Source organism: Mesorhizobium sp. M0028, from assembly GCF_040323855.1.
Classification (GTDB): Bacteria; Pseudomonadota; Alphaproteobacteria; order Rhizobiales; family Rhizobiaceae; genus Mesorhizobium.
This window is the reverse complement of sequence record NZ_JAMYVG010000017.1, coordinates 1-53997: the sequence shown is the minus strand read 5'-3', so window position 1 is coordinate 53997 and position 53997 is coordinate 1. Positions and strand designations below refer to the sequence as shown.

57 protein-coding genes, 1 tRNA gene and 1 pseudogene (1 of these 59 only partly in view) are annotated in these 53997 nt (G+C 62.4%); 35 read left to right on the top strand and 24 right to left on the bottom strand.

Annotated elements, in window-relative coordinates; genetic code table 11:
* On the top strand, positions 1–958 hold the 3' portion of the coding sequence (locus tag NKJ93_RS24880; protein ID WP_023719239.1) for a DUF2333 family protein. Its footprint begins 167 nt before the window's first position; only the last 958 of its 1125 coding nucleotides appear in the window; its start codon lies beyond the left edge, outside the window; its stop codon occupies positions 956–958.
* Between the two features lie 303 nt (positions 959–1261).
* Complete coding sequence (locus NKJ93_RS24875) at positions 1262–2941, top strand: formate--tetrahydrofolate ligase (RefSeq protein WP_352494783.1); 1680 nt, start codon at positions 1262–1264, stop codon at positions 2939–2941.
* 71 nt (positions 2942–3012) lie between these two features.
* Here NKJ93_RS24875 and NKJ93_RS24870 read toward each other — a convergent pair whose 3' ends face one another.
* On the bottom strand, positions 3013–3660 hold the full coding sequence (locus NKJ93_RS24870) for a cysteine hydrolase family protein (RefSeq protein ID WP_352482061.1): 648 nt from the start codon (positions 3658–3660) through the stop codon (positions 3013–3015).
* Positions 3661–3788: 128 nt separating this feature from the next.
* Between NKJ93_RS24870 and NKJ93_RS24865 the strand changes: the two genes are divergently transcribed.
* Positions 3789–4775: a helix-turn-helix domain-containing protein gene (locus NKJ93_RS24865; protein ID WP_352591704.1), complete on the top strand. Its 987-nt coding sequence runs from the start codon at positions 3789–3791 to the stop codon at positions 4773–4775.
* A 6-nt stretch (positions 4776–4781) separates the two neighbouring features.
* On the opposite strand, the gene NKJ93_RS24860 is transcribed toward NKJ93_RS24865, so the two are convergent.
* On the bottom strand, positions 4782–5339 hold the full coding sequence (locus tag NKJ93_RS24860) for a sugar O-acetyltransferase (protein WP_352591702.1): 558 nt from the start codon (positions 5337–5339) through the stop codon (positions 4782–4784).
* Between the two features lie 146 nt (positions 5340–5485).
* Here NKJ93_RS24860 and NKJ93_RS24855 point away from each other — a divergent pair, with 146 nt between their 5' ends.
* From NKJ93_RS24855 to NKJ93_RS24845, 3 genes are all read left to right on the top strand, one after another.
* A complete protein-coding gene (locus NKJ93_RS24855) occupies positions 5486–5947 on the top strand; it encodes a DUF4126 domain-containing protein (protein WP_352482058.1) in 462 nt (153 codons plus the stop codon).
* Positions 5944–7320: an FAD-containing oxidoreductase gene (locus NKJ93_RS24850; protein ID WP_352591699.1), complete on the top strand. Its 1377-nt coding sequence runs from the start codon at positions 5944–5946 to the stop codon at positions 7318–7320. The genes NKJ93_RS24855 and NKJ93_RS24850 overlap by 4 nt, the downstream gene beginning before the upstream one ends.
* 140 nt (positions 7321–7460) lie before the next feature.
* The gene (locus NKJ93_RS24845) at positions 7461–8510 is read left to right on the top strand and encodes a M14 family metallopeptidase (protein ID WP_352591697.1); all 1050 of its coding nucleotides are present in this window, start codon (positions 7461–7463) and stop codon (positions 8508–8510) included.
* A gap of 14 nt (positions 8511–8524) precedes the next feature.
* On the opposite strand, the gene NKJ93_RS24840 is transcribed toward NKJ93_RS24845, so the two are convergent.
* Positions 8525–9295, bottom strand: coding sequence for an isocitrate lyase/PEP mutase family protein (locus tag NKJ93_RS24840; protein ID WP_352482053.1), 771 nt, complete (start codon positions 9293–9295; stop codon positions 8525–8527).
* A 320-nt stretch (positions 9296–9615) separates the two neighbouring features.
* On the opposite strand from NKJ93_RS24840, the gene NKJ93_RS24835 reads away from it, so the two are divergent.
* Complete coding sequence (locus tag NKJ93_RS24835) at positions 9616–11805, top strand: anthranilate synthase (RefSeq protein WP_352494779.1); 2190 nt, start codon at positions 9616–9618, stop codon at positions 11803–11805.
* A gap of 32 nt (positions 11806–11837) precedes the next feature.
* Positions 11838–12767, top strand: coding sequence for a cation diffusion facilitator family transporter (locus NKJ93_RS24830; RefSeq protein WP_023719249.1), 930 nt, complete (start codon positions 11838–11840; stop codon positions 12765–12767).
* Between the two features lie 217 nt (positions 12768–12984).
* On the opposite strand, the gene NKJ93_RS24825 is transcribed toward NKJ93_RS24830, so the two are convergent.
* The gene (locus NKJ93_RS24825; protein ID WP_023719250.1) at positions 12985–13233 is read right to left on the bottom strand and encodes an antitoxin; all 249 of its coding nucleotides are present in this window, start codon (positions 13231–13233) and stop codon (positions 12985–12987) included.
* A gap of 24 nt (positions 13234–13257) precedes the next feature.
* On the bottom strand, positions 13258–14358 hold the full coding sequence (locus tag NKJ93_RS24820; protein ID WP_352591694.1) for a hypothetical protein: 1101 nt from the start codon (positions 14356–14358) through the stop codon (positions 13258–13260).
* A gap of 102 nt (positions 14359–14460) precedes the next feature.
* On the opposite strand from NKJ93_RS24820, the gene NKJ93_RS24815 reads away from it, so the two are divergent.
* The 4 genes from NKJ93_RS24815 (at position 14461) to NKJ93_RS24800 (ending at position 17499) form a co-directional block, all read left to right on the top strand.
* Positions 14461–14913: a DsrE family protein gene (locus NKJ93_RS24815; protein WP_023719252.1), complete on the top strand. Its 453-nt coding sequence runs from the start codon at positions 14461–14463 to the stop codon at positions 14911–14913.
* 72 nt (positions 14914–14985) lie between these two features.
* Positions 14986–15783 carry an SDR family NAD(P)-dependent oxidoreductase gene (locus tag NKJ93_RS24810; RefSeq protein ID WP_023719253.1) on the top strand — a complete coding sequence of 266 codons (798 nt, stop codon included), beginning with the start codon at positions 14986–14988 and terminating at the stop codon, positions 15781–15783.
* A gap of 49 nt (positions 15784–15832) precedes the next feature.
* Positions 15833–16141 carry a putative quinol monooxygenase gene (locus tag NKJ93_RS24805; protein WP_023719254.1) on the top strand — a complete coding sequence of 103 codons (309 nt, stop codon included), beginning with the start codon at positions 15833–15835 and terminating at the stop codon, positions 16139–16141.
* 269 nt (positions 16142–16410) lie between these two features.
* Positions 16411–17499, top strand: a complete 1089-nt coding sequence (locus NKJ93_RS24800; RefSeq protein ID WP_023719255.1) for an AbrB family transcriptional regulator — start codon at positions 16411–16413, stop codon at positions 17497–17499.
* Between the two features lie 19 nt (positions 17500–17518).
* Here the strand turns inward: NKJ93_RS24800 and NKJ93_RS24795 are convergent, their stop codons facing one another.
* Positions 17519–17833 carry a nuclear transport factor 2 family protein gene (locus tag NKJ93_RS24795; protein ID WP_023719256.1) on the bottom strand — a complete coding sequence of 105 codons (315 nt, stop codon included), beginning with the start codon at positions 17831–17833 and terminating at the stop codon, positions 17519–17521.
* A gap of 528 nt (positions 17834–18361) precedes the next feature.
* Here NKJ93_RS24795 and leuA point away from each other — a divergent pair.
* From leuA to NKJ93_RS24775, 4 genes are all read left to right on the top strand, one after another.
* Positions 18362–20101: a 2-isopropylmalate synthase gene (gene leuA, locus NKJ93_RS24790; RefSeq protein WP_352591692.1), complete on the top strand. Its 1740-nt coding sequence runs from the start codon at positions 18362–18364 to the stop codon at positions 20099–20101.
* Positions 20102–20244: 143 nt separating this feature from the next.
* Positions 20245–22035 carry a tetratricopeptide repeat protein gene (locus NKJ93_RS24785; protein ID WP_352591689.1) on the top strand — a complete coding sequence of 597 codons (1791 nt, stop codon included), beginning with the start codon at positions 20245–20247 and terminating at the stop codon, positions 22033–22035.
* Between the two features lie 185 nt (positions 22036–22220).
* Positions 22221–23024, top strand: coding sequence for an alpha/beta fold hydrolase (locus NKJ93_RS24780; RefSeq protein ID WP_352482044.1), 804 nt, complete (start codon positions 22221–22223; stop codon positions 23022–23024).
* A gap of 133 nt (positions 23025–23157) precedes the next feature.
* Positions 23158–23775 carry a hypothetical protein gene (locus NKJ93_RS24775; protein WP_352482042.1) on the top strand — a complete coding sequence of 206 codons (618 nt, stop codon included), beginning with the start codon at positions 23158–23160 and terminating at the stop codon, positions 23773–23775.
* 76 nt (positions 23776–23851) lie between these two features.
* Here the strand turns inward: NKJ93_RS24775 and NKJ93_RS24770 are convergent, their stop codons facing one another.
* Complete coding sequence (locus NKJ93_RS24770) at positions 23852–24796, bottom strand: metallophosphoesterase family protein (RefSeq protein WP_023719261.1); 945 nt, start codon at positions 24794–24796, stop codon at positions 23852–23854.
* A 53-nt stretch (positions 24797–24849) separates the two neighbouring features.
* Between NKJ93_RS24770 and NKJ93_RS24765 the strand changes: the two genes are divergently transcribed.
* Both NKJ93_RS24765 and NKJ93_RS24760 read left to right on the top strand, forming a co-directional pair.
* Complete coding sequence (locus NKJ93_RS24765; RefSeq protein ID WP_023719262.1) at positions 24850–25347, top strand: NUDIX domain-containing protein; 498 nt, start codon at positions 24850–24852, stop codon at positions 25345–25347.
* A gap of 93 nt (positions 25348–25440) precedes the next feature.
* A complete protein-coding gene (locus NKJ93_RS24760; RefSeq protein WP_352591686.1) occupies positions 25441–25914 on the top strand; it encodes an ABZJ_00895 family protein in 474 nt (157 codons plus the stop codon).
* Between the two features lie 10 nt (positions 25915–25924).
* Here NKJ93_RS24760 and NKJ93_RS24755 read toward each other — a convergent pair whose 3' ends face one another.
* Positions 25925–26914, bottom strand: coding sequence for a glutathione S-transferase family protein (locus NKJ93_RS24755; RefSeq protein WP_352494771.1), 990 nt, complete (start codon positions 26912–26914; stop codon positions 25925–25927).
* A gap of 272 nt (positions 26915–27186) precedes the next feature.
* Between NKJ93_RS24755 and NKJ93_RS24750 the strand changes: the two genes are divergently transcribed.
* The 4 genes from NKJ93_RS24750 (at position 27187) to NKJ93_RS24735 (ending at position 29838) form a co-directional block, all read left to right on the top strand.
* Entirely contained in the window at positions 27187–27723 is a 537-nt protein-coding gene (locus NKJ93_RS24750; RefSeq protein ID WP_352591683.1) for a GNAT family N-acetyltransferase, read from the top strand.
* 63 nt (positions 27724–27786) lie between these two features.
* A complete protein-coding gene (locus NKJ93_RS24745) occupies positions 27787–28548 on the top strand; it encodes a 3-hydroxyacyl-CoA dehydrogenase (RefSeq protein WP_352591680.1) in 762 nt (253 codons plus the stop codon).
* Entirely contained in the window at positions 28520–29326 is an 807-nt protein-coding gene (locus NKJ93_RS24740; protein ID WP_352591677.1) for a HugZ family pyridoxamine 5'-phosphate oxidase, read from the top strand. Before NKJ93_RS24745 ends, NKJ93_RS24740 begins: the two co-directional genes overlap by 29 nt.
* 173 nt (positions 29327–29499) lie before the next feature.
* Positions 29500–29838 (top strand): ArsR/SmtB family transcription factor, encoded by a 339-nt coding sequence (locus tag NKJ93_RS24735; protein ID WP_023719268.1) that lies wholly within the window; start codon positions 29500–29502, stop codon positions 29836–29838.
* 122 nt (positions 29839–29960) lie between these two features.
* Here the strand turns inward: NKJ93_RS24735 and NKJ93_RS24730 are convergent, their stop codons facing one another.
* A complete protein-coding gene (locus NKJ93_RS24730; protein ID WP_023719269.1) occupies positions 29961–30965 on the bottom strand; it encodes a L,D-transpeptidase family protein in 1005 nt (334 codons plus the stop codon).
* 300 nt (positions 30966–31265) lie between these two features.
* Here NKJ93_RS24730 and NKJ93_RS24725 point away from each other — a divergent pair, with 300 nt between their 5' ends.
* Positions 31266–32063 (top strand): TrmH family RNA methyltransferase, encoded by a 798-nt coding sequence (locus NKJ93_RS24725; protein WP_023719270.1) that lies wholly within the window; start codon positions 31266–31268, stop codon positions 32061–32063.
* Positions 32064–32200: 137 nt separating this feature from the next.
* On the opposite strand, the gene NKJ93_RS24720 is transcribed toward NKJ93_RS24725, so the two are convergent.
* Both NKJ93_RS24720 and NKJ93_RS24715 read right to left on the bottom strand, forming a co-directional pair.
* Complete coding sequence (locus tag NKJ93_RS24720; protein ID WP_352591674.1) at positions 32201–33364, bottom strand: coiled-coil domain-containing protein; 1164 nt, start codon at positions 33362–33364, stop codon at positions 32201–32203.
* 168 nt (positions 33365–33532) lie between these two features.
* On the bottom strand, positions 33533–34069 hold the full coding sequence (locus NKJ93_RS24715) for a DUF1134 domain-containing protein (protein WP_245278600.1): 537 nt from the start codon (positions 34067–34069) through the stop codon (positions 33533–33535).
* 385 nt (positions 34070–34454) lie between these two features.
* Between NKJ93_RS24715 and chpT the strand changes: the two genes are divergently transcribed.
* Positions 34455–35084, top strand: coding sequence for a histidine phosphotransferase ChpT (gene chpT / locus NKJ93_RS24710; RefSeq protein ID WP_023719273.1), 630 nt, complete (start codon positions 34455–34457; stop codon positions 35082–35084).
* A gap of 236 nt (positions 35085–35320) precedes the next feature.
* The gene (locus NKJ93_RS24705; RefSeq protein WP_352591671.1) at positions 35321–35689 is read left to right on the top strand and encodes a response regulator; all 369 of its coding nucleotides are present in this window, start codon (positions 35321–35323) and stop codon (positions 35687–35689) included.
* 94 nt (positions 35690–35783) lie between these two features.
* Here the strand turns inward: NKJ93_RS24705 and ctrA are convergent, their stop codons facing one another.
* Entirely contained in the window at positions 35784–36479 is a 696-nt protein-coding gene (ctrA, locus tag NKJ93_RS24700) for a response regulator transcription factor CtrA (protein ID WP_006203583.1), read from the bottom strand.
* A gap of 450 nt (positions 36480–36929) precedes the next feature.
* Here ctrA and NKJ93_RS24695 point away from each other — a divergent pair, with 450 nt between their 5' ends.
* On the top strand, positions 36930–37307 hold the full coding sequence (locus tag NKJ93_RS24695) for a flagellar export protein FliJ (protein WP_023719275.1): 378 nt from the start codon (positions 36930–36932) through the stop codon (positions 37305–37307).
* A gap of 62 nt (positions 37308–37369) precedes the next feature.
* Here the strand turns inward: NKJ93_RS24695 and NKJ93_RS24690 are convergent, their stop codons facing one another.
* A complete protein-coding gene (locus NKJ93_RS24690) occupies positions 37370–37765 on the bottom strand; it encodes a winged helix-turn-helix transcriptional regulator (RefSeq protein WP_023719276.1) in 396 nt (131 codons plus the stop codon).
* A 94-nt stretch (positions 37766–37859) separates the two neighbouring features.
* Between NKJ93_RS24690 and NKJ93_RS24685 the strand changes: the two genes are divergently transcribed.
* Entirely contained in the window at positions 37860–38777 is a 918-nt protein-coding gene (locus NKJ93_RS24685) for an NADP-dependent oxidoreductase (RefSeq protein ID WP_352591669.1), read from the top strand.
* Positions 38778–38842: 65 nt separating this feature from the next.
* Here NKJ93_RS24685 and sciP read toward each other — a convergent pair whose 3' ends face one another.
* Positions 38843–39118 (bottom strand): CtrA inhibitor SciP, encoded by a 276-nt coding sequence (gene sciP / locus NKJ93_RS24680; protein ID WP_023679563.1) that lies wholly within the window; start codon positions 39116–39118, stop codon positions 38843–38845.
* 260 nt (positions 39119–39378) lie between these two features.
* Between sciP and mnmA the strand changes: the two genes are divergently transcribed.
* The gene (mnmA, locus tag NKJ93_RS24675; RefSeq protein ID WP_023719279.1) at positions 39379–40569 is read left to right on the top strand and encodes a tRNA 2-thiouridine(34) synthase MnmA; all 1191 of its coding nucleotides are present in this window, start codon (positions 39379–39381) and stop codon (positions 40567–40569) included.
* Positions 40570–40583: 14 nt separating this feature from the next.
* On the opposite strand, the gene NKJ93_RS24670 is transcribed toward mnmA, so the two are convergent.
* Positions 40584–41543, bottom strand: a complete 960-nt coding sequence (locus tag NKJ93_RS24670; protein ID WP_352482033.1) for a Gfo/Idh/MocA family protein — start codon at positions 41541–41543, stop codon at positions 40584–40586.
* A gap of 236 nt (positions 41544–41779) precedes the next feature.
* On the opposite strand from NKJ93_RS24670, the gene NKJ93_RS24665 reads away from it, so the two are divergent.
* Positions 41780–41856, top strand: a tRNA-Met gene (locus tag NKJ93_RS24665).
* 102 nt (positions 41857–41958) lie between these two features.
* On the opposite strand, the gene NKJ93_RS24660 is transcribed toward NKJ93_RS24665, so the two are convergent.
* Entirely contained in the window at positions 41959–42555 is a 597-nt protein-coding gene (locus NKJ93_RS24660) for a Swt1 family HEPN domain-containing protein (RefSeq protein ID WP_352591667.1), read from the bottom strand.
* Positions 42552–43259 (bottom strand): DUF5343 domain-containing protein, encoded by a 708-nt coding sequence (locus NKJ93_RS24655; protein ID WP_352591664.1) that lies wholly within the window; start codon positions 43257–43259, stop codon positions 42552–42554. Before NKJ93_RS24655 ends, NKJ93_RS24660 begins: the two co-directional genes overlap by 4 nt.
* 210 nt (positions 43260–43469) lie before the next feature.
* On the opposite strand from NKJ93_RS24655, the gene NKJ93_RS24650 reads away from it, so the two are divergent.
* Entirely contained in the window at positions 43470–44285 is an 816-nt protein-coding gene (locus NKJ93_RS24650; protein ID WP_352591661.1) for a methyltransferase domain-containing protein, read from the top strand.
* 181 nt (positions 44286–44466) lie between these two features.
* Here the strand turns inward: NKJ93_RS24650 and NKJ93_RS24645 are convergent, their stop codons facing one another.
* On the bottom strand, positions 44467–45432 hold the full coding sequence (locus NKJ93_RS24645) for a LuxR family transcriptional regulator (RefSeq protein WP_502904410.1): 966 nt from the start codon (positions 45430–45432) through the stop codon (positions 44467–44469).
* Positions 45433–45493: 61 nt separating this feature from the next.
* Entirely contained in the window at positions 45494–45676 is a 183-nt protein-coding gene (locus NKJ93_RS24640; RefSeq protein ID WP_352591655.1) for a hypothetical protein, read from the bottom strand.
* A gap of 486 nt (positions 45677–46162) precedes the next feature.
* Here NKJ93_RS24640 and NKJ93_RS24635 point away from each other — a divergent pair, with 486 nt between their 5' ends.
* The 4 genes from NKJ93_RS24635 (at position 46163) to NKJ93_RS24620 (ending at position 51254) form a co-directional block, all read left to right on the top strand.
* The gene (locus NKJ93_RS24635; RefSeq protein WP_352591775.1) at positions 46163–46297 is read left to right on the top strand and encodes a DUF1194 domain-containing protein; all 135 of its coding nucleotides are present in this window, start codon (positions 46163–46165) and stop codon (positions 46295–46297) included.
* 324 nt (positions 46298–46621) lie between these two features.
* Positions 46622–47752, top strand: coding sequence for an efflux RND transporter periplasmic adaptor subunit (locus NKJ93_RS24630; RefSeq protein WP_352482102.1), 1131 nt, complete (start codon positions 46622–46624; stop codon positions 47750–47752).
* Positions 47749–50952, top strand: a complete 3204-nt coding sequence (locus NKJ93_RS24625; protein ID WP_352591652.1) for an efflux RND transporter permease subunit — start codon at positions 47749–47751, stop codon at positions 50950–50952. The genes NKJ93_RS24630 and NKJ93_RS24625 overlap by 4 nt, the downstream gene beginning before the upstream one ends.
* Before the next feature lie 143 nt (positions 50953–51095).
* Positions 51096–51254: a hypothetical protein gene (locus NKJ93_RS24620; RefSeq protein WP_352482029.1), complete on the top strand. Its 159-nt coding sequence runs from the start codon at positions 51096–51098 to the stop codon at positions 51252–51254.
* 45 nt (positions 51255–51299) lie between these two features.
* Here NKJ93_RS24620 and NKJ93_RS24615 read toward each other — a convergent pair whose 3' ends face one another.
* Positions 51300–51761, bottom strand: a complete 462-nt coding sequence (locus NKJ93_RS24615) for a hypothetical protein (protein WP_023719289.1) — start codon at positions 51759–51761, stop codon at positions 51300–51302.
* A gap of 61 nt (positions 51762–51822) precedes the next feature.
* Positions 51823–51996 (bottom strand): annotated as a pseudogene (locus NKJ93_RS24610) (recombinase zinc ribbon domain-containing protein); the annotation flags it as partial.
* Positions 51997–52075: 79 nt separating this feature from the next.
* Here NKJ93_RS24610 and NKJ93_RS24605 point away from each other — a divergent pair.
* Complete coding sequence (locus NKJ93_RS24605) at positions 52076–52543, top strand: DUF995 domain-containing protein (protein WP_156948081.1); 468 nt, start codon at positions 52076–52078, stop codon at positions 52541–52543.
* Between the two features lie 77 nt (positions 52544–52620).
* On the opposite strand, the gene NKJ93_RS24600 is transcribed toward NKJ93_RS24605, so the two are convergent.
* From NKJ93_RS24600 to NKJ93_RS24590, 3 genes are read right to left on the bottom strand one after another with little or no spacing between them, the layout of a single operon-like run.
* Positions 52621–52914, bottom strand: a complete 294-nt coding sequence (locus NKJ93_RS24600) for a hypothetical protein (RefSeq protein WP_352482028.1) — start codon at positions 52912–52914, stop codon at positions 52621–52623.
* Entirely contained in the window at positions 52911–53162 is a 252-nt protein-coding gene (locus NKJ93_RS24595; protein ID WP_352482027.1) for a hypothetical protein, read from the bottom strand. The genes NKJ93_RS24600 and NKJ93_RS24595 overlap by 4 nt, the downstream gene beginning before the upstream one ends.
* A 49-nt stretch (positions 53163–53211) precedes the next feature.
* Positions 53212–53397 (bottom strand): hypothetical protein, encoded by a 186-nt coding sequence (locus NKJ93_RS24590; protein WP_023720306.1) that lies wholly within the window; start codon positions 53395–53397, stop codon positions 53212–53214.
* Positions 53398–53997: the final 600 nt, after the last annotated feature.

Here is a 53997-nt window from a genome sequence, read left to right as displayed (position 1 = left end):
GATCGGCCTCTACATTAATTTCTTCTACGCCACCCAGTGGTGGAACAATTTCGACCCGAATTACGTCGACAAATACACGTTCGAAAAGCGCAACAGCTCCGCCGGTGAACAGGTCTCTGCAGGCGCCGGCACCGACACGGCCAAGACCTGCGGAAATTCAGCCATTGCCCAGGTTGCGGCCGACCTGACCGACTTCAACGTCAACCAGAATGCCTGGGTGTCGTCGATGATCCTCTACAAGCTCGGCCTGTTCGGCATCGACTGGGACCACACGCCGTTCATGGACAACAAGGCTTCGTTCCAGCGCGGCATCAACCAGGCGGTGCGGCGCACGGCGACCGAGCTTGCCGACAATCTCGGCCGCGTCCGCACCACCTCGCAGATCGACGCCGACCTGCAGGACGCCCGCGGCAATCTGCAGTTCGATGAGGAAACCTGGTACTTCGGCTTGAACCCGTTTGGTCCCAAGACGCCGACCCCGAGCTATTATCGCGACGCGGTGCGCAAGCTGCGTTCCTTCAACGCCCGTCTGGCAGCCTGCCAGGCCACGTTCGATGCCCGCGCCGACAATCTCAAGCAGTATATCGACCGCATCTCGTCCGACATCGGCTCGACCTCGGCGATCCTCAAGGAGCGTGCCGAAAACCACAACAATGGCTGGTTCGACACCCGTGCCGACGACCGCTTCTGGTTCGCCTATGGCCAGCTTTATGCCTATTACGGGCTGATGAAGGGCGCGCAGGCCGACTTCGAGGACGTCATCAAGGAAAAGCACCTGCAGAACCTGTGGGATACGATGGACGCGCAATTCGTCTCGGCGCTGCGCATCCAGCCCTTCATCATCGCCAATGGCCGCGAGGACGGCTGGCTGTTGCCGACACATCTGACGACGATGGGGTTTTACATACTCAGGGTCCGCTCGAACATGGTCGAGATCAGCAACGTGCTGACGCAGTAGCGGATCGTTCCGCGCAGCCGGCGCTGGTGAATTTGCGCCGTTGCTTCTGTCGCTTTTCGCGTATTACGCGGCTGTTTTGAGACGGCGGAACCGCGCCTGCTCTGGCTTCTATACGGCGCGGCGACCGGCGCGAAAAAAGAACCTGTAGCAGGGCAGCCGACCGCAGAGGCACTTTCTTCGTAGGAAACATAGTTGCATGAAAGTTGACGCCGCGGCAGCGACAGGGGTAGAACATGCCCGCGCCTGCAGTGCCGGGCTTGCGACCACAGTAATCGAATCCGTTCAATTCAGAGGGAAGCCGTCATGGCCGAAGTGAAGTCCGACATCGAGATCGCGCGCGGCGCCAGGAAGAAGCAGATCCAGGAGATCGGCCAGAAGATCGGCATTCCGAGCGAACATCTTCTGCCCTACGGCCACGACAAGGCGAAGATCTCGGCCGAGTTCATCAAGTCGGTGAAGGGCAACAAGGACGGCAAGCTGATCCTCGTGACCGCCATCAACCCGACACCGGCCGGCGAAGGCAAGACGACGACGACGGTGGGCTTGGGCGATGGCCTCAACCGCATCGGCAAGAAGGCCATCGTCTGCATCCGCGAGGCTTCGCTCGGACCGAATTTCGGCGTCAAGGGCGGTGCCGCCGGCGGCGGCTATGCGCAGGTCGTGCCGATGGAGGACATGAACCTCCACTTCACCGGCGATTTCCATGCCATCACCACCGCCCATAACTTGCTGTCGGCGCTGATCGACAACCATATCTATTGGGGCAACGAGCTCGGCATCGACACCCGCCGTGTCGTCTGGCGCCGCGTCATGGACATGAACGACCGGTCGCTGCGCGAGATCATCTGTTCGCTCGGCGGCGTCGCCAACGGTTTCCCGCGCGAGGCCGGTTTCGACATCACAGTCGCCTCGGAAGTCATGGCCATCCTGTGCCTGTCGACCGACCTGAAGGACCTGGAAAAGCGCCTCGGCGACATCATCGTCGCCTATCGTCGCGACAAGTCGGCCGTCTATGCCCGCGACCTCAAGGCCGACGGCGCGATGGCCGTACTCTTGAAGGACGCCATGCAGCCCAATCTCGTGCAGACGCTGGAGAACAACCCGGCTTTCGTCCATGGCGGCCCCTTCGCCAACATCGCGCATGGCTGCAACTCCGTCGTTGCCACCACGACGGCGCTGAAGCTTGCCGATTACGTCGTCACCGAAGCCGGTTTCGGCGCCGATCTCGGTGCCGAAAAGTTCTTCGACATCAAATGCCGCAAGGCCGGCCTGAGGCCGGCAGCGGCGGTCATCGTCGCCACGGTTCGCGCCATGAAGATGAATGGCGGCGTCAAGAAGGAGGAACTCGGCAAGGAGAACGTCGAGGCGGTCAAGAAGGGATGTGCGAATCTCGGCCGCCACATCGAGAACATCCGCCAGTTCGGTGTGCCGGCCGTGGTCGCCATCAACCATTTCTACTCCGACACCGAGGCAGAGATCCAGGCGATGAAGGATTATGTCGCCTCGATGGGCGAAGAGGCGATCCTGTGCAAGCACTGGGCTCAGGGATCGGCCGGCATCGAGGAACTGGCCAAAAGAGTCGTGGCGTTGGCCGAATCCGGCGCGTCGCAATTTGCCCCGCTCTATCCCGACGCCATGCCGCTGTTCGAGAAGATCAACACCATCGTCCAGCGCATCTATCGCGGTTCCGAAGCGATCGCCGACAAATCGGTGCGCGACCAGCTCCACGCCTGGGAGCACGCCGGCTACGGTCATTTGCCGGTCTGCATGGCCAAGACGCAATATTCCTTCTCCACCGATCCGAATCTGCGCGGCGCGCCGACCGGCCACACCGTGCCGGTGCGCGAGGTCAGGCTGTCTGCCGGCGCCGGCTTCGTCGTCATCATCTGCGGCGAGGTGATGACCATGCCCGGTCTGCCCAAAGCGCCATCCTCGGAAAAGATCTTCCTGAACGAAATGGGCCAGATCGAGGGCCTGTTCTAAGGATATCAACGCTCGAACGGCAAAGGGCGCCGCAACGCTGCGGCGCCCCTCTGCCTGCTCGCAATAGTCTCCTACGCCGCGCTTCGCGCCAGCGCGCGCTGGTTGGAGGCATAGGGTGTGTCGTGCTGGGGTACCACGCCGGTCTTCAGGCAATCGATCCATTCGGCGGTTTTGAGAACGGCCGCGAAGCGCGACTGCAATACGATCGTCACGACGCGATGGATTTCCTCGCCCGAAGCGTAGCCGGCGCTGTTGGCGTAGGGCAACGACCCCGTCGCGTCCGACAGGAACTCGACCTCAAAACCCATATGCACGGCATGGATGACCGTGGACAGATCGCAATTATGCGTCATGTAGCCGATGACCGTGATCGTATCGATAGAGTTGGCGCGCAGCCACTCCTCTAAATCCGTGCCGGTGAAGGCGCTGGGCAAGTTCTTTTCGATGTAGTGGTCGCGGTTTCGCCTGGCGATTTCCGGGTGCAACTCGGCGCCATGGCTGCCCTTGGCGAAGACCGATGAGGTTTCCGGTGCCAACTGCTTGATGACCACCACCTTGACGCCTGCCTCGGTGGCCGCGTCCATCGCTCGCGCCACATTGACGACGCTCTCGCGGAACGGCGGATGCTGGATGGCGAGGTTGCCGCCGTCATAGTCGTTCTGAACATCGATGACGATGAGGGCGCGGCGTGGAGCTTTGCCTTTGGCTGGGTCCGACATGGGGTTTTCCTTTCCCGTTTGGCATTGATGGGTGGACGATAAGCGCGGCGCCGGATCGCAAAAAGTGTCCCGATTGACATTGTTCGAAAGAATTGGGACAATCGGTGTCACCCTTTGCTGGAGCTCCCATGGCCGATCCTGTCGTTGCCGCCATCGCCTTCGATGGCATCAGCCCGTTTCATCTCTCCGTGCCGTGTCTCGTGTTCGGCGCGGATCGCACGACGCTCGGCCTGCCGCGCTTCGACTTCCGGGTCTGCGCGATTGAGAACGGGCGGATCCGCACTGATGCCGGGCTGACCATCAGTGTCCCGCACGGGCTTTCAGCGCTCGATGATGCCGACATCGTCATCGTGCCGAGTTGGAAGAATCTCGGGATCTCACCGCCGACGACACTGATCGAGGCGTTGCTTGGCGCGCACGAGCGCGGCGCGCTGATTGTCGGACTGTGCTTGGGAACGTTCGCTGTCGCGGCGACCGGATTGCTTTCGGGGCGGCGAGCCGCGACGCACTGGGCCTACGCGGATCAGCTGCAGGAACTCTATCCCGACATTCTCGTCGAACCAGAAGTGCTCTACATCGACGATGGCGATGTCGTGACATCCGCCGGCGTAGCCGCCGGGCTTGACTGCTGCCTGCACGTCGTACGGGCTCGTTACGGCGCGGAGGCAGCGCTTCGCCTTGCCCGGCAGATCGTGCTTTCTCCGCATCGGCAGGGCGGGCAGGCGCAATTCATCGAACGTCCCATCGCCAGGACCGGCAATGCGGACCGCTTCACCCAGGCTCTCGAAACGGTGCGCAAAACCCTGAGTGATCCGCACAGTCTGGACAGCGTTGCCGGTCTCGCCGGCCTCACTCGCCGGACGTTCACGCGCCGTTTCCAGAAAACGATCGGCACCAGTTTCGGCGACTGGCTGACCGACCAGCGTGTGCAACTGGCGCAGCGGCTGCTGGAAGCAACGGAAAAATCGATGGATACGGTTGCCTTCGAGGCCGGCTTCGGCAGCGCCACCTCGCTGCGCCAGCATTTCGCAGCGCGGCTCAGAACCTCGCCCGTGCAATACCGGCGCGAATTCTCGAGGAGTGTCGATTTGGATAGACGCGGCGCTTCACGCTGATCCGGCTCACCCGCTCCTGATTACCCGTGCCGGATTGCCGACCACCGTGGTGTTCGCCGCCACGTCGCGCGTCACCACGGCACCGGCGCCGACGATGGCGCCATCACCGATCCTGACCCCGCCGAGGATGATGGCACTGCCGCCGATCCAGACATTGTCGCCGATCTCGATCGGCCTGGCGATCTCCAGCCCTGCCCGCCGCCCGGCAGCCTGCTTGTGGTGCTCGGCGCAATAGATCTGCACATTCGGGCCGAGCAGCGTTCCCTTGCCGATGCGGACTTGCGCCGTATCGAGAATGGTGCAGCCGGCATTGAGGAAGACGCGGTCGCCGAGAAAGATGTTGAAGCCATAAGCGCAGTGGGACGGCGCTTCGATCCGGGCGCCCTCGCCTGCAGCGCCGAGCAGCGCCCGCAAGGCAGGCCCGATATCGCCGCGCTGTCGTGGTGGCAGGCTGTTGTGCTCGAACACCGCGTCGCGTGCCGTGATCCGCAGCGCCTCCAGTTCCGGGTCGAGGCAGCAATACCACTCGCCCGCCGCCATTTTCGTGCGTTCGCTCCCCGTCATGGCCGCAACTCCAGTCTCAATCTTTGCCAAGCACAACTGGTGAAAATACGGAAGCGCCGGCGGCGACACCACCTCTGGTCAAATACCGGACCTATGGTAGCTTGCTCTCTCGGACCTGTCCCAAGCCGGCCATCGAGGGATCAATCATGCTGTACATTCTTGCACTCCTGATTGGCATCGTTGCCGGGCTTCGCGCCATGACTGCGCCCGCCGCGGTCGCCTGGGGCGCCTGGCTAGGCTGGTTGCCGGTCACCGGCACCTGGGCGAGTTTCATGGGTCACTGGATCGCCGTCGGCATCTTCACCATCCTGGCCATCGCCGAACTGGTCACCGACCAGCTGCCATCGGCGCCGAGCCGCAAGGTGCCGCAGCAATTCGGCACGCGCATCGTCTTGGGCGCTTTCACCGGCGCGGTGATCGGCGCCACCGGCGGCGCCACCATCGGCGGCCTGATCGCCGGCGCCGTCGGCGCGGTGATCGGCACGTTGGGCGGCGCCGAGGCGCGTAAACGCCTGGCCACCGCCTTCGGCAAGGACCCGCCCGCCGCCTTCATCGAGGACGCGGTGGCGATCGTCGGCGGGCTTCTGATCGTGGCGGCGGTGGCATGACGGCAAAGACATTCGACGCCATCATCGTCGGTGCCGGGCAGGCCGGCCCACCGCTCGCCGGCCGGCTGAATGCGGCCGGCATGAGCGTGGCGCTGATCGAGCGAAAGCTGGTCGGCGGCACTTGCGTCAATACCGGCTGCACGCCGACCAAAACGATGGTGGCAAGCGCCTATGCCGCGCATCTCGCCCGCTGCGCCGCGGACTACGGTGTGACGCTCTCCGGTCCCATCGGCGTCAACTACAAGGCGATCAAGGCGCGCAAGGACAAAGTCTCGAACGATGCCCGCGGCAATCTCGAAGACTGGATTGCCGGCATGGACAAATGCACGCTCTATCGCGGCCATGCGCGCTTCGTGACCGCCAATACGGTGCGCGTCGGCGACGATCTGCTGAGCGCCGAAAAGATCTTCCTCAACACCGGCGGCCGCGCCTCGGTGCCCGACCTGCCCGGCCTCGACGGCATTTCTTACCTGACCAATTCGTCGATGATGGATCTCGACGTGCTGCCGCGCCATCTCATCGTCGTCGGCGGCAGCTATGTCTCGCTCGAATTCGCGCAGATGTTCCGCCGCTTCGGTTCCGAAGTCACGGTCATCGAAAAGAGCCCGCGCCTGATCGGCCGCGAGGACGATGACGTCTCGGACGCCATTTTGTCGATCCTCGAAAACGAAGCCATTGCCGTCCATCTCGGCGCCGACGATATCCGCTTCGCCAGGCGAGGCAACGAAATCGCCGTGACCTTCTCGCCAGGCAAGGCGGCTGCGGTCGGCTCGCATGTGCTGCTGGCCCTGGGCCGCACGCCAAACACCGACGATCTCGGCCTCGACAAAGCCGGCGTCGAGGTCGACAAACGCGGCTTCATCGTCGTCGACGACCAGCTGCGCACCAGCGTGCCCGGCATCTGGGCGATGGGCGACTGCAACGGCAAGGGCGCCTTCACCCACACCTCGTACAATGACTACGAGATTGTCGCCGCCAACCTGCTCGACAACGATCCGCGCAAGGTCAGCGACCGCATCGAGGCCTATGCGCTCTATATCGACCCACCACTCGGCCGCTGCGGCATGACCGAAGCCGCGGTAAGGAAATCCGGCCGCCGCGCCCTTGTCGGCCAGCGGCCAATGACCCGCGTCAGCCGTGCCGTCGAAAAAGGTGAGACGCAAGGCTTCATGAAGATCCTGGTCGATGCCGACACCAAGGAAATCCTCGGCTGTTCGGTGCTCGGCCCGGGTGGCGACGAGGCAGTGCACTGCGTGCTCGATCTGATGTATGCCAAGGCGCCGGTCAGTACGCTGGCGCGCGCGGTGCACATCCACCCGAACGTCTCGGAGCTTCTGCCGACCATCGCCCAGGAATTGAAGCCGCTGGCATAGGCCGGGCGCAGGCGTTATCTCGCGATCCTTTGAGCGCCAAGCCCGGATAGAGCCGTGCGCCCATAGCGCGAAAAGCTGGACCAATCGACAGTGTATTGGCGAAAGGGCATGTGTTCGGTCTCGTTTCCTGGAGACAGTCCATGCAGAAATCCATCGAACGCATCGCCGGCGACAGCGAGGGCGTTTCCTACGAATTCCCCGTCTTCCGCTTCACCGGAACGGACAAGACAGCGCCTTCGGCCTATCTGCAGGCGGCACTTCATGCCGGCGAATTGCCGGGCGTCGTTGCCATCGATGCGCTGATGCCGATGCTCAGCAGGGCGGAAGCCGAAGGCCGCATCAGCGGCAATATGACCATCGTGCCCTGGGCCAATCCGATCGGCCGCGCGCAATATCTCTATGGCGACCATCAGGGCCGCTTCCATCTGGGGACGCGCACCAATTTCAATCGCGGCTTTCCGCGGCTCGCCGCGCCCGACCTCACGCTCCTGCCGGCGCACGGCACGGTCGATCAGCGGCTGAAGACGCGGCTGCTGCAGCTCTCCATCGGCCACGACATCGTGCTCGACCTGCACTGCGACGATGAAGGCCTCGCCTACCTCTACGTCCACACCAGCCTGTGGCCGGCCATGGCGGATTGTGCGGCGGCTATGGGCGTCGATGCGGTGATGCTGTGGCACGAAGATCCCGACGGCACCTTCGAAGGCGCCTCGATCATGCCGTATCAGAACGTTCCCGCCGACGTCGCGCGCCTCGATCGGCGCGTCGCCACCACCGTCGAATATCGCGGCATACTCGATGTCGACGGCGCCCTCGCCGGCGCCGATGCCGAAGGGCTCTACCGGCTGCTGGTGGCGCGCGGCGTCATCCGGGATCAGGCGCTGCCCGCGCCTGGCGGCTTCGGAGGGCTCGTCGCGCCGATCGAAAACATCGAGATGATGCCGGCGCCCCGCTCGGGCGCGATCCTCTACCACGTGAAGCCGGGCGACCGCGTCACCAAGGGTGCGCGCCTTGCCACCATCGTCCACGCGCCGGGTGAGCCCGACGGCCGCACGGAAGTGTTGGCGCCTCAGGCCGGCCTCATCCTGACACGGCGTTCCCGCCGCATCATCCGCGCCGGCGAAGACCTCTTGAAGCTGGTCGGCGACAGGAAGAGTGCCGATGCAAGGTCGGGGACGCTGGAGGACTGATGCAACCCGCCAGGCTACCCCGAAATCGCCTGTCGCGCCTTGGTCTCCAGCCATTCGGCCATCTGCCGGTAAGGCACCGGACCATGGCTCACGCGGGCGACGCCGAGTTCGGCAAGCCTCTGGCGCGGCGGCACATGCGCCAGTGCAATGATGTTGACCGGCAATGCCGTTGCCTGGCAGAGCGCCTCGATCAGGCCTTCATCGGCAAGCCCCGGCGCAAAGAAGCCATGCGCTCCGGCCCTTTCGTAGGCGTGCGCCCGCTCGATCGCCTGATCGAGGAGAGCCTTGTCGTGCGCACCCGGTTTCGCCTTCAGGAAAATGTCGGTTCGGGCGTTGATGAAGGCCGGAATACCCGAGGTCTTCACGGCCGCTGCGGCGGCTTCGATCCGCCTCACCTGTATGGCGATGTCGTGCAGCCCACTGCCGCCGACAATCTGATCCTCGAAATTAAAGCCGACGGCTCCAGCCTGCACGGCGAGCGCCACGCTGCGGGCGACAACCTCCGGAGCGACCCCGTAACCGCCCTCGAGGTCCATGGTTACCGGCAGATCCACCGCCGCAACGATGCGTTTGATGTTTTCGAGCGCCAGTTCCAACGGGATTTTCTCGCCATCGGCGAATCCGAAAGCGGCCGCGACCGGCCAGCTTCCGGTGGCGATGGCCTTGGCCCCTGCTTGCTCGATGATCTTGGCGGAGCCCGGGTCCCAGGCATTGTAGAGGACAATCGGGTTTCCCTTGACATGGAGGGAATGGAACGTCCGTGCGCGGTCGATCTGCTCGGTCATCGATGTTTTCCCGTCTTCCTGCTGTTTGATGCAGAGTCTAGGCAGGACTGCCGGTCTTGGCCATGTGCCATGGGTTGCGAAAGCAGCAGCCACCCCACAGATTTTCAAACCTGTTGCGCATACCGCTTTTCGCGGCTATGGATTTCGCCATGAATATGCGTTCGATCAAGACCATTTGGTGGTGGGCTCGCTGACAGCGGCCTGTTCGAACGCGTTCGCGTGACAATAGAAGGTGGCCGCAGCGGAATGTCCGGGCGGCCATTTGTTTTTTTCAAGCCATTCCCGGGTCCGTTGCCCCAAAGACGCTGATGGAGACGGCAATGACGACGAAAATTCTGGAGAATGGCGCCGAGCGCTTCGTCACCGCGGGTGGCGTGGCGATTACCCGCCAGCGCCATGACCGGCCATATGAGGGCGCGATCGACGGCTATGTCGATGGCCTGAATTCGCGCCGCGGCGCCGTGTTTTCCTCGAATTACGAATATCCCGGCCGTTATACGCGCTGGGATACCGCCATCATCGATCCGCCGCTGGTGATCTCGGCACGCGGCCGCGCCATGCGCATCGAGGCGCTGAACCGCCGTGGCGAGGTGCTTTTGCCGGTGATCGGTACGGTGCTTGCTGGCCTTGACGATGTCACGATCGCCGAGACGTCGAACAAACTCATCCGCCTCGAGGTCGCCAAGCCCGGCCGTGTCTTCACCGAAGAGGAACGCAGCCGCGTTCCCTCCGTGTTCACCGTGCTGCGCGCCATCACTGCTTTGTTCAAGACCGAGGAAGACGCCAATCTCGGCCTCTATGGCGCCTTCGGCTACGACCTCGCCTTCCAGTTCGATCCGGTCGACTACAAGCTCGAGCGCAAGCCAAGCCAGCGCGATCTCGTGCTGTTCCTGCCCGACGAGATCCTCGTCGTCGACCACTATTCCACCAAGGCCTGGACCGACCGCTACGACTATTCCGGCGACGGCTTTTCGACCGAAGGCCTGCCGCGCGACGAAATCGTCGAGCCGTTCAGGACCGCCGACCGGATCCCGCCGCGCGGCGACCACGAGCCCGGCGAATATGCCAAGCTGGTGCGCAAGGCGATGAAGAGCTTTGAGCGCGGCGACCTGTTCGAAGTGGTGCCGGGGCAGATGTTCTACGAACGCTGCGAAACCCAGCCCTCCGAGATTTCCCGCAAGCTGAAGAGCATCAATCCCTCGCCCTATTCCTTCTTCATCAATCTCGGCGAGGGCGAATATCTGATCGGCGCCTCGCCGGAAATGTTCGTTCGCGTCAACGGCCGCCGCGTCGAGACCTGCCCGATCTCCGGCACTATCAAGCGCGGCGACGATGCCATTTCCGATAGCGAGCAGATCCTCAAGCTGCTCAATTCCAAGAAGGACGAGTCCGAACTCACCATGTGCTCGGATGTCGACCGCAACGACAAGTCGAGGGTCTGCGAGCCGGGCTCGGTGCGCGTCATCGGCCGTCGCCAGATCGAGATGTATTCGCGCCTGATCCACACCGTCGACCACATTGAGGGACGGCTGCGCGAAGGCATGGACGCCTTCGACGCCTTCCTGTCGCATGCCTGGGCCGTCACCGTCACCGGCGCGCCGAAATTATGGGCCATGCGCTTCATCGAGCAGAACGAGAAGAGCCCGCGCGCCTGGTATGGCGGGGCGATCGGCATGGTCAATTTCAACGGTGACATGAACACCGGCCTGACGCTTCGCACCATCCGCATCAAGGACGGCATTGCCGAGGTGCGCGCCGGCGCCACGCTGCTCTTCGACAGCATACCCGAAGAAGAAGAAGCCGAAACCGAACTGAAGGCATCCGCCATGATCTCCGCCATCCGCGACGCCAAGTCAGGCAATGCCGCCAGCACCGAACGCAGCACCGCGCGGGTCGGCGATGGCGTCAACATCCTGCTGGTCGACCACGAGGACTCCTTCGTCCATACGCTGGCCAACTATTTCCGCCAGACCGGCGCCAATGTCTCGACGGTGCGCACGCCGGTGCCGGACGAGGTCTTCGACCGGCTGAAGCCAAACCTGGTCGTGCTGTCGCCCGGCCCCGGCACGCCGAAGGACTTCGACTGCGCCGCCACCATCAAGCGAGCCCGTGCGCGCGACCTGCCGATCTTCGGCGTCTGCCTCGGGCTGCAGGCGCTGGCCGAGGCCTATGGCGGCGAGCTGCGGCAATTGCACATCCCGATGCATGGCAAGCCGTCGCGCATCCGCGTGTCGAAGCCGGGCATCATCTTCTCCGGCCTGCCCAAGGAGGTGACGGTCGGCCGCTATCATTCTATCTTCGCCGATCCGGTGCGGCTGCCCGATGGTTTTGTCGTTACCGCCGAGACCGAGGACGGCATCATCATGGCCTTCGAGCACCGCAAGGAGCCGATCGCCGCTGTGCAGTTCCACCCGGAATCGATCATGACGCTCGGCCACAATGCCGGCATGCGCATCATCGAGAACATCGTCGCGCACCTGCCGCGCAAGGCCAAGGAAAAGGCCGCTTAATTCGAGGGCTCAGTGTTGGGATTTCTTCCCCAGTGACCGCGGCAGAAATCAAAGCAGCCGCCAGGCAGAAGGTCGCCAGCCTCGCTTTCTGGTCGATCGTCGTCGCCTTCGTCGTGCTCGGCCTCAAGCTGGTGGCCTGGTACGTCACCGGTTCGGTTGCGCTTTATTCGGACGCGCTGGAATCGATCGTCAACGTCATTGCCTCGGCCGCCGCCTATTGGGCGATCCAGGTCAGCTACAAGCCAGCCGACCAGGACCATCCGTTCGGCCACCACAAGGCCGAGTATTTCTCGGCCGTCCTGGAAGGCGTGCTGATCGTGCTTGCCGCCCTGCTCATCCTCAACGAGGTCTGGTGGTCGTGGCAGCATCCGGCCCCGCTCGAACAGCCATGGACCGGCCTTGCCGTCAACGGCGTCGCAACCGTCATCAACGCCGTCTGGGCCTTGACGCTGATCCGCACCGGACGGAGTGAAAAATCACCGGCGCTGGTTGCCGACGGCAGGCATATCATGACCGACGTAGCGACCTCGGTCGGTGTGTTCATTGGCCTGGTCGGCGCCGTGCTGACCGGCTGGCAGGTTCTCGATCCGGCTCTTGCGGTGATCGTGGCGCTGAACATCCTGTGGCAGGGCTGGCACGTCATCGGCTCGTCGATGAACGGGCTGATGGACCGCGCCGTCGACACCCAGGAACATATCCGTATCCGCGACATCATCTCTGCCAATTGCAAGGGCGCGCTCGAGGTCCACGACCTGAAGACGCGCATCGCCGGCCGCGCCACCTTCATCGAGTTCCATCTGGTCGTCGACGCCGACATGTCGGTCGGCGCCAGCCACGTCATCTGCGACCGCATCGAGGACGCGCTGCGGGCAGAGATTCCTTCGGTTCGCGTCATCATCCATGTCGAGCCCGACGACGAAGCGAAACTGCCCAAGGGCACGACGGCCGTGCCGTTCGCGTGAAGCAATTCGCGCAGAAAAATCGCTCAGTCGTGATCCTTCGCGCCCCCCTCTGTCCTGCCGGACATCTCCCCCACAAGTGGGGAGATTGGCCGTCACCGCGGCTTTTGCCAATAGCCATAGTCGCAGGAGTGAGTGACGCGAGGAAGCTGCCGATCTCCCCCCAAGTGGGGGAGATGTCCGGCAGGACAGAGGGGGGCGCGAAGGATCGCTGTAGCCCTCATTCCGAGCCGCTGCGCGCCATGGATTCGAGGATCTGATCCGACGGACTTTCCAGAGCCGCCTCCGCGAAATCGTCATCAAGCGGACCGATCACTCTGTCCAGCCAAGCCCAATCCTGCGCAAGAGGCTCGATAATGACGCTCTGGCCGTGGCGGCTGATGAAAACCTCTTTGGTGTCGAAACGGTACTCCTTCGGCAAGCGCACCGCCTGCGAGCGGCCGGACCAAAACACCCTTGTCTTGCGCATGGCATCCACCTCCTCGTCACATGATCAAGGCCCGCAGGCGGCCTGCGGCATCGGCTCCAGCCGGTAGACCTTGTCGTCGGAGCTGGTGTCGCCTTCCGCCGCCTTCGAGCACAGATCGACGATCGGCAGGCCGCTGTTTGGGTTGGCCAGCATCATCGTGCCGTTGGCGCCGCGGCGGCGGAAAATCTCCTTTTGCGCGATATCGCAGGAGACACCACCCGTCTTCGCGCTCGCCGCGCAGCGCCACTGGTCGCCCTCGCCCTGGCAGTTATAGACCTGCGTGACCTTGGCCGATTTCTGCCGCGTGGTAACCGAAACGGCGATGTCTGCGCCGCTCGGCCAATTGGCGAGGTCGCCGCCCTTGGCGAAGGATGCCAGCTCGACCGGTCCGCGGAAAACCCGGATCGTCTGGGTCAGCTGATCGGGATGCGAGCCGAGATGCGCGGCATCATAGTCACGCCCGTAGCAGAAGGCCTGGTCCGGCTTCAGCCGCTCGCGCAATGGCGGGCCAAGTGCCGGATCGATCGGGTCGATGCGGGCGAACTCCGCCTTGCAGGTCGCGGCCGGCATCGGATCGAGCCTGAAGCCGTTGTCGTCCTTGCCCAGCGCCTGCCGTTCGTACTCCGCCTTGCCGAGCTCGTCTTCCGATCCGGCGTCGAGATAGAGGTCGGGCTGCACGTCCGAGACGATCAGCCGGCCCTTGTCGTCGACCTTCAGCGAAGCCATGGTGCGATCGCAGTCCATGCCGCAGCGGATCGGGCCGGTCTTGCCGTCCTCCGACTCATGACTGCACCAGCCGCCGAGCCATTCCGGCGCCTCGGCGCCGCGTACCGTCGTCGCCATGAAGCCATTGTAGGAGGAATCGATGCCGGTGCTTGGCTCCTCGTTTGGCCGGCTGACCGGATCGCGGCCGGAATAGAAGAAGATGCGCGCCACCTTCTGGTGCGGATGCGACTTGAGATGCGCGGCGTCGTAGACGCGGCCGAAACAGGCGTCCTTGCCGTCGGGGCTGAGCTCGGTGAGTTTGAGCGTGTCGTCGGCGAAAGCAGTGCCGGCGACGGCGGCAAGCAAGGCAACCCCAAGCCCGGCGCCCACAATGGTCCCCATTATGGTCCTCGACGTCATGCTACCCCTCCATTGCCCCGACAAGACGTGGCTTCAATTTATGCTAGGATCGAGGCCGAGGCCACGCAATTTGCGCGGGCCGGCTAAATGGGAGATGAAGCCATGCGACGCCGCGATATTTTCCGCGTCGGTCTTGCCGGGGCCGCCGGGCTTTTCGGGCTGCGCCCCACCAAGGCGGCAGCCATTGAAGTCAAGCCCGTCGAAGAGGAAAGGCAAAAGGTCGCCTATCACCTCAGCGATCTCGACAAGGTCAATTTCGTGCTCGGCAACATCAAGAACCACTTCGAAGGTACCGACGGCAAGGTCGACATCGCGCTTGTCGTGCACGGCCCAGCACTTGCTGCCTTCAAGTCGAAGGGCATATCCGCCGCCATTTCCGGGCGTTTCGCCGGCCTTGTCCAGGACGGGCTCAGCCCGCACGCCTGCGCCAATACCATGCACGGCATGGATATCGGCCTGGCCGACCTGCTCGACGGCTTCCATGCAGCCGACAGAGGCGGTGTCGTCAAGCTCGCCGAATTGCAGCGCCAGGGCTACGCCTATCTCAGGCCATAGGCTTTTACGGACTTGAACGCGAGGACTGCGAGGGCCTACGAAGAGCAGGCCGAGTCCCCCGGAGGAATAGACGTGCCAGCCACCACCACCCTTGTCAGCCCCTCTCTGGTCATCCCCGACCTTGCCGGAAAGGCGGTGCTGGTCACCGGCGCGTCGACCGGCATCGGCGCGGCGCTTGCACTTGCCTATGCCGCGCAGAAATGTCGCGTCGCACTGCACTACAATTCGAGCCGGGTGGCTGCCGAAAACTTGGCGGCGACCATTCGCAACGGTGGCGGCGACGTGTTCCTGACCCAGGGCGATTTCTCGATCCCCGCCGATGTCGAGCGCGTCGTCGAGGACAGTGCGCAACATTTCGGCCGGCTCGACGGCCTCGTCAACAATGCCGGCGGCATGCTCGGCCGCGTGCCCTATGCCGAGCAGACCGAGGCGCATTACGACGCGGTGATGGACCTCAACGCGCGTTCCGTGCTGACAGCTTCGCGCAAGGCGATCCCATGGCTGAAGCGGCAGGGCGGCTTCATCGTCAACACCTCCTCGATCGCCGCGCGCAACGGCGCCGGTGGCGGCGCCGGCCTTTACGGCTCCGCCAAGGCCTTCGTCTCCAACGTCACGCGCGGCATGGCCAAGGAGCTGATCGGTTTCAACATCCGCGTCAACGCGGTGGCGCCCGGCACGATCGCGACACCTTTCCACGAGCGCTACTCGACCGACGACCAGATGAAAGGCATGATCGCCACCATCCCGCAGGGCCGCGCCGGCACCGCCGAGGACTGCGTTGGCGCCTATCTGTTCCTCTCCTCCGATCTGTTGAGCGGCTACATCACCGGCCAGGTGATCGAGGTGAATGGCGGCCAGTTGATGCCGTAGACGGCGAACTGCATACTCCTGGTTGCGTAATCTCAACGGAGCAAAGCGAATGTACGGACTGATCGGCAAGATGCGGGCGACGCGCGGCCAGCGCGACGCGGTCATGGAGGTCCTGCTCGCCAGCACCGGCGCCATGCCCGGCTGCCTGAACTACATCATCGCCACCGACCCGGTCGACGCCGACGCGATCTGGGTGACCGAAGTGTGGACCGACGCCGAAAGCCACAAGGCTTCGCTGCAGCTGCCCGAAGTCCAGGCGGCAATCGCCAAGGCACGGCCGATCATCGCCGGCTTCGAGTTCCAGGTGGAAACGCGTCCGGTTGGTGGGTTTGGGTTGCCGGCGGTGAAGGCGGGATAGAGGAGAGGCCGGCGGGACAGCGCCCCCCCTCTGGCCTGCCGGCCATCTCCCCCTCAAGTGGGGAGATTGGCAGCTTCGCCGACAGCTCTCTTTTTGGAGATTGGCGAAGGCCGACGTGACATCCAATCTCCCCACTAGAGGGGGAGATGTCCGGCAGGACAGAGGGGGGCGCGAAGGATCGCTACGGATGGCTGGTGCCATTACCACCCAAGCCCTTTTCCCCCGCAAAAAGGTTCGCATTTTTTCGCGACCGGTCTAAGAGCCGATCTATGGATTCTTCCCCGAACCCGCCGGCCATCGAGCATCTGGCGCGGATCCACAAGGGCTGGCAGTGGCCGGTCCTGGTGGTGGTCTCGGTGCTGTTTGCCGGCGCGCTGGAACTCGCCGCCCTTCCCGCCGCGCTCTTGATCGGACCGATGCTGGCGGCCATCGCTGCCGGCACCAACGGCGCCACGGTGCGCGTGCCGCGGGTTCTGTTCGGCTCCGCCCAGGCGGTCGTCGGCTGCCTGGTCGCCAGTTCCATCTCGGCCGATATCTTTCCCGTCTTCTACAAGGAATGGCCGCTGTTCCTCGGCGTCGTGATGGCGACGGTCGCGGCATCCAGCCTGCTTGGCTGGCTGATCAGCCGCTGGCGCATCCTGCCCGGCACCACCGCCGTCTGGGGCTCGTCGCCGGGCGCCGCCACCGCCATGGTGCTGATGGCCGGTGCCTTCGGGGCCGACCAGCGCCTCGTCGCCTTCATGCTCTATCTGCGCGTCATCTGCGTCTCGATGACGGCAGCCCTGGTGGCCAAGCTTTGGGTCGACACCTCAGGCATCGAGGTGCCGGCCATCGTCTGGTTCCCGCCGGTCGATCCGCAAGGCTTGGCCGCGACGTTCGGCGTGGCGCTGGTCGGCGGCCTCGCGGGAAAGCTTTTCCGGCTGCCGTCGCCGTTTTTCCTCGGCACCTTCATTTTCGGCACCGTGATCCATCTCGGGCTCGGCGTGACCATGCAGCTGCCGCCCTGGCTGCTCGCCTTGAGCTATACGATAATCGGCTGGAGCATCGGCCTGAATTTCACCAGGGCCATCTTGCGCCACGCGGCCCGCGCGCTGCCGCAGATCGTCGGCTCGATCATTGCCCTGATCGTCTTTTGCGGCGGCCTCGCCTTCCTGATCAGCCGCCTGCTCGGCATCGATCCGCTGACCGCCTATCTGGCGACCAGCCCCGGCGGCATGGACAGCGTCGCTATCATCGCCGCCGCCGCGCAGCATGTCGACATCTCCTTCGTCATGGCGCTGCAATCGGCACGCTTCCTGATTGTGCTTCTGGTCGGCCCAAGCGTGGCGCGGCTGGTGGCGAGAAGCCTTCGGGAGTAAAGACCAGCCGGGCAGCGCGTCAGCTGATCACCAGGCTGGAGATGCGCTCGCCGTCCAGGGTGAACGCCATGTCGCCCTCGCCGTTGAAGCCGTTGCCTGTGACGGCAATGCGCACGTGATAGCTCTCGCCCGCCGGAGCAACGCGAACGATGCGGAGCCTGGATTGCACGCCGATATTGTCCGACTGGTTCCAGCGCGCAATCTGCTCGCGGCCCCGGAACGACCGGCCCCAGTCGCTCAGGAAGGCGTCGGGCGTGAAACTGTCCAGGAAGGCTTCGCTATCGCCGGCATTGGTGGCTTCGACAAAGCGGCGGATCGGATCGGGTGCGGTCATGTTTCCTCCTGGGAGGTGCCGGAAATAAAAAACCCGCCTCGACGGCGGGTCCTCGGCGCCAATCAGCACCATAGCCAGATTAGTAGCATAGCTGCCGGCACAAAGCAAGAACAAAGTTGCCCCACCCTCAACTTTGAATGTTGGCGAAAACCAAGGCGACATCCAATCTCCCCCTTGCGGGGGGAGATCGGCAGCTTCTGCGACGGCGAGGCTCCCACTTGCCTCGCTTTGCCCGCTCCTGTATGAAATCCGCCATGAGCCCGCGCGCCACCTCTTTTGCGTCCCGCCCGACCGGCATTGCCGGCCAGACCGTTCGCGCGCTTGCCTCCACCCTGCTGCTTCTCGGCCTTATCGGCGATCGCCGGGTTCGCTGAAGGAGCGCCCGGCGGTCGAATTGCCGCTCACGCGCACGCTCCTTGGCCAGTCACAAATTGGCACGTCACATCAAGCGAACGAAATTCTGGTAAAGGCGCCGCTCGCCACCAATCCGCCTGAAGCTGGATCCGCGAGCCGCCGGGAGAAACGACGATGAACGCACGAGAAGATATCCGCCTGAATGTAGAGGAAATCAGCAAGCCTGCGGTAAAGGGCATGCCGGACGCCGCCCGCAAATACCAGCCCTATCCGACCGTCGGCCTTGCCGATCGCACCTGGCCTTCGAGAGTGATCGACAAGGCGCCGATCTGGTGCTCGGTCGACCTGCGCGACGGCAACCAGGCGCTGATCGATCCGATGGGCCAGGAACGCAAGGCGCGCATGTTCGCCCTGCTGCTCGACATGGGCTTCAAGGAGATCGAGATCGGCTTCCCGTCGGCCTCGCAGACCGACTTCGATTTCGCCCGCTGGTGCATCGAACAAGGCAACGTGCCCGCCGACGTCTCGCTGCAGGTGCTGGTGCAGTGCCGGCCGGAACTGATCACCCGCACTTTCGAGGCGCTCAAGGGTGCCACCAACCCGATCGTCCATTTCTACAACTCGACCAGCGAGCTGCAGCGCCGCGTCGTCTTCGAGAAGGACGTCGCCGGCATCAAGCGCATCGCCACCGATGCGGCCAAGATGATCACCGACATGGCGGCGAAGGCCGGCGGCGGCTACCGTTTCGAATATTCGCCGGAGAGCTTTACCGGCACCGAGCTCGACGTGGCGCTGGAGATCTGCAACGCCGTCACCGAGATCGTCACGCCGACGGCTGAAAACAAGCTGATCATCAACCTGCCCTCCACGGTCGAGATGTCGACGCCCAACATCTATGCCGACCGCATCGAATGGATGTGCCGCAATCTCGACAACCGCGAGAACCTGTTGATCTCGCTGCATCCGCACAATGACCGCGGCACCGGCATCGCCACCACCGAGCTCGGCCTGATGGCGGGCGCCGACCGCGTCGAAGGCACGTTGTTCGGCAATGGCGAGCGCACCGGCAATGTCGACATCGTCACGCTGGCGCTCAACATGTACACGCAAGGCGTCGATCCCGGGCTCGACTGCTCCGACATCAACCGCATGAAGGACGTCTACGAATACTCCAACCAGCTGAAGATCCCCGAGCGCCATCCCTATGTTGGCGAGCTCGTCTACACCGCCTTTTCCGGCTCGCACCAGGACGCCATCAACAAGGGCATGAAGGCGCTGCGCAAGGCCAACACGCCGCACTGGGAGGTGCCCTACCTGCCGATCGACCCGGCCGATGTCGGCCGCAGCTACGAAGCCATCATCCGCATCAACTCGCAGTCCGGCAAGGGCGGTATCGCCTATGTGCTGCATGCGGATTACGGCCTCAACCTGCCGCGCAACCTGCAGATCGAGTTCAGCCAGGCTATCCAGGCGATCACCGACGCCGAAGGCAAGGAGGTGCCGGCCAAGCGCATCTACGAGCGTTTTCTCGACACCTATGTCGACCAGCCCGGCGCGCGGCTGAAGTTCCTCGACCACCACACCTACCCCGACACCGAGGTCAAGGGCCGGCGCGTGGTCGAAGCGGTGATCCTCGACAGGGGCAAGGAGGTGACCATATCCGGCACCGGTACTGGCCCGATCGACGGCTTCGTCGATGCGCTGTCGCGCCATGTCGGGGTGCCGATGTCGGTGCTCGATTATTCCGAGCATTCCATGCAGCGCGGCTCGAATGCCTCGGCCATTTCCTATGTCGAGATGGAACATCCGGGCGGCAAGCTGTTCGGCGCCGGCATCAACACCAATATCGTCGCCGCCTCGCTCGAAGCCGTGGTTTCGGCCGCCAACCGCATCGTCGGCCGAAAGGGCGGCTAGCCGAAACTGCCAGGCCCGCGCCATCAGCCCACCGGATATTTATCCGGTGGGTACGCTATCGCACCATAAGCACATGCTTGTAAGGCGGCGCCAGCGCTATATGATCGTACCTCAACCTGTGCCGAATTCGAAGGGATCGACACTTGCAGCATACCACGCCTGCCGCCCCCGCAGTGCGCGAAACGTTGGAGCGATTGCTTGCCAGCGAAACGTTCGGACGATCCGAGCGCGCGCGCAAGCTGCTCCGCTACCTGGTCGAGCGCGAGCAGGCAGGCGAAGCCGATAGGCTCAAGGGCTTCTCTATAGCGATGGACGTCTTCGGCAAGGACGGCGATTTCGATCCGTCGACCGATGCGGTGGTGCGGGTGCAGGCCGGCAGGCTGCGCGAGCTGCTGCAGCAGTACTTCGCCAACGAGGGCGTTGCCGAACCGGTCCGCATCGCCATTCCGCGCGGCGGCTATGTTCCATCCTACGAACTCAATGCCATTCGCTTGCCGGCGGAGGCCGAGGCAGAGAGCAAGCCGCAGCCGGCGACAGAGGAGGCGGCGACGAGCGCCCCGCCCGGATCCTCGGAGGATGCCCGCAACCGGGCACATCCGGCTGCATTGCTGAGCGTTCCAGCGCTCAGCCCCGCTGCACCGTCGCTGCAGCGCCATTTGCAGTTCTTCTGGCTGGCGATCGCGCTGGTCATCCTCATGCTGGGTGTGCTGATCCTTCGCCAGGGCAGCGTGGTGTTGCTGACCGGCGGCGACACGGCGGTCGAGACCGCGGTGGCGACCGGCAGCATAGCGGCGCCTCCGGTTGAAACCCTCCCCCAGGTTTACATTGCCATCAAGGCCGACAGCGACGTGGCTCGCGGTGTCGCTGCATCACTGCGCGCCGGCCTTAGCGGCTTCGATACCATCAACTTCATCGGTCGTGATGCCGACAGCCCGCCCGATCCACTTACCGACGCCGCCAGCTTCGTGTTCGATGTCCTGCCCGGGCCGCGCAGCGGCGACATTATGCTCGAGCTGCAGAGCGTGGCGACCGGCCGCGTGCTGCTGTCACGCAACCTGACCGCCGGCGACAGCGCAAACACCGCTATCGAGGACCAAATCTCCGGCATTTTGAGCTCGGCTCTTCCCGCCTCGGGCACGATCTACAATTACATCGAGCAGAGCGGCATCCAGACCGGGCTGACGGCGTGTCTGGTGCTCAACGGCAAATATTATCTCGACCAGAACGCGCAGACGCACGAAGCCGCCTACCGCTGCCTCGAAGATCTTGCCAACCGGGAGGCGAAGTCGTCGCTCGTCTATTCGGAACTCGCGTCCTTGCATCTGGAGGCGGTCACCGACCATTATCCCTACCCCGCCGACGCGACGATGGAAAAGGCGATGATGTTTGCCCATCGCGCCATCCAGATGGGCCCCACCAGCCCCTATGCGCACCGCGCCCTTGGTTATCTCAATTCGCGCATCGGCAATTCCGAGGAATCGATCCGCTGGATGCGCAAGGCCTACGAACTCAATCCTTACGATCTCGCAATGGCCGCCGCCTATGGCTACGGGCTCGTTTTCGCCGGCAGGTACAGCGAGGGCACCCCGATCCTTGCTCACGCGGTGGATATCGCCAGCGCCCATCCGACATGGTGGGATTACGGGCTGTTCGCAGGAGAGTTCATGATGGGCGACATGAACAAGGCGACGCTTGCCAGCGACGGCTTGCGAACGACGGAAATGAAATCGCATTATCTGGCGGCGCGGCTGATCGGTGCCAACGCTGCCGGCCGCGAAAAGTTGGCAAGCAGGCTGCTGCAGGAACTGACGACCAAATTCCCGAAATTCGCAGCCGATCCGCGTGCAACGTTCGTCGAGCGAAGATATCCCGCCGATCTGACCAACCGGCTGGTAGAGGCCCTGCGCGCCGCCGGGCTTGGCGGTGCCAGCTGACGTCTTCCGGCGCGCGAACGACGTCAGCTGATCGCGAAAATTTTACTGGCCATCCGCACGGCCAAAGCGCAATTCAGACACGATTGAACCGGCCCAAACCCATCGCGGCATAAAGACCAACCGCGGCACAAAGACTGATCCCCCCGGCATCCGGACTGATCCCGGCACAAACCCATTAAGTTTGCATGACCCGATCCCTTTACGCTGCCGAACGGGGCACCGGCCCGACGACGATTGTCTTCCTGCATGGCTTCGGTGGCTGCCACGACGACTGGCGCGATGTGGTCGCGTCCCTGGCGCCCGGCGCGCGGACCTTGGCCTATGATCTGCCGGCTCACGGGCTGTCGCTCGATTTTCCGGACGGCGGTCCGGCCAGGATCGCAGCCAGTGCCGTCCTTGCGGACCTTTCCGCACGCGGGATAAAGCGGGCCCATCTCGTCGGCCATTCGATGGGCGGCGCCGTGGCCGCCCTGATGGCATTGAGCGAGCCCGAAAGAATGGCCTCGCTGACGCTGTTGGCACCGGGCGGTCTTGGTCCTGAGATCAATGGCCCGCTGCTGCGCCGCTACGCCGCCGCTGCCGGCACCGACGAAATCCGCGCCTGCCTTGCCGCCATGTCGGGACCGCAAAGCCACCCCCCGCAGCACCGGGTCGATCTCCTCAACGAGATGCGCCAGCGTCCCGGCCAGTTGGGGACACTTGTCGAGCTCGCAGCTGCAATGACCAGGGATGATCGGCAAGGTGTCATCCCGAGCGAGCGGCTTGAAACGCTGAACATGCCGGTGATGGTGGTTTGGGGGACGGACGACGCGGTGCTGCCTGTCAGCCAAGCGGACGGCCTGCCGAAGCGTTTTCATCTGCACCACGTGCTGGAAGCCGGCCATATGCTGGTCGAGGAAGCGCCCGGCCTGATCGCCGAGGCCATCCGTCGCAATATGCGACGCCGCAGCAGGCGGCTTCGTCCGGGATTCGCCGCTGCGGCGAGCTGATCGGTCTTCGCACAGGCACGGCGGCGGCGCTGGTGCTGCTCCAGCGAACCCTTGCCCACCCATCGATCTCGCAAGTGCATTTTGCCGGCGGCTGTGTTAATTCGGTGTTAACCAAACCCGCGAGGCAACGCCGATGAAGGATGCAGGCGAGAACATCACCCAGATCGATCAGTCGCGAAAACTGTCCGATGCCATTCGCGACGTCAAGAACGCCTTCGCCGACCGCGACGACGTCGTCATCGACATGCGCGAAGCGCATCGCATGCGGCTCGATTTGCTTGCCGCCGAACTCGCCCCGGTGTTCGGCGACGTACCCACCGACATGGACAGTTTCGACTTCGCCGTCTCGTCCGGCCTGCAGCCAAGGCTGTGGATCGACGCCGTCAGCCATGTCGCCATGGGACGCGACCGCCGCACCTACCGCTTTCTCAAGGACACGCGCATCGGCCGCGTCGTGCTCGCCGAGTCGACCGAGATGAAGGTCGTTGCCGATCAGGTGACGCGCTATGTCGCCGAGCGCGTCGTCGAACGCCAAAGGATGATGGAAGGCGGCATCGAGCAGGCCGTCGCCGGCCTGAAACGCGCCCTAGTGGTGGAAGCCGAGCCGCCGCTGCATGTCCCTGCGCGCAGCAACGGCTGGTCGGCCTTCTTCTCGGGCCTGGGCCTGATCGCCGCCGGCGCCCTGGTCGGCCTGGCGATTTCGCTCGTGCTGTTCTGGGACCGTATTGTCGCAATGAAAATCAGCTTCTAGAGCCGTTCAGCGTTTCACGGAAACGCTGAACCGCTCTATCTCTTTGTTTTGACGCAATTCCGGACGGAAAACCGTTTCACACTTTTCCTGGAATTGCTCCAGCCATCGACGCCTCGGCTTCGACGCCAAGCTCCATTGTCTGCAGGTCGCTGGGCGGCAATGCCGGCCCGGTCAGGCCGCGGCGCGTCAGCCTGATCCGCCAATTGTCCTTTTCACCGTCGATGTCGAGCAGATTATATTGCGCCGGTGCATGCGAACTGCCGGGGGCCTGCCCGGCGGCGGCGACCCCGACCACCGGGATTTTGGCCTTGCGGGCGCCGATGAAGAAGAGCGACGGCACATGCGAATGGCCGTGCAGCACAAGCTCGGCGCCGTGCCGGTGAAGAACCTTGTGGAAGCGCGAGATGCCAAACAGCCGCTTGTTCTGCGAAACGGCGCCGCGCACCGGCGGGTGGTGGATCATGATCACCCGGAACAGGCCGCGCTTGCCTGTGGCGTCGAGCATGTCGCGCAGCCTTTCCGCCTGGCCTTCCAGAAAGAAGCCGTTGGCCATGAACGGAGCCGTGGCGCGCGCCGTGGAGACGCCGATCAGCGCAGCATCGCCGCGCACGCGCAGATAGGGAAAGGTGTTGCGGTCGACCGGCGTATTGACGCCGTCGCCGGTCATCCATGCTGCCCAGGACCGGCAGGTCTTGTCGAAGGCGCCCGGCACATAGGCATCATGATTTCCTGGCACGACCGACACGTCATTCGGCGAGCCCAGCGTCTCCAGCCAGTGCTTGGCCATCTCGATCTCTCCGTCGAGCGCCAGATTGACCAGGTCACCGGTGATGGCGAGATGGTCCGGCCCGCTGGCCTTCATGTCGGCGACGATCGTGTCGATGACGGCGTCGTGCATGTGGCGGCGGCGGTTACGCTGCCAATTGACGTAACCGACCACGCGCTTGGAGGCGAGATCGCGATAGGTTACATCGGGAAGCGGCCCCAGATGGACATCGGAAATATGCGCGAGCCTGAACATCTTTTCTTCATAGGCGAGGCGCGCGCGGCTTTCCACTCACGGTTTCGCGGACGATGACGCCGGATCCGGAGCAAGCCCTGCGCCAGACCGGCTGGCCAGGCTTCAGGGCAAGGCTGTTTCACCTGTACTTCGTACTGCGGCGGCCGATGACGCTCGGCGTGCGCGGCTTGATCCACGACCGCCCCTCCAATTCCATCTTCCTCATCCGCCACACCTATGTCCCTGGCTGGCACCTGCCCGGCGGTGGCGTCGAGTTGGGCGAGACGATGATCGAAGCGCTGACGCGCGAAGTCTTCGAGGAAGGCAACATCGCGCTGACCGGACCGCCGGTGCTGAAGTCCCTGCATTTCAACCGCCGCGCCAGCCGCCGCGATCATGTCGGTCTCTATCTGGTCGAGGAGTTCGACCAGCCAGCACCCAAGCTGCCCGACCGCGAGATCGCCGAAGCCGGCTTCTTTCCGCTCGACCGCTTGCCGGAAGGCACGACACCGGCGACGCTGCGGCGGATTGCCGAAGTTTTTGAGGGGAATTCGGCATCGCCTTACTGGTAGATCATCTCTCCAACAGCTTTGGCTGCTTCGGTTTAGGCCGGCAACATCCATTGTTCTCCGAGAGAACTATATATATTAGGCGATAAGAGAAAAATGAAACATAGCCAAAACGACAGGTTTAGAATCGTACTATATATCTCACTTTACACGGTAATTACTGTGACAACAATTCTTGCTACAGCCTTAATTTCGACAATGGTCCTTGGGATAGATCCATCAAGGTTGGAAAAAAGTGGAAGAGGCATCCAGTTCGCAATACAACTTTTTGCGGCATTCGTGACATATTTTGTTTTTATAAAGCGACATGCTCGGCTTTTTACTCGCACTGAATTCTGGAAAATGGTCGGCTTCTCAAGCCTGATAGAAATGGGTTTGGGAATGGCCGTGCTTCTGCTGTCGGGATCGTTTCGCGCAATCCCGCTCCAGATGTCGGTCCAGATCGTCATGATCGGCGGCATCGTGGCGTTCCTGGCAACGTCGCTCGGCTACTCCAATCGATTTGGAAATACCACATTGAAAGCTGATCTCGTCAGAAGGGCAAAGATGGACTCAGAAACCTTCCGCTAGGGCGCCGGTCTCACGCCGCCTTCCTGAACCTGTCGCGGTCGTGCAGCGCGCCATAGTCGAGCTCAGGCCCGACCGGCACGATGCGTGTCGGGTTGATGGTCTCGTGGCTGCCGTAATAGTGCGACTTGATGTGGTGCAAATTCACCGTGCCGGCGACGCCTGGCACCTGGTGGAGGTCGCGCAGATAATTCGACAGGTTCGGATAGTCGGCGATGCGGCGCAGATTGCACTTGAAATGGCCGACATAGACCGGGTCGAAGCGGACCAGTGTCGTGAACAGCCGCCAATCCGCCTCGGTGATGCGGCCGCCGACGAGATAGCGCTGCCTTGACAGACGGTCCTCCAGCATGTCGAGCGTCGAGAACAATTCGCCGAACGCCTCCTCGTAGGCTGCCTGCGTGGTGGCGAAGCCGGCACGGTAAACGCCGTTGTTGACCGCGGGATAGACCAGCGCATTGACCGCATCGATCTCGCCGCGCAACGGTTGCGGATAGAAATCGAGCTTGGCATCGCCCCATTCGTCGAAGGCCGAATTGAGCATGCGGATAATCTCGGAGGATTCGTTGGAAACGATGGTCTGCTCGCGTTTGTCCCACAGCACGGGAACGGTGACCCGGCCCGAATAGCCGGGATCGGCCCTGGTGTAGATCTGGTGCAGGAAATCGAGGCCGTAGAGCGTGTCGCCGGTGGCGCCGTCCTCGGCCAGGAACGTCCAGCCGTCGGTTCCCATGAAATGATGGACGACCGCGACGGAAATCACGTCCTCGAGTTTTTTGAGCACGCGAAAGATCAACGTCCGATGCGCCCACGGGCAGGCGAGCGAGACATAGAGGTGGTAGCGGCCGGGCTCGGCCTTGAAGCCACGTTTTCGCCCTTCGGCCGGGAAGCCGTGGCGGGTCACCCAGTCGCGCCACTGCGACCGCGCCCGCACGAATTTGCCGCCGCTCTCCCCGGTATCGTACCAGCGGTCCTGCCATTGGCCTTCGACTAGCAATCCCATGAAATGTCCTTTCGCGTTCCTGCCTGATGTAGGGCATGAAATGGACCTGCCGAAATCGCCAGCGCTGAACAGATCGTCAACAGCTGCGTCGTCGAGCGCAACCGGCCGATTGCGGCGGCTGAAAATTGGTGCTAGCGGACAATCCGCATGTTCGACTTTGCCCTAATCCGGTTCGACCGACGACGAAAGAGCGCCCGCGCTTGATGAAGCGCTGACTGGCGAACGCTGCCGCTTGCAGCAAACCTTTCCTCGCATACCGGAACGCAAAGACCATGAGCCTTGCCGACGTGAAATACCTGCCGGAAACTCCGGCGCATGATCCTGAAATCGAAGCCATCAATGACGAAGCCTTCGGGCCGGGCCGTTTCGTGCTTGCTGCCTACGGGATCCGCCAAGGTGGCCCGCATGAACGGGCTTTGTCCTTCGTGGCCGTCGACGGCGCAACCGTCGTCGCCTCGGTACGGATGACACGCATCGCCGCGGGCGCCGGCCGCGCGCTGATGCTCGGGCCGCTCGCCGTGCAGCCGGCCTTCAAGAACCTCGGCATCGGCCGCCGGCTGGTGGCAATCGCGCTGGAAGCCGCCGCCAGCGCCGGCGCGCCGGCCGTGATGCTGGTCGGCGACGAACCCTATTACGGCCCGCTCGGCTTCAAGAGGCTGCCGCGTGGGCAGATCTCGATGCCGCGTCCGGTCGACCCCGACCGGCTTTTGGCGCACGAGATCGTGCCGGGCGCAGTGGCAAGGCTGGTGGGCGAGGTTTGCCACGCCGACCAGGCAAGGATTGGCGGGCACATCGTGGCGATGGCGTGACCATGCCGGTGCTGTCGCACGGTGGCTTGGCAGCATAGTCTGGGCACGGAGGAGGATGTCGAGATGAACCCGAACGGCCAGATTGCGATCGTCACCGGTGGCGGCTCCGGCCTTGGCGAGGCGACGGCGCGCGCACTTGCCGCCGGCGGCGCCAGGGTTGCCGTCCTCGATCTCGGCATCGAGCGGGCGGCCAAGGTGGCGGCCGACATCGGCGGCATCGCCGTCCGATGCGATGTGAGCGACGCGCAAAGCGGTGCCGCTGCTGTCGCGGAAGTGGCTGAGACGCTCGGCGAGCCGCGCATCCTGGTCAATTGCGCCGGCATCGTTATCGGCATGAAGACGATCGGCAAGGACGGACCACATCCGCTCGACCAATACCGCAAGGTGATCGAGGTCAATCTGATCGGCACCTTCAACATGATCCGCCTGGTTGCCGACCGGACCGCGAAGCTCGAGCCGCTGCAGGGCGGCGAGCGCGGCGTCATCGTCAACACCGCATCGGTCGCCGCCTATGACGGCCAGATCGGCCAGGCGGCCTATTCGGCATCCAAAAGCGGCGTCGTCGGCATGACGCTGCCGGTGGCGCGCGATCTCGCCCGCTCCGGCATTCGCGTCTGCACCATCGCGCCCGGCATCTTCAGGACGCCGATGATGGCCGGCATGCCGCAGGAGGTGCAGGATTCGCTCGGTGCGGCAGTGCCCTTCCCTTCCCGTTTGGGCGAGCCTTCGGAATATGCCGCACTTGCCTTGCACATCATCGAGAACCAGATGCTCAACGGCGAGACCATTCGCCTCGATGGGGCCATCCGCATGGCGCCGAAGTAAACGCGACGGTGGTGCTTTGGACGAACCCAGGAAAGACGTGATCCGCGCGACCGACGCCGAGGCGATCAGGCTGGCAAAGACGCTGATCCGCAGCGCCCGTTTCGGCGCGCTGGCAGTGCTCGAGCCAGGAACCGGTTCGCCGCTGGCCAGCAGGGTCGGTGTCGCCACCGACATCGACGGCACGCCATTGATCCTGGTGTCGATGCTGTCCGCCCATACCGGCGCTATCCTTGCCGACCCGCGCTGCTCGCTGCTCGTCGGCGAACCCGGCAAGGGCGATCCGCTGGCGCATCCGCGATTGACGCTCGTCTGCCGCGCCGTACGGCTCGAACGCGGATCGAACGAACACGCCCGCGCCGAGCGGCGCTACCTCAACCGCAATCCCAAGGCGAAGCTCTATGCCGGGCTCGGCGACTTCTCGATCTTCCGGCTCGAACCGGAGCGCGCCAGCCTGAACGGCGGCTTCGGCAAGGCCTATCTGCTCGAACGCGCCGATCTGGTCGCGACGGGAGCAATCGTTGAAGAGCTTGCCGCCGGCGAGCAATCGGCACTCGACCACATGAACGCCGACCATCTCGATGCGATTGCCCTCTACGCAAGTCATTTCGGCGGGGCCGAGCGCGACGGCTGGATCGTCACCGGCTTCGACGCCGACGGGATGGATCTCGTATCCGGCGACAATGTCTGCCGGGTCTTTTTTCCCAATCCGCTGCAGGCGGCACGCGACCTCAGGCCTGTCCTGGTCGACATGGCAAAGGCTGCCCGATCGGCAAATTGATCACAGCCGCACAGTTAATCGGCTTGCATGGAAAGCAAGCCTTGAGATTTGAGCGAAATGTTCTACCTTTGCGAGTGACGCTGAATCGCTGGCGTGCATCTATAGGGAAAGTCTATGGAATCCGACGCTATTGCCCCCATAGCGGCGGATGAGCAGGAAGGCATGGGGGATCTATGGTCTCGAACAAGCTAGTCGCCAACGCCGGAGCCGCGGCCGCGTTTCTGACGCTGATGGGCAACGAAAAACGTTTGTTGATCATGAGCTATCTGGCCGAGGGCGAAATGTCGGTCGGCGCCATAGCCGAGAAAGTGTCGCTCAGCCAATCCGCTTTGTCGCAGCATCTGGCCAAGCTCAGGGCTTCCGACCTTGTCGAGACCCGTCGCGACCGGCAAATGATCTATTATTCCTGCAAATCCGGCGCGGTACGCGAACTGCTGCACATGCTGGACGGCATTTTCGGCGAAGGTGAACTGTCGCAGATGGCTCACCGGCTGCGTCGCGCCGGGACCTGATTGGCCGGGGCGGAGAACGCCCCGCCAAGTCCGTTTGGTCGCCAAGTCCGTTTGGCCGGCAAGTCCGTTTGGCCGGCAAGTCCGTTTGGCCGGCAAGTCCGCTTTGCTGCCAAGTCCGCCTGCTACTGAGCGCGCTCTTCGGCGGCCTGCGCAATCTCGTCCTTGAACTCGACCTTCGTGCCAGGCTGCACCATGGAGGCGAGGTCTTCGGCATCCCAATTGGTCAACCGGATGCAGCCATGGGAAAAGGTCGTGCCGATCTTGCCCGGTTCCGGCGTGCCGTGGATGCCGTAGCTTTCGATGGAAAGATCGATCCAGACCGATCCCACCGGATTATTCGGCCCGGCAGCGATAGTGAAGGGCCGCTTGGTCTTGACCCCCTTGAAAGCGAAGTCCGGATCATAGTGATAGGTAGGGTTGTGCACCACGCGCTTGACCTCTGCCGTGCCGCTTGGCGCCGGTTTCTCGTCGCTCCCAATCGAGGCGGGGTAGACCGCCAGCCATTTGCCGGCACGGTCGAGCACACGCACCAGGCGAGCGCCCTTGTCGATCTCGACGGCGGCAACCCCGGCGGCAGGGTCGCCCCTGCCGACATCAGGCACCACCAACGTCCTGCCTGGTTTCCTGAGACTGGTGCCAGGATTAAGCATTCTCAACAATTGTTCGCTGATATGGAAGCGCTCGGCCAACTTCTCCACCGCATTGCGGTAACCGAGCCGCCGCAAGCGGGCCATCCTCTCCAATCGGGCCGGAATACGCTTGGTGAAAGGTCCGCGCACGTCCTTGCGCATCACCTCATAGGTCACCAGCACCGGCCTGGCGGAGGTTGCGATGAGTTTGCTCCAGGTCTGTGGATCGAGCTTGCCGTCGGGCGGAAGTCCGTTTGCCGCCTGAAACGCGGCGACGGCCTTGGCGAAGTTCTGGGAAAGACGACCGTCGATCAGGCCCGGCGAGAAGCGGGCGCGATCCAGAAGGATCTGCGCCTTCAGCAGCATCGGATCGACACCCTTCGGTTCGCCGATAGTGAATTGGGCCTGATTGACGGTGGCTGGATCGAGCTTGGCTGCGCGAGCCACGCCGCATGCGAGGGCAAGCGTGGCGGCGAAGACGAGGAGGAGCCTGATCATCGATGTCCTCCCAGGACTGCAGCAGGAGCCCGCTTCTATGACGCGGCATGGCCCTGTGTGGTTCCTTCGCCCGATCGAAATTCTGAATTGAAGCGGCTTGGCCGAAGGGCTGTGCCGCGGGAATCAAGTATTTCTCGTTGTCGGGGGGGCTCGGCCCGGCGTCCAGTGATTGAGCTTGACCGTTCGAACGGCGTGCATCCATTTGGACGCTGAGATACGGTCCGAGCTTCGGATCCGGCATCATGCCTTCCGAAACCGAATCCCGATTCGCGGCCGATGCCATGGTCGGCCGAGGAAGCCATGAATCCGATCCGCATAGACGACCCGCAGGATCCCCGCGTCGCTGCCTATCTCGACATCCGGGAGCGAGATCTTGCCGGCCGGCAAGGCCGTTTCGTCGCCGAAGGCAAGGTGGTGCTCGACACGCTGCTCGCCGCCCGGCGCTTCGAGGCAGAATCGGTGCTGGTACTCGAAAACCGGCTGGCCGGCCTCGATGACGTCCTGCGCAAGGCGCCTGCCGGGCTCCCGATCTATGTCGCATCCAGCGAAATCATGGACAGGATCGCCGGATTCCACATGCATCGCGGCATATTGGCGATCGGCCGCAAAGGTGCGGCCATCTCCGCTGAGGCCTTGCTCGGCGCGCTGCCCGCCCGCGCGCTGATCGTTGTGCTGGTCGGCATCGCCAATCATGACAATATGGGCTCGATCTTCCGCAATGCCGCCGCCTTTGGCGCGGATGCCGTGCTTCTCGATCCGACCTGCTGCGATCCGCTGTACCGCAAGGCAATCCGCGTCTCGGTGGGCGCCGCCTTGAAAGTCCCCTTCGCCTCCTTTGCCGACGCCGCCGGCTGCATCGCCATACTCGACCAGCAAGGCTTCAGCCAATTCGCGTTGTCGCCGCACGGGCAAATCGACATTCGCGATGCCAAGAGAAACGAGCGGCTGGCTCTCTATCTCGGCACCGAGGGCGAAGGCCTGCCGGAAAGCCTGCTTGCTCGCCTGCAGACGCTGCGGATCGGTATGGCGCAGGATTTCGACAGCCTGAATGTCGCAGCGGCGTCAGCCATCGCACTTCATCATTTTTCCGGGGCCTGATGCATGTCGCGCAAAAGTGTGCAGCGGTTTTGCGGTAACGACATGCATCAAAACAAGAACATAAAGCGCGTCGCATGAGGCCGGTCGAACACGACGCGCTTTAGAGCCGGGCGTCTCGCTCTTGCGCTTGCGGCGTCTCAGTTGGTCGATGCGGCCTTCTGCAGCGCCCGCACGCGATCGGCAAGGCTGCGTCCGCCGCTCTCCGGCCGCGCATCCTCAGGCGCTGCAAGCGCCTGGGCGATCGGCGAATCCGGGCCGTCGAGCTTGGCCGTCAAGGCGACGACTTGCGCTGCCAGATCGTTCATCTCTTCGCGCAATGCCGCGCTGGCGCTGCCGGTATCGTCTCCGGCGTGTGATTTCGATGTTTCGACGGCAGCAAGATCTGTCTTCAGCCTCCTGTTCTCGCGTGCCAGCGATGTCAGCCTGGCCTCCAGCCGCTCGCGGTCGGCATCGAGCTTGGCGCTTGCCTTTTCGATGTCGCCGTTGGCGGTCGCATTGACCTGGCTTCCTGGCATGCCGGCAAGGGCCGCCGCAGGCGGGCTTTCAGCGCCTTTCGCCCTTTCGCGAAGGCGCACCAGTTCCTTTTCGCGGCGCTCCAGCCTGTCCTCGCGATCGGCCAACGTGGCGAGCAGGCGTTCGACCTTCTTTTCCAAGTCGCCGGTTCTTTTCTTCTCGGCCTTCAGCGCGTCCCGCAAAACCTTGCTTTCGGCTGTCAATTCCTGGCTGCGCCTGTCCGCCTCCTTGCGCTGGCCGCGCAGCAGCGAAATGTCGCTTGCCAGCTTATGCAGCTCGGATTCGCGCGCCACCAGCTCGATCTGCCGGCTGCTGGACGAAAAACTGGCGTCGTCATACATGTGCTCCAGTTTTCGCAGTTCGAGCCCGCGCTTTTCGAGCGCGCGCTCGGTCTCCGCAAGCCTCTCCGACAGCTGCTGCAGCTGCTCATCGCGCTTGCGAAGCTCCTCGCTCCTGGTTGTGAGGTCGGCGACGACCCGGTTCTTGTCCTGCCGCTCGGCCGCCAATTCCTTCAGGGCTTCGCGGTCGCGGCCGATCTCGACCAGCTGTTCGGCGGCTTTCTCGCGCAATGACTTGATGGTCATTTCGAGCCGGCGCGCCGAAACGGCGAACTCGGCGCGGACGCGATCCTTGTCCGCCTGGATCTCGGCCAGCGTCAGCGGCATCGAACCCTCGACGCGCCTGCGCGTCAGCGCCACCGCCCGCCGCCAGACGGCCGGGGCAATCATCAGCGCCAGAAAGCCCGCGCAGAGAAAGCCGAGGACAAAGAACAGGATCGACTGGACCAAGATGACTATCCGTTATGCATGGCCGGCCGTTATGGGCGGCAGGCAATGGTCAAAGTTCGACTTTGCCATCTTCGCATGACGGAAATCCGGCGCCGCGGCAAGGGTCTGCCGCGGCAAAGCTCAGACCGTGGGATCACAGGGCCAACCGCAGTGGCGCCATCGTGCAGGTCAGAACGGATTCCAGGTCGCGCGTTGGGTGAGCTTGAGGTAGCCGAGATTGACGCCAAGACGGGCGCCGACGCCGGTACGGATCGGCACGAGCAGCACATTGTTGTTCTTCAGCACGTTGAAACCGACGCCGGCGATGACATAGGCAGAGCCGGCGACGCCGCCAAAGCGGTTATAGAGGCTGCTCACATCGTCGAGATTGTAGACCAGCATCATCACGCGCGAGCCCTCGCCGCCGAAATCCCAGCCGAGCGACGGGCCTTGCCAGAACACTTTGTGATCGCCGGCATTCTTGGTGTAGAGCGTGCCTTCGCCATAGGTCAGGCCACCGATCAGCGCCCCGGACCCCTCTTCGCCGAGCAGATAGCCGTTCGGCAGGCCATAGGTGGCGAAAATCTTCTCGACGACCGTGGCCAGCCCACCCGATGTCGCGCCGAAGAATTTATGACCGGAATCAACGATCTCCTGGGCGGTGTACTCTTGCGCCCGCGCGGCCGATGTCGAAAAGGCGACAAGGCCGATGAGCGCGATCGTCATTGAGATGACACGGAAAAAAGTCCGGTCGTAGAATCGGGAAACCATGCTTCCAATCTCCGTCAGGGAGCACTTTCGCCGACGCCTCGCACCCGTACGGCTCTTTGGCGGCCGTTAAGGATGACTGTTAGGGGCAAACTATGCCGTAATCCTTTTTCAACCATTAAACTCTCACATGAACATGGCGGTTCGAAGGCTGTTTTCGCATGCCCGCGCAGCACCCAGGCTGCGTGAACACACCATTTTCGACAATGATAATTTTGGATTTGTTGCTGCACGCACAAGCGCTGTGTATTCACAATGCTTGGGAGAGAGGGTGATTCGTGTGGACAGGCGTGATCATGATCGCCCGGTCATTTTGTTGTGAAATTTGCAGGGATTTTTGCCGATGGCCGAGCTTTTCACCCTTTCCGCACCCGACCTGGCAGCGCTGCTGTGCAGCCGGGTCTGCCACGACATCATTTCGCCGGTCGGCGCCATAAACAACGGGCTTGAGCTGCTCGACGAAGGCGGCGCCGACGAAGACGCCATGAAGCTGATCCGCCAAAGCGCCAAAAACGCCTCCGCCCGCCTGCAATTCGCCCGCATCGCCTTCGGCGCCGCCGGTTCGGCCGGCATGCTGATCGACACCGGGGACGCCGAGGCCGTGGCCATCGCCTTCCTGAAGAACGAGAAGCCGGAACTGGTCTGGAACGGAACCCGCGCCCTATTGCCCAAGAACAAGGTCAAGCTGCTGCTCAACCTCATCCTCGTCGCCAACGCCGCCATTCCGCGCGGCGGCAGGCTGGTGGTCACGCTGGAGAACCTCGAGACCGAGCCGCGCTTTGCGCTCGCGGCGAGCGGCCCGATGCTGCGCGTGCCGCCCAAATTCCTGGAATTGCATTCCGGCCACAGACCGGAAGAGCCGATCGACGCGCATTCGGTGCAACCCTATTACACGCTGCTTTTGGCCCGCGAAGCCAACATGACGATATCGATCCATGCGACCGCCGACGAGATCGTCCTTTCCGTAGCCTGAAGTTCTCCAAAAGAGCGCGAAGTATTTCTCCAGGTCATATTTGCGGCGCCGTCCTAACATCTGTCAGACGGGCTTGCAGATTGATTGGATGAAGCATTGCGAAAGAAGATTTCGCTTACAACACCTTCAGGAAAATTTTACCTAACGGCTTTTCGGCTTCTTTACCAGATCGGCCTATGTTCCCCGGCAGATGCCACGACGCTGCCGGTTCGCCGCATGGCAAAGAGGGTCCGGGAATGAAACGCTGCATGTTCGTCGACAATTCGAGCGTCATCAGGAAGGTTGCAAAGCGTATCCTGGGCGGCTCCGGCTTGATGGTGATCGAAGCCGCCAGCGGCCATGAGGCGATCGAGATGTGCAGTGCCGACATGCCGGACATCATCGTCGTCGACGGCGCCTTGCCGGACATGCAGGCGCAGGACCTCATCCGCCGCGTGCGCTCCATGGAAAGCCCGGTATTGCCGCAAGTTCTGATTTCGCTGGTCGAGGTCGACGTCGGGGCGATCATGCGGGCAAAACGCGCCGGCGCCCAGGGTTACCTGCTGAAGCCGTTCAACCGGCCGCAATTGCTCGAGTGCTTCCGCGCCTTGAAGATTGCCGCCTGACCAGGGGTCGTTCCATTCCGATGAAATCGGGATGAGGCTCTATCTTATTGTTTTACTGTGTTCTTTTCCGAAAACCGGCATCCACTTTTCGGGATCAGGCGCTGACGCGGATATCTTCCGGCTCACGCAGCACATAGCCGCGGCCCCAGACGGTCTCGATGTAATTCTGCCCGCCCGACGCGGCGTCGAGCTTCTTGCGCAGCTTGCAGATGAAGACGTCGATGATCTTCAGCTCCGGTTCGTCCATGCCGCCATAGAGATGGTTGAGGAACATTTCCTTGGTCAGCGTGGTACCCTTGCGCAGCGAGAGCAGCTCCAGCATCTGATATTCCTTGCCGGTCAGATGCACGCGCTGGCCACCGACTTCAACGGTCTTGGCATCGAGATTGACCACCAGGTCGCCGGTGGTGATGACCGACTGGGCATGGCCCTTGGAACGCCGCACGATGGCATGGATGCGGGCGACCAGTTCGTCCTTGTGGAAGGGCTTGGTCATGTAATCGTCGGCGCCGAAGCCGAGGCCGCGCACCTTGTCCTCGATACCGGCCATGCCGGAGAGGATGAGGATCGGCGTCTTCACCTTGGACAGGCGAAGTGTCCTCAAAACTTCATAACCCGACATGTCGGGGAGATTGAGGTCGAGGAGAATGATGTCGTAATCGTAAAGCTTGCCTAGATCGACACCCTCTTCACCAAGGTCGGTCGTATAGACATTGAAACTTTCCGATTTCAGCATCAGCTCGATGCTTTGTGCGGTTGCACTGTCGTCTTCTATCAGCAGAACGCGCATTTCATTCCCCTTTTCTGCTGCCGGACCATTTCACGACCCGTCCAGGACCGGAGCAGTGATTGCCTGAGCAGAGGCTGCCATCGAATGGTTAATAAAACCTAATTCCCCGTCCATGACGGTATCAGATTTTTTAACCCCTTTCTACACCTTGTTGAATCCAATAATGAATCACAGACCCAAACCATTAATGCAGCACATTAATAAGCCAGACTAAGTGACTCTTCGGACTCGTTGGCCGGGTTTCGCGACGAGTAGCAGAATTTTTACCCGCCCTTAAGTCCTGAGCCGTATGATTAACAATGCCCGTAAACGAATGGTTACCGCCGGCAAAAAACTTTAGGAGTTTGTTTCCCATAGTTCCGGGAAAGCCGGTGGAAACGGGTGAAGCCTGGGCCTTGCCGGGTGAATTGGACGATATGTGCAGGTGTGCGTTTCCGGGAGTACCGAATCATGAAGTCACGTGAAAACCTCGTTCGGCTGAAGCAATTTCAGGTGAGCGAGAAGCGGCGGCAGCTGCTGCAGCTCGACATGATGATCGCCGAGTTCGAGCGCATGGCCGTCGAGCTGGAACTTCAGATCGCGGCCGAAGAGAAGAAGGCCGGCATCACCGACATCAATCATTTTGCCTATCCGACCTTCGCCAAGGCGGCACGCCTGCGCCGCGACAACCTCAGAAATTCGCAAAGCGACCTCGCCCAGCAGCGAAATGTCGCCGAATCATTGCTGAGCGAAGCCGAAGCGGAGCTTTCCAAGGCCGAGATGCTCGAATCGCGCGACACCAAGGCGCGCGACACGGAAGCCGGCGGCCGCAGCGCCATGATCGGCTGAAAACAAGGCTTTAACGCGCGTCGCGCTTGAGCGCTATTGCTGTGCACCGAACGGTGCCGGCCTCAGGCATCCAGATCTTCTTGCTGTTCGGCCGCCCGCGCGCGGGCGTCCTTGATGTCGGGCACATGCTGCTCCGACCAGGCCCTGATCTGATTGAGCAGTCCTGCCAGGTTCTGGCCAAGTTCGGTCAGCTCGTATTCGACCCGCGGGGGAATGACCGGGAACACCTCGCGCCGCACCAGGCCGTCGCGTTCCAGGATACGCAGCGTCTGCGTCAGCATTTTCGGGGTGATGCCTTCGAGCTTGCGCGCCAATTCGCCGTTGCGGAGCCGGCCCCGGCGCAACGCACAAATCACCAGGTGGACCCATTTGCTGGCGAGCGTCTCAAGCACCGCGTGCGAGGGGCACGTCCGTCGGAACGCGTCATAACCGGAAGGGAAACAATCTTCGCTATCCATGAGGTGCGTATATATCAAAAAGGTACATACTAGACAAGAGAATATTACTATCCAAATGATAGTGGCATATCAAACCAGCAGGAGAGAGCCTCCCATGCGTGCCATTATCCAGAATTCCTTCGGCGCACCCAACGTCCTCGTCATTGCCGATCGTCCCGCGCCATCACCCGAGGCCGGCGAAGTGCTGGTCCGCATCGAGGCGGCCGGCATCAATCCGGTCGACGGCGCAGTGCGCGGCGGCCACTATCCGCTGCTTGGCGAGCCGCCCTTCATCCTTGGTTGGGACGTTTCGGGAACTGTCGAGGCGCTGGGCTCCGGCCTGTCCGGCCTTAAGGTCGGCGATGCCGTCTTTGGCATGTCGCGCTTTCCCAAACAGGCGGCAGCTTACGCCGAACTCGCCACTGTCCCGGCTGATGAGCTTGCGCCGAAACCTGAAGGCATAGACCACGCCCAAGCCGCCGCGCTGCCGCTGGCCGGCCTGACGGCCTGGCAAGGCCTTGTCCGCCATGGCCGGTTCAATCCTGGCCAGCGCGTGCTGATCCACGCCGGAGCCGGCGGCGTCGGCCATCTGGCGGTGCAGATCGCCAAGGCGCGCGGTGCTTACGTCGTCGCGACCGCCAGCCCGGAAAAGCTCGATTTCGTCCGCTCGCTCGGCGCCGACGAGGTGATCGACTACACAGAGGATGATTTCACCGGAAAGGCTCGCGACATCGATCTCGTTCTGGAGCCGTTCGGCGGCGAGCATGCGGAGCAATCGCTAAAAGTGCTCAAGGCCGGCGGTGTTCTGGTGTCGCTGCTCGATGTCAGCGATGCCACCAAGGCAAAGGCCAGGACGCAAGGCATCCGCGTCGAGCGCATGTCCGTGGTGCCCGACCGTGCCGCTCTGGTGGAACTCGGCAAATTGATCGACGCGAAAAGCTGGCCGTCCACGTGGCAAAGGCGTTTCCGCTCGAACAGGCCGGTGCCGCCCATGCCTTTCTCGCCACCAGGCCGATCGGCAAGGTGGTGCTGACGGTCTGAAATCCCAGATCGTCGCTCCGGCAAACTTTAAGGGCGCGGATCAGCGCCCTTATCGGACTAATGCCGGTATTGCTGGATGCGCGTGGTGCGCAGCCCGGCAAGGCCGTATTCGTCGATCGACGCCTGCCAGGACAGGAATTCCTCGGTGGTGAGCTTGTAGCGCTGGCACGCCTCTTCCAGGCTCAAAAGCCCGCCACGCACCGCCGCCACCACTTCCGCCTTGCGCCGGATAACCCAGCGACGTGTGTTCGTCGGCGGCAGATCGGCGATGGTAAGTGGGCTGCCGTCAGGCCCGATAACGTATTTGACTCGCGGTCTAATTAGATCGGTCATCGTACTCTCTACAAAAAACTCAAAGACCCAATCCCCACCACATTACCGCCACAGCTTTAAAATTTGGCTAAGCAGACCCTAATGGATAGGTAAGGATCATGAACGCCGCGTTAGTCTTTTCATCGGCATTTGAGATATCTGCCGGCACGCGCATTGAACCCGGCTGGAAAAATGAGCCGGCCTGCAAAGCTGGCGCGGCCGGGACGCTTGACCTATATTCCGGCCATTGGCATTGAAGCGCCGCGCAGAACGAAAGAACCATGAACAGCCTCGATCTTCCCGGACGCCCCGAAAACACCCGTGTCGTCGTCGCCATGTCGGGCGGTGTCGATTCGTCGGTTGTTGCCGGTCTCTTAAAGCACGAGGGCTACGACGTCGTCGGCGTCACGCTGCAGCTTTACGACCACGGCGCGGCAACGCACCGGGCCGGCTCATGCTGCGCCGGCCAGGACATCGACGATGCCCGCCGCGTCTCCGAGACGCTCGCCATCCCGCATTACGTGCTCGATTACGAGGAGCGCTTCCGCAAGGCGGTGATTGACCCGTTCGCCGAGAGCTATGTCGCCGGCGAAACGCCGATCCCTTGCGTCTCCTGCAATCAGACGGTGAAATTCGCCGATCTTCTCGCGACCGCCAAGGAACTCGGCGCCGACGCGCTGGCCACCGGTCACTACATCCGTTCCGGCGCCAATGGCGCCCACCGCGCGCTTTACCGGCCGGTCGACGCCGACCGCGACCAGAGCTACTTCCTGTTCGCCACCACCCAGGCGCAGATCGACTATCTGCGTTTTCCGCTCGGCGGCCTGTCGAAGCCTGAGGTTCGCGCCATCGCCGAGGAGATGGGACTGACGGTCGCCGCCAAGCAGGACAGCCAGGACATCTGTTTCGTGCCGCAGGGCAAATATTCCGACATCATCGCCAAGCTGAAGCCGGCTGCCGCCAATCCGGGCGACATCGTCCATATAGACGGGCGCGTGCTTGGCCGCCACGAAGGCATTTTGCGCTACACCGTCGGTCAGCGCCGCGGCATCGGCATCGCCTCCGGCGAGCCGCTCTACGTCGTCCATCTCGACGCCGACCGGGCCCGCGTCGTCGTCGGCCCGCGCGAGGCGCTGGAAACCCACAAGATCTTCTTGCGCAACATGAACTGGCTGGGCGATGGCCCGCTGACCGAGATCCTGGCGGCCGGGCTCGAGCTTTTCGCCAAGGTGCGCTCGACGCGGCCGCCGCGCCCGGCCGTGCTGCATCACCGCGCGGGCGTCACTTCGGTGGAGCTGGTCGACGGCGAGTCCGGCATCGCGCCCGGTCAGGCCTGCGTGCTCTATTCCGACGACGGCAACGAGGCGCGCGTGTTCGGCGGCGGCTTCATCGAGCGCTCCGAGCGCGGCGCCGAAGCCGAGGCGATGCTGACGCGGCTTGCCGTCCAGCCGGCGCGGGTTCCCGCCGAATAGACGGCGTTTTTCGCTTAGGGCCTGGTGTGGGCGACGGTGCCGGCGGTCAGGATGCGCAGCACTCGGATGGCTTCCTCGCCGCTGGTGCGCGGTTCGGCCCGCGTCTCGATGCAGTGGATGAAATGCTCCAGCTCGCGCGTCAGCGGCATGCCCTCGCCGACCGCCACATAGGACGGCTCGTTGGCGGTGAACGCCCATTGGCCGCTGTCCTGCCACACCGCGTGGCGGTAGACGGCAAGCTTGCGCTCCCACGGCTCGACATCGTCGAACACCGCCATCGCCTTGGTGCCGACCACGGTCAGCCGCCGTTCCCGGTAAGGGTTGAGCCGCGAGGCGAACAGATGGCCGCGCAGGCCGTTGGGAAAGCGCATGTGCAGATGCGCAAAGTCGCTGAGATTGTCGAGAAGGGCAGCGCCTTCGCCGCGCACCTCGACCGGCTCGGTGCCGGTGATGGCCAGGATCATCGACAGATCGTGCGGCGCCAGATCCCACAACGCATCGTTTTCGGTGTGGAACTTGCCGAGGCCGAGCCGGTGCGAATGGATGTAGCGGACCTCGCCGAGCTCGCCATTGTCGATCAGCGCCTTCAGCGTCTCGAATGCGGGATGGAAGCGCAGCACATGGCCGACCATGAAGACACGGCCATTGTCGGCGGCAGCCTGCACCGAGCGCTCGGCGTCGGGCACCGTCAGCGCGATCGGCTTCTCCACCAGCACGTCCTTGCCGCCGAGCACGGCGCGCACCGCCATGTCGGCATGGAACTGCGGCGGCAGCGCCATGACAATGGCGTCGACATCGTCGCGGGCAAACAGCGCCTCCGGCTCGATCGCCAGGCAATCCTGCTCGCTGGCAAAACCTTCCGCACGCGCAGGGTTGACGTCCGAAACCGCGTGCAGCGCGCCGAGCGCCTTGAGGGTGCGGATGTGGTTGCTTCCCCAGTATCCGCAACCCAGGACTGCAATGCGCGGTTTCATCAATTTCTGACCATGGCTTTCGTGGGCGAGACATAGCGACGTGCCTCGCCGAACTCAACCCCGGCCTGTGCGCCCAAATGTCTGCCCGGCAAAGCTTTAGGCGCCAGCAATATGCCGGCGCGGCAGCCACTTCGATGCTTGACAGGCTTGGCCTCGCAACCTTATATCCGCGCGACCTTGGCGAACGCGCCGATATGCCTGCCGATTTAAGCTGGATTTCGGGCCTTCGCCGCCCTGGCGGGGTAGCTCAGTTGGTTAGAGCACGGGAATCATAATCCTGGGGTCGGGGGTTCAAGTCCCTCTCCCGCTACCACAACTCTCTGAAATCGCTTGATAATTTAGACCCGTCGGATGGCGGGTTTTACATTTGTGTCGCCGGGGTACGCTCGGGGTAACGACGATCGAACCAATTTTCCTACGATTTCGGCCCCTCAAGGACGCGAAACCAGTCGCGTATAGCCAGCTTTAGTCTGTCGACCTCGTCTTCTGCTAAAAGTCCGCAATGAGCGATAGTGCCCCGAAGCGTGTTAAGGCTCGAAAGCACCCGACCCATGGCTGACGCGTTGCTCAGCATTCCCGCAAAATCAGACCAATTGTCACGAATGATATCCCCCAACTGACCAAATGTCGTGTAGTCGATTTCGTCGTCCGATCGCGCCGTAACTCCGGCTTTGGCTTCGCGGCTCTGGTTGGTCTGAGCCTCTTGTTTAACCGTAGGTGAGACATGAGAATCCCACCAGCGCGGCCCATGGGCAGCTTCTAGAGTTTCGCTGATCAAACGACGGATATCGTTTTCAAGCATGTAGAATATTTCATAGTATCTGGCCATCTTTCCTGCGTTGCTGCGATTTTCCAACGCGAATTGCCGAATGTAAGGTTCGATTCGCTCGTCGAAAAACTCTCCTCGCGCGGCCGCATTTGTATCGGGAAATTCCGATAGCGTCGCGCGCAATCCAGCCTCAATGACTGCACATTTTATCACGAATAGCTCGACTGTATGATCAGAACTCACGTTAGAAGATTTCCCTTCAAGCTTTTGAATATTGCGTTGAATACTTCAACATTAGTAGTTTCCGGCAGAACAACATTTATGTTGTAAACTAAATTGATTCCTTGGCTCTTGTCTTTAGAAACTTCGGCACCATTCGCTGCTGGCGCCTCTTGGCGTACGTCTGCTTCAGCTGACTTAGCTTCAGAGGCATTCTTGGCATAGTCCTGTAAAGCCTGAAATGTCAGGAGTATGTAGCGTACGATGGCATCACTTTTTGGGAGACCAGTTACGGCGACGATCAAATCAACAATGGCGGATTCTTCCGCCTTGTGAGCAAAGGTGTTCCTTTTGAATATCTCTGGAAAGCCATTGCGCAATGCCTGCGCGGCGGCGTTCGCTCGGCCGCCGCCAGTTTGGAATTGAGAATAAAGTTCAGTTGGGGAACCACTCTGGCTTAGTAGGCCGACAGCTTTCATGATGGGTATTATTGGCCTTGCCGCTCCGCCGGTTGCCCCCATGACCGTTCCAAGGAAGTCCGTGGTGAAAACAGATGGCTTCTCAGAGACGGGGATTTTTTCGAGCACTTTCCGAAGGACGCCAGGACTTGACGTATAAGGGAAGTTCCCCGGAATTTTGCGCCGCACCGCTTTCTCGCGGCTTGCAGTTTCTAAGTCAGAGGAAACTGCTGCTTTTACCTCAGGTGGTTTAGTCGCTTCTATGGCCATGGTCCCCCTCCCTCGATCGAATTTTACTTGGCAATTGCAGTTTGGACAGTTTTCTATTGCAAAGGCAAGGGAAGGCCGTAGAGGAGCGCGGGACTGTACCCAGTGCTTTGGCTCCTAGCCGCGCAAAGAGCGCGTCCTGCACAGAGATAGGCTGGGGAGCGTGTATGGAGGCGCTTCCCCCGCGTACGCGCGACCCCCTGTGGAGCGCACGTGACGCTATGTTTGCGCCGGCGTCCTCAGTGCCTTCTCGAAAGCGGCGGTGGCTTCAGTCATCGCCTTGGCGTCCTCAAAGGCGCGGCCTTCCGCTTCGACATCGCGCATCCGTTCGGCTTCGCGGGCGAAAGTGTCGACCGCAATGCTGAGGTGCGTCTCGGCAATTTTGAGGTCTTCAAGCTCCGCATCGAGCTCGGGCGAAGTCTTCGAAATGATCAGATTTTCGTAGAGCCGGATGCTCGCCTCGCAGGCTTTCTCGAAGAGAAGGCAGGATCACCGGCACTTCGCGTCGTCAACAGCGCCTTTGAAGATGCTGTACTTGCGAGTTCATCATTTGACCTCGGGACAAGTGCAACCGCGTTTCACTGGGTCGACGAAGCTGATGCACTGCAAAGGATCGTTGATGCCCTTCGAGTAGGTGGGTGGTGGGCGCCATTCTGGAACATCTTTGGCGACCCTGACCGCGACGATCCATTCCACGAAGCAACGAAGGTCCTTCTTTCTAATGGTCCGGTGAACCCGTCAAACAGCGGCTCATCCAATCTTGAGTTCGGTGCTGATAAGGTCGCGCGCTTGGCCGCTTTAGAAGCGACGCAAGCGTTTGACATGATCGACGTTCAGGCAAGCACCTGGCAGATAGAACTCGATTCAGATCAGACGATGCCGCTCTATTCGAGCTACTCCAACGTAACGCTCCGTGCTGATCGGGAGCGCGTGATTGCCGAGATCGGGCGCATTGCGCAAGACGAATTTGGCGGGCGTGTTACTCGAAACATGACGACCATCCTCTATGTGGCCCGCCGAGCCGTTTGATCGTCAGGCCTAGATGGCCGCTTCTTGGCGCGAAGCGGACCGTTCAGAAGGGCTGCTCCTGGCCCAAAAAGCAGACTCATGCCGGCAGTGCACTCAAGTTCTCACGCTTACGACGAGGGTTCACTTCCCTTCACCCGCCTGGGGGCGAGCGGCATGAGCAGGGCATTGGGGCGGGGCGGTGCTACTTGTTAGGCGCCTCAGCGCTAAGCAGTGAACGAACCAATGCGGCCTGGCTGCGCACTCCTGTCTTGTCGAAGATCCGCTGCAGCTGGGTCCGCAGGGTGTTGACGCTGACTGCGAGCAGATCGGCGGCGGCCGCTAGATCGTGACCATCGACAATCAGGCGGGCAAGCCTGACCTGGGCCGGCGAGAGTCCGTAGACTTCCTGCGCTCCAGTGATCCGGCGTGCGACCGTCGCGGCATCGTCGAATGACACCAGTACCTTGCCGTCCTCAAGCAGAACCCAGCAATGCAGCGGCACCCCCGCCGCGTCCTCACCAAGCGCCACTGCCCAGGCCTGTTTCGGCGATATGTTCAGGGGTCTCTGGCTCTGCAACTCGCGGAACGCCAGGCGCACCGCGTCGCGAAGTCCCAGATTACGCTCGTGTCGCCGGACACGCAAGCGACCGGCGGCGTTGACCAGGCCCGGGTGGCCCGCTATCCGCTCGCGTGCCAGCCGGTTCGTCCAGAGTATTCGGGCGTCTGCGTCGACCTCGATCAGCGGGCTATTCGCTTCCTCGACGCTGCTCTCCATCATCACCATGCAACCGATCTTCCAGTCGCCGCCGATCCGGTGAAGAATCCGGAGCTGACGTTTGCGGTCTTCGCCCGTATCACTGCCGATCTGGTCGAAAGTCATCCAGGCCACGTTTCCGTCGACGACGATGTTGACCTTCTCCCAGCGCACGCGCTCTTCGAAGGCGTGCTTGTCGGGGAACCGCTCCACGATCTTCTTGAGCCGGGCGGCGATAACGTCCCAGCCTTCGTCGACCCGAACGCCGAGTGAGGCAAAGGCCTCCATTCGCCGGGTCTGCGGCGACTGCACCCAGTGGCTCGCCAATGCCTCGAAATCCCGCTGCAGCCAGGCTTCGGTCTCGGCGCGGATCACCGCCACGACTGCGGCCTTATCGGCCTCGCTATTGTCCATCACCCGCTCTCCGGCAACGTCGCGTGGCAGCATATCACGGCCAATCTCTCGCGGCATGGCCTCAGCTCGGAGGCATGCCTACAAGGATCAGCAAGGCGCAGACGGCGATTGACCCGAGCAGCCCGGGGCCCAATCGCGGCAAGGCGACATGATCCGAGTAGTAGCGGTCTTCAGACTTGGCATCCTTCAGCGCGGGACGGGCCCCTGAATGAAGGTTCGCTGCGACGAGACTGTAAATGTCCATGACTGCCTCCGGTGCTGGCGCTTACATCGCTGGCACACTGGCACGGACGAGCGTGCCGTTTTGTCATGCGCGCGGACCACAGAGCCCCGGTGTGGAGGGAGGCACAAACGCAATGGCAACAGGCGTTGCCTGCTCACCGGATGACCATGGCGCTATTGCTTGAGGGCGCTTCCGATGGCCAAGGTCCGCTTTTGGCGCTTTGCTGACGGGCAATTGGGGCCGGAAGCGGACGGGACCAACTAGCCAGAAGGTGCCATTCCGCTGGCGAATACCTGTTTGAGCTGGGTGCGCGCGGTTTCGCGGCTGACGCCGAGTACAATTGCCGCCGCAGCATCCTCCCGTTTGACCAACTGGATGGACGCGCCGAGATGATGTCCTTCATTCCATGCTTCGCCGGTCGGAGAAAACCCGAACGGGTGCTAGTCGCTCTGGCGGTGAGCCTGACAACGTCGCTGTCGGCCACGGCGGAGCAGGTTTCCTCGGTGGATCTCGAACTGGTTCTTTGTCGATGTATCGTCTTCAACGAGCGAGACGGAACAACGGCTGCAGCGGGAGGGATATGTCAACGCACTGCTCGATGCCGAAGTGTTGCAGTCCATTAGAATCCGGCCGGCGTGGTAATGCCCATATCGGTCTCCTTCGACCAATATGAATCATAGGCCGTCCATCAAAGGAATCCTGAATCCCTTAATTCGCGACTGACTTTTAGCCCGGTGGCGGGGCAGCCACAGGGTGGACATTTCAGCCCACATGGAAAATGATCATGTTGCCATGCACAACACTGCAGTGCTCTGATCTCGACGAGAAGCCTGAGCGTAGAAGCGGATCAACCGACCTCCGGTCCAGCGAGCGAGGACGCAAATGGACACCCCAGAGAATGGGCAATTGCATCGCGACGCGGGCGGGCGACCCCGTCGATCGGCCGGCTGGCTTGCCCGCGCCGCCATGTCGACGGCATTCCTGCTCGGCATGGCTTTCAGCAGCACTGCGTTTGCGCAGGACCAGCAGCTTCCCGCGGTGACGGCGGCCAAGCCGGTGGTCCGTGAAATCGTCGAGGACGACGAGTTCGTCGGGCGCTTCGAAGCCGTCGACCAGGTCGCCATCCGTTCGCGCGTCAGCGGCTATCTGGACAAGGTCAGCTTCCAGGACGGCGCACTGGTCAACAAGGGCGACCTGCTCTTCACCATCGACCAGCGTCCGTACCAGGCGGCTTATGATGCCGCCAAATCGCAAGTGGACGTCGCCAAGAGTCTGCTCGAATTCTCCAAGATGCAGCTGGATCGCGCCGACGAACTCGCCAAGACCGGCAATATCTCAACCGCGACGGTCGACGACCGCCGGCGGGAATACCTTTCGGCGCAGGCGCAGATGCAGGGCGCGACGGCTGCGCTGACGACGGCCAGCCTGAACATGGAATTCACCGAGATCAAGGCGCCCTTGTCCGGCCGCATCGACCGCCGGCTGGTGTCGGTCGGCAACCTCGTGCAGCCGGATTCTACCTTGCTGACGACCATCGTTACGCGCGATCCGATCGACTTCTATTTCGACGTCGATGAGCGCCTGTATTTCAGCTACGCCCGCGACGCGAAGGAGCGTGGCGGCAGCATGCAGGAAGGCGCCGGCGGGCTCGAGGTGGTGGTTCGCGTCGCCGACCGCGCGGAGGCGGTATTCAAAGGCAAGCTCGATTTTGCCGAGAACCGGATCGACAACGCGACCGGCACCATGCGGGTGCGTGCAAGTTTTCCCAACGCCGACGGCATTCTCCAGCCAGGCATGTTTGGGCGCATCAACGTGCCGGGGTCGCTGCCGCATAGCGGCGTGCTGGTGCCCGACAAGGCGATCGGCGCCGATCAGGATCGCCGCATCGTGTTCCTGGTGGATGAGGCCGGGATGGTGTCGGCCAAGCCTGTGCGCACCGGCCCGCTTCTCGACGGCTACCGGGTGATCCGCGCGGGCCTGACCGGCGACGAGACGATCATCGTCAACGGGCTGATGCACGCCAGGCCCGGCACCAAGGTGAAGGTCGAGATGGTGACGTTGCCGCCCAAGGCCGAGACCGCCGAGTTGCAGCAATGAGGTTCGCACATTTCTTCGTCGACCGTCCGATCTTCGCATCGGTCGTTTCGATCGTCCTGCTGATCCTCGGCGGGATTGCTTATACCCAGCTCCCGGTCGCGCAATATCCCGAGATCGCGCCGCCGACCATCGTCGTTCGCGCGCAGTATCCGGGCGCCGACGCCGAGACGGTCGCAGCGACGGTGGCAACGCCGATCGAGCAGGAGATCAACGGCGTCGAGGGCATGCTCTACATGTCGTCCTATTCATCGGGCGACGGGGCGATGGCGCTGACCATCACCTTCAAGCTGGGCACCGATCTCGACCAGGCGCAGGTGCTGGTGCAGAACCGCGTGTCGGTCGCCGAGCCGCGCCTGCCCGAAGAAGTCCGCCGCCTCGGCATCACCACCACCAAGACCTCGCCCGACCTGATGATGGTCGTGCACATGCTGTCGCCCGACAATACCTACGACCAGCTCTACGTCTCGAACTACGCCCGCTCGCGGGTGCGCGACATACTGCTCAGACTCGACGGCGTCGGCGACCTCATCATCTTCGGCGAACGCGAATATTCGCTGCGCATCTGGCTCGATCCGGAAAAACTGTCCGCCCTGGGGATGACCTCGGGCGATGTGGTGCAGGCGCTGCGCGACCAGAACGTCCAGGTGTCGGGTGGCTCGATCGGCGCGCCGCCGACCAGCACCGGCACGGCGTTCCAGTACACGGTCACCACGCAAGGCCGCTTCAACGACGCACGCGACTTCCGATACGTGATCGTCAAATCGACCGACGACGGCCGTCTGATCTCGCTGCAGGACGTGGCGCGCATCGAGCTCGGCGCCAAGGATTACGTCACCAACTCCTATCTCAACGGCAAACCGGCCGTGGCGCTCGCCATCTTCCAGCGGCCGAGCACCAATGCGCTCGCCGCAGCCGCGGAGATCCAGGACAAGATGAAGGAGCTTTCCCGCGACTTCCCGAAGGGGTTGAGCTACGACATCGTCTACAATCCGACCGAGTTCGTCGCCGAGTCGATCCAGGAGGTATACAAGACAATCCTCGAGGCGATGCTGCTGGTCATCATCGTCATCATCGTCTTCCTGCAATCGTGGCGCATGGCGATCGTGCCGATCGTGGCGATCCCCGTGTCGCTGATCGGCACGCTGGCGGTGCTTTACGCCGCCGGCTTCTCGCTCAACATGCTGACGCTGTTCGGCCTCGTTCTGGCGATCGGCATCGTCGTCGACGATGCGATCGTCGTGGTCGAGAACGTCGAGCGCAATATCGCCAGAGGGCTGGCGCCCAATCCGGCGTCGCACCTGACCATGGACGAAGTCGGAACGGCGGTCATCGCGATCTCGCTGGTGCTGATAGCCGTGTTCGTACCGACAGCCTTCATCCCCGGCATTTCTGGGCAGTTCTACCTGCAGTTTGCGATCACCATCGCGGTGTCGACGGCGATCTCGGCATTCAATTCGCTGACGCTTTCGCCGGCGCTGGCGGCACTGCTGTTCAAGCCGCATCACGCTGCGGCGGCGCCGCCGCGCTTTTTCCTGGCGCGGTTCGGACGGGCGCTCGCCGACGGCTTCAATCGCGGCTTCGACAGGGTCGCCCACTGGTATTCGAGCATCATCCGCGTGCTAGTCGGGTCGTGGATAACGATCGCCGCCATGCTGACCGTTTTCGCGGCCCTCATCTACGCCACGGTCTACATGGTGCAGGCGGTGCCGCGCGGTTTCATTCCGTCGCTCGACCAGGGCTATGCGATCGTCGTCGTCCAGTTGCCGGACGGCGCCTCGCTGTCGAGGACCGATGCGGTCATCCAGCAGGCGTCGCAGATCATCCAGAAAACGCCAGGCGTCGACTACGCAGTCGCCTTCGCCGGCTTCTCCGGCGCGACCTTCACCAACGCCAGCAACGCGGGCGTGATCTTCGCCAGGTTCAAGCCGTTTGACGAGCGACTGAAAGCCGGCCAGTCGGCGACCCAGGTCATCGGCAATCTGTTCGGCAGCCTGCAAAGCATCAAGGAAGCCTTCATTATCGCACTGCCGCCGCCGCCGATCCGCGGCGTCGGCAATGCCGGCGGCTTCAAGCTGCAGATCCAGGAGCGCAACAGCGCCGACATGCGGCAGATCCTGGCGCTTGCCAACGAAATCGCCGGCATGGCCAACAAGACGCCGGGGCTGACGGGCGTGTTCACCACGTTCTCCGCGTCGAGCCCGCAATTCTTCCTGGCGATCGATCGCGACAAGGCGCGCATCCTGAACGTGCCGATCCCCAACATCTTCGAGACGCTGTCGATCAATTTGGGCACCGCCTACGTCAACGACTTCAACGCTTTCGGGCGCGTCTACCAGGTGCGGGCGCAGGCCGACCAGGCGTTCCGCCTCGATCGCGCCGACATCTTGAAACTGAAGGTGCGCTCGGCGACCGGCGCGCTGGTTCCGCTCGGCACGTTGATCGAGATCCGCGACGTCACCGGCCCGGCGCTGGTCCAGCGCTACAACATGTACGTCTCGGTGCCGCTGCAGGGCAACGCCGCGCCCGGCGTTTCCACGGGCGACGCGCTGGCATTGATGGAAGGGATCACGGCAAAGACGCTGCCGGCCGGTACCTCCTATGAATGGACCGAGCTCGCCTATCAGGAGCGCAACACCGGCAATGCCGCTGTCTATATCTTCGGACTGTCGGTGCTGTTCGTGTTCCTGGCGCTGGCGGCGCAATATGAAAGCTGGGTGCTGCCGTTCGCCATTGTGCTGGTGGTGCCGCTCGGCGTGCTCGCGGCGTTGCTCGGCGTGTCTTTCCGAGGGCTGGACAACAACATCCTCGTGCAGATCGGCCTCATCGTGCTGATAGGGCTTGCCGCCAAGAACGCGATCCTGATCGTCGAATTCGCGCGCCAGGCGCAGGAACGCGGCCTGTCGGCCGCCGAGGCTGCCGTCGAAGCCTGCCGGCTCAGGCTGCGGCCGATCCTGATGACCGCTTTCTCGTTCATCCTCGGCGTCGTGCCGCTGATGATCGCAACGGGCCCGGGCGCAGAAATGCGCCAGTCGCTGGGCACCGCGGTGTTCTCCGGCATGCTCGGCGTCACCTTCGTCGGCCTGTTCCTGACGCCGGTGTTCTACGTCACGCTCAGGTCGCTGTTTTCACGGCGCAAGCCCCGTGCCGAGGCCGAGCCTTCGGGGCCGGCAGAGGCGCCATCGGAGACGGCCGCCGAGTAGGGTTACGAATTCGCCGCGTCGGGCGCGGCTTATCACTCCAGAAAATCGGCGGCGCGGTAACGGCCACGATCTGCGCGACAACCGCGACCTCCGGAGTCCTCGCTTGCGATGTCTGCTTTCAGGACGCGGCGAAGCTGATCTCTATGACCGAAATCAGGCGCGAAGCTGCCTTTCAACACCGGACCAAAGCGCTGGATTTTGATTCGTTTAAGATATCTGGCACGACCGAAGAGATTAGACTGCTGACCCCCGAATTTGATTCCCAGCAGACGGCTCTACTCAACCGCAGCAACGAAGCCTGAACTGGTAAATTATAGGGTCTGGGGAAAGGCGGTAGCGCTCTCCCGCTACCATCGCTCCCCCCGAACGGAGACGAGGTGGCCAAGGCCTTGGTCGACCATGTTTGACAGGTATCCATCAATCAGGATCGACGGCTGCTCGCCTGCCTTCGGCGGGTAGACTGTCACGGTCGACACGACGTCGCGGACGATCTTCTTGGCTTCTTCCGAGACGAAGCCATTCTCTCCGATCGCGGCGGCGAGCGCTTCCAGATCGCGGATGTAGCGGGCGACAAGCGCCGGCTTCAGCGTCACGACCTTCGGCGGCTGCGGCAGCACGGCGAGCTCGGCCTCGAGGTGCTGGCGCTCCTCGCGTAGCACTGGCAAGCGCTGCTCGGCTTCGGCTTCCGAAATCATGCCTTTGACATAGGCGTTCAGCACGCGGTCGTATTCGCGCCTGGCGGCGTCGAGCCGCTGGGCGGCCTTTTCGCGAGGCGCCCTGCCCCGAATAGAGCTTTTGATGCTCGTCATTGTAGGCAGCGACATAGTGGTCGATCAGCGCCTTGTCGTTCAACCTGGCGCGCAACCCGTCGATGACCGTCGCTTCGATATGATCGAGCGCATAGGGCCTGACATTGGTGCATGAGCGCGATTCCTTGGCGCGCGTGCACATGATGCGCGTCAGGCGACCCATCCTGTCCTTGACCGACATGCCCGACCCGCAGGCGCCGCAGCGCAGCGGGGTGTGCCAGCGCAAGTGCCTCACGTCGGCGATTTCCTGCCTCGATTCTCCTCTGAGGAAATGCTAAATTAGTCATTGCTTGGGCAAAGAGAGGGAGGTCTTTATGCGTGCATTTGCAATTTTTCTGTTAGGCGGCGCTTTGACTAGTTTTGTGTGTGCGTCCGCATGGGCCGGCAAGCTGCCGAAGGACGCGGTCGAATTAACCGCAGCCGAGGTCAAGGCGATATATTCAGGCAAGACCGGTATTTATGACGTCTCTAGCATTTACTATGCATCTGACGGCACAACCAAAGGAATCTTTGGCAAACCTAAGGTAACGGCAACTTTTAAGGGCACTTGGAGCGTAAGTGGTAATGAGATGTGCGCCAAGAATAAGCCAAAGGGTGATCCAAAAATCTACAGGGACTGCAACAAATTTTGGCGTTCTGGAAAAAGGATATATGACCTTTGGTCTGTCCACTATGATGGATCAAAGCCGGATCTAAAGAGCGGGTATGTTACCACTACCGTTAAGAAGCTTAAGGACGGAGATTTAGTGGCGAAAAAATACGCTGCTGCAGGCGGGGAGTGACAAAAGCGACAGGAACACGCAAGGAAAAAGCCCGCCACCGTGAGGCGGCGGCTTAGCAGTTCCGTCTGGGTGCCGGTTCAGTGGCGCCCAGCGGGCCCTTCAAGGAACTCCATGAAGTTTTCCACCGCTCTGTCCGCTGGCGTTGACCGGGAGTTGCAAGCACTGAGAATGGCGGCGGCGATTTTCAGCATATCGGTGCGACTTCCAACAATCTTTGATACCACGGCATTTTCTGTGCCGCCGTCATAAGTCGAGCGCTGCAGGACATGCAGCGTCAGCCTGAGATTGTCGCCCATAAATTGGAGTGGGCCGGCACCAGTGACGAACGTGTCAGAGACGCAGAACGGTTCGACGGTCGGGACGGCGCTCATGATGCCGCCTTTCTGGCCTTGGCGTCGGCCATCGCGTTGTCGATACACGCTCCAGCCGCTTCGTTCAGACGTTCGGCGAGGTCGCGGGCGATCATGGCCAGCGCGCTTATTTGGTCCGCCAAAGCGACCCTCTTCCCGTCGCGCTCGAACTCCTGTTCCATGGTCTGGCCATAGAGCACTTCGAGCAAGTGGTGCAGGTTCCCAGTATCGAATTGCAGGTCGTCGAGGTCATCTGAAGGCGCGGTCATGAGGCGGCGCCCCCGAGGGTTTCGTAGTAGGCGTTCTTAACCTTCCGCGTCATCTGCTCTGCAATGGTGGCAATGAAGAAAAGGCGCTCCCCCTCGCTTGGGTCAGAACGAAATTCCCGTCAGGTACTGTGGAAAAGACCTCCAGCATGGTCAGCAAGACGTCGGCCACGTTGTCCGCGTCACAGATCAGCGGCTCCAGATCGGCGAAGGTCATCTTCTCCTTGGCGGCGCTCATTTTGGGCAGAATCTGAACTTGGAGTTGGCCAGCAGTTCTGTAGCCGAAAGTGGAGTTGCGGCTCCGTGGCTCGGAAGGTCAGAGCCAGACCTTCAAGCGCCCCGCGAGCATCGGCATGAACTATGCCCCGAACCGGACTTATCCCAAAAGTCCGAAATGCCTGCTCTCGAGCCAAATCTGGCGATCCGCTTCCTGGCACAAGTGTGCGGCTGTCGATCCGTTGCGTCATTCGATCCTGTACGCAACGCCGGATCAAAGCGCTCTCCTCTGCAGTTGTTGTTTGGGATCCCGGGCTCGTGCCTTGTTGCCGAAACGGATTCCGGCGTAGGGCGAGGCCCCCGCAAAGCCGACATTGACGTCGCGGCAGACGTTCGTCGTCTGCGGGTCAGACTTTTCGTTTCGGGAACTGCGCGATTGCGCCAACTTCGGACGTTCAGCTTCCCTACTGCTACGGCAGGTGTAATCCTGGTTAGAAGCCTCAGCGCACCGTTCACGTCGAGAGGTGAGCGCATCAGGATAGTGTCCTGAAGGTTCTGCAAAAAGTTTTGGAGAGAGAACGGCGCTTGCTCTGAAGGGCGAGCGGCCATGGCACGGTGGTGA

Excerpts from the sequence above, each read along its gene's own strand:
- mnmA (WP_023719279.1), top strand. The coding sequence starts at position 39,379 with ATGAACAGCCTCGATCTTCCCGGACGCCCCGAAAACACCCGTGTCGTC.
- NKJ93_RS24645 (WP_502904410.1), bottom strand. The coding sequence starts at position 45,432 with ATGGACAATAGCGAGGCCGATAAGGCCGCAGTCGTGGCGGTGATCCGC.
- chpT (WP_023719273.1), top strand. The coding sequence starts at position 34,455 with ATGGCCGAGCTTTTCACCCTTTCCGCACCCGACCTGGCAGCGCTGCTG.
- NKJ93_RS24655 (WP_352591664.1), bottom strand. The coding sequence starts at position 43,259 with ATGGCCATAGAAGCGACTAAACCACCTGAGGTAAAAGCAGCAGTTTCC.
- NKJ93_RS24685 (WP_352591669.1), top strand. The coding sequence starts at position 37,860 with ATGCGTGCCATTATCCAGAATTCCTTCGGCGCACCCAACGTCCTCGTC.
- NKJ93_RS24750 (WP_352591683.1), top strand. The coding sequence starts at position 27,187 with ATGAGCCTTGCCGACGTGAAATACCTGCCGGAAACTCCGGCGCATGAT.
- NKJ93_RS24625 (WP_352591652.1), top strand. The coding sequence starts at position 47,749 with ATGAGGTTCGCACATTTCTTCGTCGACCGTCCGATCTTCGCATCGGTC.
- NKJ93_RS24870 (WP_352482061.1), bottom strand. The coding sequence starts at position 3,660 with ATGTCGGACCCAGCCAAAGGCAAAGCTCCACGCCGCGCCCTCATCGTC.
- NKJ93_RS24855 (WP_352482058.1), top strand. The coding sequence starts at position 5,486 with ATGCTGTACATTCTTGCACTCCTGATTGGCATCGTTGCCGGGCTTCGC.
- NKJ93_RS24705 (WP_352591671.1), top strand. The coding sequence starts at position 35,321 with ATGAAACGCTGCATGTTCGTCGACAATTCGAGCGTCATCAGGAAGGTT.
- NKJ93_RS24745 (WP_352591680.1), top strand. The coding sequence starts at position 27,787 with ATGAACCCGAACGGCCAGATTGCGATCGTCACCGGTGGCGGCTCCGGC.
- NKJ93_RS24715 (WP_245278600.1), bottom strand. The coding sequence starts at position 34,069 with ATGACGATCGCGCTCATCGGCCTTGTCGCCTTTTCGACATCGGCCGCG.
- NKJ93_RS24795 (WP_023719256.1), bottom strand. The coding sequence starts at position 17,833 with ATGACCGCACCCGATCCGATCCGCCGCTTTGTCGAAGCCACCAATGCC.
- NKJ93_RS24825 (WP_023719250.1), bottom strand. The coding sequence starts at position 13,233 with ATGCGCAAGACAAGGGTGTTTTGGTCCGGCCGCTCGCAGGCGGTGCGC.
- NKJ93_RS24695 (WP_023719275.1), top strand. The coding sequence starts at position 36,930 with ATGAAGTCACGTGAAAACCTCGTTCGGCTGAAGCAATTTCAGGTGAGC.
- NKJ93_RS24735 (WP_023719268.1), top strand. The coding sequence starts at position 29,500 with ATGGTCTCGAACAAGCTAGTCGCCAACGCCGGAGCCGCGGCCGCGTTT.
- NKJ93_RS24760 (WP_352591686.1), top strand. The coding sequence starts at position 25,441 with ATGAAACATAGCCAAAACGACAGGTTTAGAATCGTACTATATATCTCA.
- NKJ93_RS24845 (WP_352591697.1), top strand. The coding sequence starts at position 7,461 with ATGCAGAAATCCATCGAACGCATCGCCGGCGACAGCGAGGGCGTTTCC.
- NKJ93_RS24600 (WP_352482028.1), bottom strand. The coding sequence starts at position 52,914 with ATGAGCGCCGTCCCGACCGTCGAACCGTTCTGCGTCTCTGACACGTTC.
- ctrA (WP_006203583.1), bottom strand. The coding sequence starts at position 36,479 with ATGCGCGTTCTGCTGATAGAAGACGACAGTGCAACCGCACAAAGCATC.
- NKJ93_RS24850 (WP_352591699.1), top strand. The coding sequence starts at position 5,944 with ATGACGGCAAAGACATTCGACGCCATCATCGTCGGTGCCGGGCAGGCC.
- NKJ93_RS24875 (WP_352494783.1), top strand. The coding sequence starts at position 1,262 with ATGGCCGAAGTGAAGTCCGACATCGAGATCGCGCGCGGCGCCAGGAAG.
- NKJ93_RS24775 (WP_352482042.1), top strand. The coding sequence starts at position 23,158 with ATGAAGGATGCAGGCGAGAACATCACCCAGATCGATCAGTCGCGAAAA.
- NKJ93_RS24640 (WP_352591655.1), bottom strand. The coding sequence starts at position 45,676 with ATGGACATTTACAGTCTCGTCGCAGCGAACCTTCATTCAGGGGCCCGT.
- NKJ93_RS24820 (WP_352591694.1), bottom strand. The coding sequence starts at position 14,358 with ATGACGTCGAGGACCATAATGGGGACCATTGTGGGCGCCGGGCTTGGG.
- NKJ93_RS24595 (WP_352482027.1), bottom strand. The coding sequence starts at position 53,162 with ATGACCGCGCCTTCAGATGACCTCGACGACCTGCAATTCGATACTGGG.
- sciP (WP_023679563.1), bottom strand. The coding sequence starts at position 39,118 with ATGACCGATCTAATTAGACCGCGAGTCAAATACGTTATCGGGCCTGAC.
- NKJ93_RS24770 (WP_023719261.1), bottom strand. The coding sequence starts at position 24,796 with ATGTTCAGGCTCGCGCATATTTCCGATGTCCATCTGGGGCCGCTTCCC.
- NKJ93_RS24630 (WP_352482102.1), top strand. The coding sequence starts at position 46,622 with ATGTCGACGGCATTCCTGCTCGGCATGGCTTTCAGCAGCACTGCGTTT.
- NKJ93_RS24805 (WP_023719254.1), top strand. The coding sequence starts at position 15,833 with ATGTACGGACTGATCGGCAAGATGCGGGCGACGCGCGGCCAGCGCGAC.
- NKJ93_RS24800 (WP_023719255.1), top strand. The coding sequence starts at position 16,411 with ATGGATTCTTCCCCGAACCCGCCGGCCATCGAGCATCTGGCGCGGATC.
- NKJ93_RS24590 (WP_023720306.1), bottom strand. The coding sequence starts at position 53,397 with ATGAGCGCCGCCAAGGAGAAGATGACCTTCGCCGATCTGGAGCCGCTG.
- NKJ93_RS24860 (WP_352591702.1), bottom strand. The coding sequence starts at position 5,339 with ATGACGGGGAGCGAACGCACGAAAATGGCGGCGGGCGAGTGGTATTGC.
- NKJ93_RS24740 (WP_352591677.1), top strand. The coding sequence starts at position 28,520 with ATGGGGCCATCCGCATGGCGCCGAAGTAAACGCGACGGTGGTGCTTTG.
- NKJ93_RS24755 (WP_352494771.1), bottom strand. The coding sequence starts at position 26,914 with ATGGGATTGCTAGTCGAAGGCCAATGGCAGGACCGCTGGTACGATACC.
- NKJ93_RS24670 (WP_352482033.1), bottom strand. The coding sequence starts at position 41,543 with ATGAAACCGCGCATTGCAGTCCTGGGTTGCGGATACTGGGGAAGCAAC.
- NKJ93_RS24815 (WP_023719252.1), top strand. The coding sequence starts at position 14,461 with ATGCGACGCCGCGATATTTTCCGCGTCGGTCTTGCCGGGGCCGCCGGG.
- NKJ93_RS24780 (WP_352482044.1), top strand. The coding sequence starts at position 22,221 with ATGACCCGATCCCTTTACGCTGCCGAACGGGGCACCGGCCCGACGACG.
- NKJ93_RS24605 (WP_156948081.1), top strand. The coding sequence starts at position 52,076 with ATGCGTGCATTTGCAATTTTTCTGTTAGGCGGCGCTTTGACTAGTTTT.
- NKJ93_RS24865 (WP_352591704.1), top strand. The coding sequence starts at position 3,789 with ATGGCCGATCCTGTCGTTGCCGCCATCGCCTTCGATGGCATCAGCCCG.
- NKJ93_RS24840 (WP_352482053.1), bottom strand. The coding sequence starts at position 9,295 with ATGACCGAGCAGATCGACCGCGCACGGACGTTCCATTCCCTCCATGTC.
- NKJ93_RS24690 (WP_023719276.1), bottom strand. The coding sequence starts at position 37,765 with ATGGATAGCGAAGATTGTTTCCCTTCCGGTTATGACGCGTTCCGACGG.
- leuA (WP_352591692.1), top strand. The coding sequence starts at position 18,362 with ATGAACGCACGAGAAGATATCCGCCTGAATGTAGAGGAAATCAGCAAG.
- NKJ93_RS24730 (WP_023719269.1), bottom strand. The coding sequence starts at position 30,965 with ATGATCAGGCTCCTCCTCGTCTTCGCCGCCACGCTTGCCCTCGCATGC.
- NKJ93_RS24835 (WP_352494779.1), top strand. The coding sequence starts at position 9,616 with ATGACGACGAAAATTCTGGAGAATGGCGCCGAGCGCTTCGTCACCGCG.
- NKJ93_RS24615 (WP_023719289.1), bottom strand. The coding sequence starts at position 51,761 with ATGACGAGCATCAAAAGCTCTATTCGGGGCAGGGCGCCTCGCGAAAAG.
- NKJ93_RS24620 (WP_352482029.1), top strand. The coding sequence starts at position 51,096 with ATGACCGAAATCAGGCGCGAAGCTGCCTTTCAACACCGGACCAAAGCG.
- NKJ93_RS24765 (WP_023719262.1), top strand. The coding sequence starts at position 24,850 with ATGACGCCGGATCCGGAGCAAGCCCTGCGCCAGACCGGCTGGCCAGGC.
- NKJ93_RS24725 (WP_023719270.1), top strand. The coding sequence starts at position 31,266 with ATGAATCCGATCCGCATAGACGACCCGCAGGATCCCCGCGTCGCTGCC.